Source organism: Phytopseudomonas dryadis, from assembly GCF_004327355.1.
Taxonomy (GTDB): Bacteria; Pseudomonadota; Gammaproteobacteria; order Pseudomonadales; family Pseudomonadaceae; genus Aquipseudomonas; species Aquipseudomonas dryadis.
Genome location: NZ_QJUM01000012.1, coordinates 56,568 through 112,735, shown reverse-complemented (window position 1 = coordinate 112,735; position 56,168 = coordinate 56,568). Strand labels below are relative to the sequence as shown.

The window sequence follows — 56,168 nt, the reverse complement described above, 5'->3', positions numbered from 1 at the left end:
CGTCGAGGACGATGTCGAGGCCTTGCGCGGCGCGCTCATCGAGCTGTTCGTCCAGGGCCATCCACCTGTCCAGCGCAGTCGCCGGCATGGCGACTATCTGCGGCGCCTGGGTCAGGCGCCGGCGAGCCAGATCGACGCCGAGGGCGCCCGCCGACTGCTGCAAGGAGAACGGTCATGAGCAACGCACACGCCAGCCGTGGCGCCATCTGGTTGCAGGCATTGAGTGGAGGCGACGGCCTGCAGGCCGGACTGCCCGCTTCGCTACGCTGGGTCGATGCCGTGCTGGGCGAGCATCCGGCGCGTTACCTGACCCTGGTGCCCGATGGGCAGAACCCGTTTCCCCGCGCGCGCCAGGGCGAGGCCGGATTGCTCGAAGGCTGGGGGCTGGCCCAGGCCGTGGAGGAGGCGTTGCAGGCGGATGCCGGCGCGGCGCAGAAACGGGCGCTGGTGGCCATCGTCGATGTACCCAGCCAGGCCTATGGTCGCCGCGAGGAGGCGCTGGGCATCCACCAGGCGCTGGCCGCCGCGGTGGACAGCTATGCCCGGGCCCGTCAGGCCGGGCATCCGGTCATCGCCCTGCTGGTCGGCAAGGCCATGTCCGGTGGCTTTCTCGCCCACGGCTACCAGGCCAATCGGATGATCGCCCTGCGTGATCCGGGGGTACAGGTGCATGCCATGGGCAAGGAATCCGCCGCGCGCATCACCCTGCGCAGTGTCGAGGCGCTGGAGGCACTGGCGGCGGAGAATCCGCCCATGGCCTACGACGTCGACAGCTATGCGTCTCTGGGGCTGCTGTGGAAGACCCTCGATATCGGCAGCGTGGTCGAGCCCGACGCGGCGGATGTCGCCCAGGTCGCCACGGTTCTGCGGCAGGCGCTGGAGCATATCTACCATGGCCCGCGCGATCTGTCCGGACGCCTCGGGGCGCCCTTGCGCGCGGCCTCGCAACGCGTCAGGGAGCGGCTGCGCGAACAGTGGTAAGGCCCGGGTGGGACGGCCGGGTCCGCCCCCATGACCTGTTGTGGGGGCTGACCCACGAGCATCTGCCGGGCGATGCTCCCGACTGGTGCCAGGCCGCGCTGCACGGGCAGCCGCCGGCGGTGGTACGCCGCGCGCCGCCGCGGCCCGGCTGGGTCGCCGTCGGGCTGCGTGGCGAGCAGCGCGGCGAGCGCTATGCCTGCTGGTTGCCCCTGGCCGCGGTGGGCCGCGCGCTGTGCCCCGAACAACTGCGTGCCTGCACTCCGCCAGACGCGGCCGGGCTGCCGGTCTGGCAGGCGCTGTGCCTGGCCCGTGACATCCTCGAGGGCTCCGGCCTGACCTGGGGCGTCACCGGTAGCGCCGCATTCGAACTGGCTTGCGGCCGACGCGTGACCCACGCCGGCAGTGACCTGGATCTGCTGCTGCGTACCCCGGAGCCGCTGGACCCTGCATTCGCACGCCGGTTGCTGGCGCAACTGGCCCGGGCACCCTGCCGCATCGATGTCCAGCTGCAGACCCCCAGAGGCGGCGTGGCCCTGGCCGAATGGGCCAGGGCACCGGCACGGGTCATGGTCAAGAGCGAGCAGGGCCCGTTGCTGCTGAGCGATCCCTGGAAGGAGGGCTGAGATGAGTTCGTTGCTGGTTTTTCCCGGCCAGGGGGCCCAGCGTGTCGGCATGCTGCAGGCTCTGCCGCCGGCGTTTCTGCGCCATTGCGGCGATGTGCTCGGCGAGTCGCTCAGCGAGCTGGACAGTGCCGAGTCGCTGCGCTCCACCCGCGCGGTACAGCTCTGCCTGCTGATGGTCGGGGTGCAGGCCTGGCAGTGCCTGCATCAGGCCGGGGCACAGGCGGACTATGTGGCCGGGCTGTCCATCGGCGCCTATCCGGCCGCAGTGGCGGCGGGCAGCCTGGCGTTCGAGGATGCCCTGCGTCTGGTGGCCCTGCGTGGCCAACTGATGCACGACGCCCATCCCCGGGGTTATGGCATGAGCGCCATTCTCGGCCTGGACGTCGCCGAACTGGAGCCGCTGTTGCAACAGGCCCAGGGGCGCGGCGACGAGGTCTACCTGGCCAATATCAATGCCGTGCGGCAGTTGGTGATCTCCGGCCACGAGCAGGCGCTGGCGGCGCTCGGCCAGGTGGCGCTGGCGCATGGCGCCACGGCGGTGCGCCGCCTGGCGGTCAGCACGCCTTCGCACTGCCGCCTGCTCGAAGAACCGGCACGACGCCTGGACGAGGCATTCGCCGAAGTCCCCTTGCAGGCGCCGCATCTGCGCTACCTCAGCGGCAGCACGGCCCGGCTGATACGCGATGCGCGGAGCCTGCGCGAGGATCTGGCCTTCAATATGTGCCGGCCCATCGACTGGGCCGGCACCGTGGCCGGCGCCTACGAGCGCGGCGTCCGCCTGCAGGTGGAGCTGCCGCCGGGCAGCGTGCTCAGCGGCCTGGCCCGCCCGTTGTTCCTCGAGGGCCGTGTGCTCGCCTTCGAGGGGACGCGCCTGGACAGCCTGGTCGCCCTGCTTCGCGAGGAGCACGACAGGGCATAGCCTGTCGCTCGCTGCGTCAGGCGGTGCAGGTCGGTGGCGGCTCCTGGCGGGCGATCCCGGTCAACCAGGCCTCTACCGTCGAAACCGCGTCGGGCACCGGGCGCCGATTGGCTTTGAGCACGTGGTAGGCCATGCCCCGCAGCCTGGGTTCGGCAGCGATCCGTAGCAGCCCCAGGCGCAGCTCATCCTCGACCAGCAGCAGGCTCAGTAGCGCGACGCCCTGGCCCGAGACGGCCGCCTGGATGGCATGGCTTTCCTCGGAGTAGCGGATGCCGGCCGACAGCGCCGCCGGACTGCGCCCGGTGTGGCGGGCCCAGGCGCTCCACGTCAGTTCCACGGGCGGCGGGCGATGCCAGTCGAAGTGGATCAGCGGCCATTGCCCTGCATCCTGGCCGATCCTCGCCAGCAGCGCCGGGCTGGCCACGGGGGCGAAGTGATCCTCCAGCAGCAAGGTGGCGCTGACGCCCTCGTAGTGGCCGTGTCCGTAGCGGATGGCCAGATCCGCCGTGCCGGCGTTGAGGTCGACGGGCAGGTTGGAAGCGTGGATGTGCAGGTCGATGTCGGCATGTGCCGCCTGGAAGGCGGCCAGCCTGGGCACCAGCCACTTGGTGGCGAATGCCGGTGTGGTGGACAGCGTGATCGAGGCCCGGCGTGGCCTGCGCACCTGCTCGATGGCCGCGGCGATCGTCTGCAAGCCGCTGCTTGTCGCCGTGAGCAGGGTCTGGCCGTCCGGGGTCAGTTCGACCGCCCGTACCTTGCGGACGAACAGGGGGCGTTCGAGATCCTCCTCCAGCACACGGATGCGATGGCTGATCGCCGTCGCCGTGACGGCCAGTTCCTCCGCGGCCTTCTTGAAGCTGCGTAGACGCGCTGCCGCTTCAAAGGCGCGCAGGGAGCTCAGGGGCGGTAGTCTCGAGGTCATCGATGGATGATCTCATGTCATCCGTCGATTGAGAACATGTCGTTTGTCGTCGTTTGCTGCTCCATCGAAACTCCAGATGAGTGACCAATGCCAGTCAGTCAAGCATCTGGCCCGCAAGACGGCGATTTGCCCTGGTTCTGTAGGAGCCGCGACCCCGCGGCGATTGTCGATCGCACTACGGATTTCGTGGGATGGCCGCCAGCACATCGCGCCGAGGTCGACGCTCCTACACGGGCGGCGGTTTTCCGCTCTTCCGTAGGAGCCTCCTGCGCCTACAGAAACCTTAACTGATCGGCACTGAGATGAATGACACCGTTTCATCCATGAGGAGCAATTCGACGATGACCACGCTACTGCATATCGACGCCAGCGCCCGCCCCGGCGGTTCCGATGAGGTTCGCCACGGGTCGCACACCCGCCGCCTGAGCGCCGGCTTCGTCCGGCGCTGGCTCTCCCTGCATCCCGAGACGCAGGTGATCTACCGCGACGTGGGCCAGGAACCGCCGGCGCCTGTCACCGGGCGCTGGATACAGGCGGCGTTCACCCCCGAACGGGCGCGCGCTGATTGGATGCGGGAGGAACTGCGCAGCAGCGATGCCCTGGTCGACGAACTGCTGCAGGCGGATCTCATCGTCGCGGGTGTGCCGATGTACAACTTCGCGCCACCCGCGCAGTTCAAGGCCTACATCGACAACATCGTGCGCGTGGGGCGCACCTTCGGCTTCGACCGCAGCCGGGAGGGCGATCCATACTGGCCGCTGCTGGCGGACGCGGGCAAGCGCCTGGTGATCCTGTCTTCGCGGGGGGATCACGGATACGACGCGGGCGGGCGTAATGCCGGGCACAACCATGTGGAGGCGTCGGTTCGCAGCGCCTTCGCCTACATCGGCGTGAGCGAAGTCCACGGCGTGGCCATCGAATACGACGAGTTCGCCGATGGGCGCCTGGAGGATTCGATCAGGCGGGCGGAGGCCGCCGTGCAGGCCCTGGCGTCCAGGCTCGGAGCGGGCCCCAGGCAGTGAGTTGGCACGCCGCATCACCCCAGAAAATGGCCGGGAGCCATTTTTGACGTCGCTTGCGACGGCCCCCAGGGTGGCTGCCAGGTATGGCAGGTCGGAGCGAACACTATCGCTGTTCACCCCTCGCCCTCCGGGAGAGGGGCCGGGGGAGAGGGCACGATTTCCGGGCAGACTTGGCCGTGAGTCATAAAAAGGCAGGCTTGCGCACAAGACCCGCCCAAAGACAGCAGCCTGGCTATATGGCCGGGCCCATCACGTGATCCGGGAGGAAGGTGGCGATCTGCGGGAACAGGCACATGATGAAGATCGCCAGCACCATCACCAGCACATAGGGCAGCGCTCCCCAGAGGATGTCACGGGTCGGTATCTCGGGGGCGATGCCGTTGATGACGAACAGGTTCAGCCCCACCGGCGGAGTGATCAGGCCGATCTCCATGTTGATGGTGAGAATCACCGCGAACCAGTAGGGGTCGAAGCCCGCCTGCACCACGATGGGAAACAGCAGCGGCGCCGACATGACGATCACCGCCACCGGCGGCAGGAACAGCCCGGCCACCAGCAGGAACAGGTTGATCAGCCCCATCAGCACCCAGCGGTTGACCTCCAGGGCGGCGATCGCCTCGGCCACCGACTGGGTGATGTACAGCGAGGACAGGGCGAAGGCGAACAGTTCGGCCGAGGCCAGGATCATCATGATCATGACGCTCTCGCGCATGCCGGCGCCGAAGATGTTGCCGAACGTGCGCATCCTGAACAGCCGGTAGACCACCACCACGACCAGCAGGGTCAGCATGGCGCCGGCCCCGGCGGCTTCGGACGGGGTCGCCACGCCGCCATAGAGCACATAGAGCACGGCCACGATGATCAGCATCAGCGGCAGCACCCTGGGCAGCACGACCAACTTGTCGCGCAGGGTGTAGACCACGTCGCCGGCGCCGAAGCGGAAGCCCTTGCGGCGGGCATCGATCATCGCCCAGCACATGAACAGGGCGGTCAGCATCAGCCCGGGCATCACCCCGGCGAGGAACAGGCGGCCGATGGAGGTTTCGGTGGCGATGCCGTAGACGATCATGGTCACCGACGGCGGCAGCAGGATACCCAGGGTGCCGCCAGCGGCGATCGAACCGGTCGCCACCGAGGCGGGGTAGCCGCGGTTGATCATCTCGGGAATGCCCATCTTGCCGATCGCCGCGCAGGTCGCCGGACTCGAGCCGGTCATGCCGGAGAACACCGCGCAGGCACCGATATTGGATAGCACCAGGCCACCCGGAATCTTGTACATCCAGCGATCCAGCGCGCGGTACAGATCCGCGCCCGCCGGTGTGCCGGCGACGATGGCGCCCATCAGCACGAACATGGGGATCGACACGAACGCCAGGTTGCCGATACCGGCGAACATGGTCTCGGCCACCACGCCGATGACGTCGGGGCCCATGGCCATGAACAGTCCGCCCATGGCCGCCAGCCCGAGGGCGAAGGCGATCGGCATGCCGGTGCCGAGGAACAGGAACAGCGTGCAGATCAGCAAGACGCCAGCCAGGGACGGGCTCATTTCACTTCTCCCAGCGGTTTTTGGGGTTTGAGCAGGGTGGTGGGATCGATACTCGCGTCCGCCTGGGTCATGGTGGCGGGCACGAGCCGGGCGCTCCACAGCTTGATGATTTCCACCAGGTACTGCAGGCACAGCAGGCAGAAGCCGACGAGCATCGGCGTGGCGGGAATCCACAGCGGGATGGCGGCGATGGTCGAGGTGGTCCAGCCGCCCTCCCAGGCCTCATAGACATAGATGGCGCAGGCCACGCTCATCAGGGCGCAGAAGCTCAGGCCGAGCACGGCACCGAGCAGTTGCAGGCGCCGGCGATTGGCCGAGGACAGCAGCAGCTCCACCACATCGACGCCGACATGGCCCTTCTTCATCAGCACGTAAGGGGCGCCGATGAAGATCGCCGCGGTGGCGGAGAACACCACCACTTCGGTCTGCCAGATGGTCGGGGATTTGAACAGGTAGCGCATGAGGATCATCTGGCACATGACGGTCATGGCCACGATCAGCAAGAGGGCGGCGAAGGCGCCGCCCAGGCGTGACAGGGCCTCGACGGCGTAAATGAATCGTCTGGACATGCTATCTCCTTGAACCCTGCGACCGTGCGGGCGGTGCCGCGCGGTTTCATGATCACCACGGGCCGCCCTGGCGGGGCGGCCAGCTCAGGCCGTCACTGCACGGCCAGGGCCTTGTCGAGCAGTTCCTTGCCGCCTTTGACCTTCTCGGCGAAGTGCTTGTAGGAGGATTCGCGGGCCACTTCCATCCAGGCGTCATGGTCTTCCTTGCTCAGGGTCACCACCTTCACCCCGGCCTTGGTGAAGGTTTCGCTCATGCGCTGCTCACCCTTGGGGCCTTCTTCGGCGAAGTAGGCTGCCGCTTTGCTGGCACCGGCCAGGAGTGCGTCTTGCTGCGCCTGATTCAGACGATCAAAGGATCTTTTCGAGATCAGTACCGGCTCGTACATGAACCACAGGGCGTTGGTGCCCGGCGCGGTCAGGCATTTCACCTGCTCGTACAGGCGGTAGGAAACGAAGCTGTCGTTGGAGGTGTTGGCGGCGTCCAGCACGCCGGTCTGCATGCCGGTGTAAATCTCCGAGGATGGCATCGAGGAAATGGACGCTCCGGCGGCGGCGAGCATCTGCTCGAAGGCCGGTCCCGCAGCACGAATCACCTGGCCCTTGATGGTGTCTGGCGAAGTGATGCAGGTTTCTTTCGAGGCGAAGCCACCGGCGAGCCAGGCATCGGCCAGGACGATCGCGCCATTCTTCTCGGTCAGGGCATGAATGTCCTTCATGAATTCCGATTCGTTGAGGCGCTGGGCATGCTCGTAGTTGTGTACCAGGCCGGGCATCAGGGTGGCCGAGAATTGCGGCACGCGGCCCGAGGCGTAATCGAGGGGCAGGGCAGTCATGTCGAGCTGGCCGCGGGTCAGTGCGCCCCACTGTTCGTTGGCCTTGTACAGCGACGAAGCGGGGAATATCTGGATCTTCAGGCCGACGTCGGCGGCGGCCACCTCGCGGGCGATGATCTGCACCATTTCATCCCGCGGATCGCCCGAGTTGCCGGGGAACTGGTGGGAGGCGCGCAGGGTGACGTCGGCCAGGCTGAGGGTGCTGGAGGCGAGCAGCAGCGCGGTCGCCGAGGAACGGAACAGGGCGTTCATGGAGTTTCTCCTAGTTGACACTCAGAACCGCCCGTGGCGATTCATTGTTGTTTTTATTTCGGGTCACCGGGTCTTTCTTGCTATGGCCCGCCATCCCTGGTGGCCATCCTTCGGGCTGTTCTACCCGAACTGCCTGTCAAGCTAGCCTGCGGGTGCCTGCAGATCAATTAAGCGTCTCCCTTGACCATTACGGCCAGGTTAATGGTTGCCTTGGGCGTCCAGCGGCGAGCGATGGCGGCTCTGGTACATGCGGCACTCGGCGACCAGGGCCAGCAGGTTGGGGTCGCGCTCGCGCGACTTGAGGAACACCACGCCGATCTGCTGCTGCAGGCGATAACGGGCCTGCAGCGGGATCAGGCGGACCCGGTTTTCGTACACGGCGGCGATGCGTCCGGGCAGCAGGGCATAACCGACCCCGGAGCTGACCATGCTGAGCAGGGTGAAGATGTCGTTGACCTGCATGGCCACCTTGGGGGCGAAGCCGGCCTGCTGGAACACCCGTTCGCCGTCGCGGTGGGTGGCGAAGCCCTGGGTCAGGGTGATGAAGGTGGCTTCGTGGAGGTCGGCGAGGTCGACCTCGGCCACGTTGGCGAAGGGCGAATCGGTGGGCGCTGCCAGGTAGACGTCATCGGAGAACAGCGGCAGGTGCTCGCAGTCGCTGTCGGCGGTATTGTCGTCCAGGGCCACCAGGATGGCATCGAGCTCCATGTTCTTCAGGCGGTAGAACAGGTCGACGTTCGAGCCCAGGGTCAGGTCGATGTTCAGCTCGCTGCGGCGGATCTTCAGGCCCATGATCAACTGCGGCACGGTCTTCACCGTCAGCGAATAGAGCGAGCCGAGCTTGAAGCGCTCGGCCGAGAAGCCGGCGGCCTCACGGGTCAGGCGCACGCTGTCGAGCACGTCCTGCACCAGTTTCTGCGCCCGCTCTTCCAGCACATAGGCGCTTTCCAGCGGGATCAGGTTGCGCCCCTCGTGCTTGAACAGCGGGCAGCGCAACGCGCTCTCCAGCGAGTGGATGGCGCGATGCACGCTGACGTTGCTGGTGGCCAGCTCGTTGGCCGCCCGTGAGAGGTTGCCGCTGCGCATGAAGGCCAGAAAGATCTCCAGCTTCTTCAGCGTCAGTTCTTCATCGATCTGCATGGGCCGAACCTGTGCCGTGGCGAGTCGGCCGATTGTGCCGCAGAGGGAGCCATCGCGGCCATCAGCCGCAGGCGATGCGCTCGATGATTTCCGCTTCGGTGATGTCGATGTTCAGGCGCTGGGAATCGTACTCCAGGGTCACCATGTCGCCGGGCGAGAGCACCCGCGCGGTACGCGCACCCGATTGCAGGCGGGCCTGTTCGACGGTGTCGGCGGTGGCCACCTTGCCGAGCAGCCCCTGGACACTGTCGGCGCTGCAGGTGCCGTCACTGTGGGCGGGGGGCGCGGCCTCGGTGGGGGCGGTGTCGTTCGAGCTGCAGCCGACGAGCACGGCAAGCAGGGTCATGCCGCCAATCAGGTTTTTGAAAGCCATTGCGTAGTCCTTGTGTCGAGTGCCCGGCTAGGGGCGTATTCAATAGTGTGCCGTGTATCCGACTGCCTCGGTGTGCCTGCGTTCCGGATTCGCGGTATCCGCGCGGCAGCCGTGCCAGGCTGTTCGCGCCAGGCCAGGGGGAAGCCGATGCCGGCGGCTATCCGCGGCGGGCTCGGCGCCTGTCCGGCAAGCGCCCGGCGTGGCGACGCCAGCGTGCCCAAGGGTAACCCAGCTGGCCGGGTCGTGTTGAGGACATCGTCTGCGGTTGCAGCGGCGCGTTCGGCATTTCTCTACAATACGTGCCTGCTTTCATCGACAAGGCGACGCCGTGCAACCGGTCATATCGATTCAACAGCTGAGCAAGACCTATGCGTCCGGGCACCCGGCGCTGAAAACCATCGACCTGGACATCCGCAGGGGCGAGATCTTCGCTCTGCTCGGCCCCAACGGCGCCGGCAAGACCACGCTGATCAGCATCATCTGCGGCATCGTCAATCCCGGCACGGGCACGGTGCGTGTCGACGGCCACGACATCGTCAGCGACTACCGTGCCGCGCGCTCGAAGATCGGTCTGGTGCCGCAGGAGCTGTTCAACGAAGGCTTCGAGAGCGTCTGGGCGACGGTCAGGTTCAGCCGTGGCCTGTTCGGCAAGGCTCCCGATCCGGCCTACCTCGAGCAACTGCTGCGCGACCTGTCGCTGTGGGAGAAGCGCGAGGCGCGGATCTTCGAGCTGTCCGGCGGCATGAAGCGCCGGGTGATGATCGCCAAGGCGCTGTCGCACCAGCCCGACATCCTGTTTCTCGACGAGCCGACCGCCGGGGTCGACGTCGAGTTGCGGCGCAACATGTGGGAAATGGTGCGCCGGCTGCGCGAGCGTGGCGTGACCATCATCCTGACCACCCACTACATCGAAGAGGCCGAGGAAATGGCCGACCGCATCGGCGTGATCCGCAAGGGCGAGATCATCCTGGTGGAGGACAAGCACACCCTGATGCGCAAGCTCGGCAAGAAGCAGCTGACGCTGCACCTGCAGCAGCCGCTGAGCGAATTGCCGCCGGCCCTGCGGCGCGCCGAGCTGGCGCTGCGCGACGAGGGCCATGAGCTGGTCTACAGCTTCGATGGCCAGCAGGAGCAGACCGGCATCGCCGAGTTGCTGCAGGAACTGGCCCAGCACGGCATCGGCTTCAAGGACCTGCAGTCCAGCGAGAGTTCGCTGGAAGACATCTTCGTCAGTCTGGTGAGGGAGCAGGCATGAATTTTTATGCGATCCGCGCCATCTACCTGTTCGAACTGGCGCGTACCTGGCGCACCCTGCTGCAGAGCATCGCCACCCCGGTGATCACCACCTCGCTGTACTTCGTGGTGTTCGGCTCGGCCATCGGCTCGAGCATGACCCAGGTGCATGGCGTCAGCTACGGCGCCTTCATCATCCCCGGCCTGATCATGCTGGCGCTGCTCACCGAGAGCATTTCCAACGCCTCGTTCGGCATCTACATGCCCAAGTATTCGGGCACTATCTACGAGGTGCTGTCGGCGCCGATTTCCTACCTGGAGATCCTGATCGGCTATGTGGGCGCGGCCGCCACCAAGTCGATCGTGCTGGGCCTGATCATCCTCGCCACCGCCCGCCTGTTCGTCGACTTCGAGATCCTCCACCCGCTGTGGATGCTGGCGTTCCTGGTGCTGACGGCGCTGACCTTCAGCCTGTTCGGCTTCATCATCGGCGTATGGGCCGACGGCTGGGAGAAGCTGCAGATCGTGCCGGCCCTGATCGTCACGCCGCTGACCTTCCTCGGCGGCAGTTTCTATTCCATCAGCATGTTGCCGCCGGTGTGGCAGACGCTGACCCTGTTCAACCCGGTGGTCTACCTGATCAGCGCGTTTCGCTGGAGCTTCTACGGCGTATCCGACGTCAACGTGCTGGTCAGCCTGGGCATGATCCTGGGTTTCCTGCTGACGTGCATCCTCACCGTGGGCTGGATGTTCAAGACCGGCTATCGCCTCAAGAGCTGAAGGTCTCGACGCCGCAAGGGGTTGGGCAGGGCGCGTCTTTCATGCCATTATCCGGGGCAGAAAAATACCGAGAATGGTCATGCTGGACGAGCTACTCCAACGCGTTCGCGGCTACAGTCCGCGCCTCATGGAGGCCGACCGCGGCTTCCCCGAGGCCGCGGTGCTGGTTCCCCTCACCCGCAGCGACGAGCCCGAAGTGGTGCTCACCCTGCGCGCCAGTGGCTTGTCCACCCATGGCGGCGAGGTGGCGTTTCCCGGTGGCCGCCGCGATCCGGAAGACCGCGACCTGATCGCCACCGCACTGCGTGAAGCGCAGGAAGAGATCGCCCTGCCGCCGGGGCTGGTCGAGGTCGTCGGGCCGCTCAGCACCCTGGTCTCGCGCCACGGCATCCAGGTCACCCCCTATGTCGGCGTGGTGCCGGATTTCGTCGACTACCAGGCCAATGATGGCGAGATCGCCGCGGTGTTCGCCGTGCCCCTGGCATTCTTCCGCGATGACCCACGCCAGGTGACGCACCGTATCGATTACCTGGGGCAGAGCTGGTACGTGCCCAGCTACCGTTACGGCGAGTACAAGATCTGGGGGCTGACGGCGATCATGCTGGTCGAGCTGGTCAACCTGGTGTACGACGCCGGCATCGACATGCACCGCCCGCCCGAGCATTTCATCACCCTGAGCTGAGCCTGCCGAGGAGATACCGATGAATTACCGCCTGGGAGCGTCCCGCGTGGAGCTGGACCCACAAAGCTGGGTAGCGCCCAACGCCACCCTGATCGGCAAGGTACGCCTCGAGGCGGGTGCCAGCGTCTGGTTCGGCGCGGTGCTGCGTGGCGACAACGAGCTGATCCATATCGGCGAGAACAGCAACGTTCAGGATGGCGCGGTGATGCACACCGACATGGGCTCGCCACTGACCCTGGGCAAGGGCGTGACGGTGGGCCACAACGCCATGCTGCATGGCTGCAGCGTGGACGATTACAGCCTGATCGGCATCAATGCCGTGGTGCTCAACGGCGCCAGGATCGGCAAGCATTGCATCATCGGCGCCAACGCGCTGATCGCCGAGGGCAAGGAAATTCCCGACGGCTCCCTGGTCGTCGGCTCTCCGGGCAGGGTGGTGCGCGAGCTCAGCGAACAGCAGAAGAAGATGCTCGAGGCCAGCGCCGCCCATTACGTGCACAACGCCCAGCGCTATGCCCGCGACCTGGCGCAGCAGGACGACTGATGCAGACCGCCGAGCGCCCGGTCGCTTCGCCCTGCGTGCAGGTTTGCGCGCTGGACGAGGACGACATCTGCATTGGCTGCCAGCGCACTGTCGAGGAGATCACCCGCTGGAGCCGCATGGACAACGGCGAACGCCGCCAGGTCCTGCACCTGTGCCACGAGCGGGCCAGGGACAAGGGCATTCTGCTTTAGCTTCAAGCTGCAAGTAAAAGCAAAAACGTGGGCACCGCTCGCTTCGTCGATACCGTCTTGATCCTTGGCTTGCAAGAGCTCGTTCGGCGCAGTAGGAGCGTCGCCCCCGGCGCGATGCGATGGTGGCCATGTTGCAAGATCGAGGTATGGCCACGATTCGCCGCGGGGTCGCGGCTCCTACACGAATGTGGCAATTCTGCGCGCATATTGCGGGCGAATTAGCCGGAGGCGTAATCCGCCGAACGTCTCGACAGGCTACGCAATCATGCGAGGTAAACGACTTCGAGTAACGTAGCCCGGGTCGAGCGCAGCGACACCCGGGAAATCGCGCCCTGGGTATCGCTGCGCTCGACCCAGGCTACGGGGCTGCGCATCGCTAGCTTGTAGCTTAAAGCCCGATTTTGTTCGCGGTCGGCGCCGGCCGCGATTAAAATCGCCGCCTGACTTCTTCCTGCCACTCTAAGGATCCTGTTATGCCCCGTATCGGAACCCCCCTGTCGCCCAGCGCGACCCGCGTGTTGCTGTGTGGCTCGGGCGAGCTCGGCAAGGAAGTGGCGATCGAGCTGCAACGCCTCGGTGTCGAGGTCATCGCCGTGGATCGTTACGCCAACGCGCCGGCCATGCAGGTGGCCCACCGCAGCCATGTGATCAGCATGCTCGATGGCGCCGCCTTGCGCGCGGTGATCGAGTTGGAGAAGCCGCACTACATCGTGCCGGAAATCGAAGCGATCGCCACCGCCACCCTGGTCGAGCTGGAGAGCGAAGGCTATACCGTGATCCCCAGCGCGCGGGCGGCACAACTGACCATGAACCGTGAAGGCATCCGCCGTCTGGCCGCCGAAGAGCTGGGCCTGCCGACCTCGCCCTACCGCTTCGCCGACTCCTTCGAGGAGTTCCAGGGGGCGGTGGCGGCCATCGGCTTCCCGTGTGTGGTCAAGCCGATCATGAGTTCCTCGGGCAAGGGCCAGTCGGTGCTCAAGGGCGCCGATGACGTGCAGAAGGCCTGGGATTACGCCCAGGCTGGCGGCCGCGCCGGCAAGGGCCGGGTGATCGTCGAGGGCTTCATCGATTTCGACTACGAGATCACCCTGCTGACCGTGCGCCACGTTGGCGGTACCACCTTCTGTGCGCCGGTTGGTCACCGCCAGGAGAAGGGCGACTATCAGGAATCCTGGCAGCCCCAGGCGATGAGCCCGGTGGCCCGCGCCGAAGCCGAGCGCATCGCCCTGGCGGTGACCGGCTCCCTGGGCGGTCGCGGCCTGTTCGGCGTCGAGCTGTTCGTCAAGGGCGACCAGGTGTGGTTCTGCGAGATTTCGCCGCGCCCCCATGACACCGGGCTGGTCACGCTGATTTCCCAGGACCTGTCCGAGTTCGCCCTGCATGCACGGGCCATCCTCGGCCTGCCGATTCCGGCGATCCGGCAGTTCGGCCCATCGGCCTCGGCGGTGATCCTGGTCGAAGGCGAATCCCGGCAGGTCGGTTTCGGCAACCTCGCTGCGGCGCTGGCCGAGCCCGATACCGGCCTGCGCCTGTTCGGCAAACCCGAAGTCAGTGGCCAGCGCCGCATGGGCGTGGCCCTGGCCCGCGACGCATCGCTGCAAGCGGCGCGCGCCAAGGCGCTACGGGCCGCCCAGGCGGTCAAGGTCGAACTCTAGGAGGCTCGGTCGGCCGCCGATCCGCTTGTAGCGGCTACCTGTCGTCGCGGTCGACCGGGCATTCCCAGGCGCGCACCTTGGCCACGCGATTCTCCGCGGCATGCAGGATTTCCAGGCGGTAGCGGCCGACCTGCAGGCACACGGCGTTATCCGGAATGCTTTCCAGAATCTCGGTGACCAGGCCGTTGATGGTCTTCGGCCCCGCGCACGGCAGGTTCCAGCCGAGCGCCTTGTTCACCTCGCGCAGGTAGGCGCTGCCTTCGATGATCTGGGTGCCGTCCGGCTGGGCATGAATCTCGCTCGGGTGGGCGGTCTCCACGGCGCTCAGGTCGCCGACGATTTCCTCGAGGATATCTTCCAGGGTGACGATGCCCATCACTTCGCCGTATTCGTCGACGACGATGCCGGTGCGGCGTTTGTGTTGCTGGAAATTGATCAACTGCACGGCCAGTGAGGTGCCCTGGGGGACGAAGTAGGGCTCGTCGCAGGCGGCCAGAAGGGTCGCCTCGTTCAGCTCGGCGCGGCTCAGCAGGGCGGCGATGCGGCGCATGTGCACGATGCCTTCGACCTGGTTGATGTCGTGGCGGAACACCGGCAGGCGTGTGTGCGAGGCATTGCCGACCTGTTCGGCGAGGCCGCTGCTCTCGCTTTGCAGGTCGATGCCGCCCACCTCGTGGCGCGGGATCATGATGTCGTCCACCGTGATCCTGTCCAGGTCGAGGATGCCCAGCAGCATGGCGCGTCGCTCGGGCGGCAACTGCGGATCGCCGGCCAGCAGGGTGCTGCGCAATTCTTCCGCGTTGAGGCTGTCGTCGCGCTCGGCCGCCAGCCGGCTGCCGCCGCTGAGCGTGCGCAGCATGCGCGCGCAGGCGAGCAGCGGGGTGCTCAGCGGCGCCAGCAGGGTATTGGCCAGGGACAGCGCCTGGCTGGCCGGGTAGGCGAACAGCGGCGCCGGCAGGGCGGCCAGCATGCGCCCGAGCGGGTGGGCCAGCATCAGGGTGGCCAGGGTCAGGATGAAGGGCGGGATGGCCAGGGTGGCGTCGCCGCCATGGCGCAGCGCCAGCAGCGTGGCCACCACCGAGGCGCCCACGGTGCTGCAGATGTTGCCGATCCGCAGGGTCGCCGACAGGCGCTGCGGCTGATCGAGCAGGGCGTTGAGGCGGGCTGCCGCCTGGTGGCCCTGGCGGGCGCGGTGACGCAGGCGATAGCGATTGAGGCTGAACAGCACGGTGCGGGCGCAGGTAAAGAATACCGAGGCAGCCAGTAGCAGGAGCAGCAGGCCGAGCAAGGGGCCGGGGTGGGGCGTTTCCACGGTCGATCCGATTCAGACGTGCAGGATGAATTCGCGAACCAGTTTGCTGCCGAAGAAGGCCAGCATCAGCAGGCAGAATCCGGCGAGGGTCCAGCGGATGGCCTTGTGCCCGCGCCAGCCGAGCTGGTGCCGTCCCCACAGCAGCACGGCGAACACCACCCAGGCGAAGCAGGACAGGATGGTCTTGTGCACCAGGTGCTGGGTGAACAGGTTGTCGATGAAGATCAGCCCGGACAGCAGCGACAGCGACAGCAGCAGCCAGCCGCTCCAGAGGAAGCCGAACAGCAGGCTCTCCATGGTCTGCAGGGGCGGGAAGTTCTTGATCAGCCCCGAGGGGTGCTTGTGCTTGAGCTGGTGATCCTGCATCAGCAGCAGCAGCGACTGGAACATGGCGATGGTCAGCATGCCGTAGGCCATGATCGACAGCAGGATGTGCGAGAGAATCCCCGGCGCTTCTTCCAGCGGCTGGGTGGTGCCGCTGGGCATGAACTGCGCCGCCAGCACCGTCAGGCCACCGAGCGGGAAGAGGAACAGCAGCAGGTTCTCCACCGGCATGCGGCGGCAGGCCAGCAGCGTCAGGACGATCACGGTGAAGGCGATCAGGCTGGCGGCATTGAAGAAGTCCAGGGTCAGGCCGAGGCTGTTGTGCATCTGCATGAACAGGCTGCCGCCGTGGAACAGCAGGGCGATCACGCCGAGCAGCGCCAGGAGGCGCTTGCTGGGTGTGCTGCGGCGGGTCAGGTGCAGGCCTTGATAACTGGCGGCACCGAAGTAGAGGCAGGCAGCGGCGAGGCTGGGCAACAGAGGGTGCATAGATCCTGAATGGGCAAGGCCGAAAGGCGCTGAGTGTGGCATACAACGGCTGTCGCACAAAAGAGCGCAGATGCTACCGGGTCGCATTAGGGTCTGTTGACGTTTCAGCGCAAGCCGCGTTGCCGCGAGAAATCTCGCCAGGCCGGGCGGCGATCCGCTAGGCGGAGGACGCCGGGAATGGCGTTCCCTTGCCAAGTCCTCCAACAACGCATGGCGAGATTTCCCGCGCACCCCGTAGGGCCAGGCCCGTTTTGCCGCGATGCGGCGTTTCTCGCCGGCTCATTTAGCTCGCTAAACTTCGCGGCTCGTGCCTTGCCTCGCGGCAAAACGGGCACCGGCGCGGTCGTGCTGAAACGTCAACAGACCCTAGACCGCGGGAGCTCCGATAAACAACCGTCGATAACCCGCCAGTCTTGGTTATAATCCCGCGTTTGCTGCCAGCCCATCCCGGCCCGACAGGCCCGAAAGGAACGCGCATGTTCGAAAATCTAACTGATCGCCTCTCGCAGACCCTGCGCAATGTCACTGGCAAGGCCAGGCTGACCGAAGACAATATCAAGGACACCCTGCGCGAAGTGCGCATGGCGTTGCTCGAGGCCGATGTCGCCCTGCCGGTGGTCAAGGACTTCGTGGCCCGGGTCAAGGATCGCGCGGTCGGCACCGAAGTATCGAAGAGCCTGACGCCCGGCCAGGCCTTCGTGAAGATCGTGCGCCTGGAGCTGGAAAGCCTCATGGGCGCGGCCAACGAAGACCTCGACCTGAGCGTCACGCCGCCGGCGGTGGTGCTGATGGCCGGTCTGCAGGGGGCGGGCAAGACCACCACCGTGGGCAAGCTGGCGCGCTTCCTCAAGGAGCGCAGGAAGAAGAGCGTGCTGGTGGTCTCGGCGGACGTCTACCGGCCGGCGGCGATCAAGCAGCTGGAAACCCTGGCGGCCGATATCGGCGTGACCTTCTTCCCCTCCGACATCAGCCAGAAGCCGGTGGCGATCGCCGAGGCGGCGATCCGCGAAGCCAGGCTCAAGTTCATCGACGTGGTGCTGGTGGATACCGCCGGTCGCCTGGCCGTCGATGCCGAGATGATGGCCGAGATCCAGGCCCTGCACGCGGCCGTCAAGCCGGTGGAAACCCTGTTCGTGGTCGATGCCATGACCGGCCAGGATGCCGCCAACACCGCCAAGGCGTTCAACGATGCCCTGCCGCTCACCGGCGTGGTGCTGACCAAGGTCGACGGCGATGCCCGTGGCGGTGCCGCGCTGTCGGTGCGCGCCATTACCGGCAAGCCGATCAAGTTCATCGGTATGGGCGAGAAGAGCGAAGCGCTCGAACCCTTCCATCCCGAGCGGATCGCCTCGCGCATCCTCGGCATGGGCGACGTGCTCAGTCTGATCGAACAGGCCGAACAGACCCTCGACCGCGAGAAGGCCGAGAAGCTCACCAAGAAGCTGAAGAAGGGCAAGGGCTTCGATCTCGAAGACTTCCGTGACCAGCTCGTGCAGATGAAGAGCATGGGCGGCCTCGGCGGCCTGATGGACAAACTGCCGCAGATGGGTGGCGTCAACCTGTCGCAGATGGGCGGCGCCCAGGGTGTGGCGGAGAAGCAGTTCAAGCAGATGGAGGCGATCATCAACTCCATGACCCCCGCCGAGCGCCGCGATCCCGAGATCATCAGCGGTTCGCGCAAGCGCCGTATCGCCATGGGTTCCGGCACCCAGGTGCAGGACATCGGCCGACTGATCAAGCAGCACAAGCAGATGCAGAAGATGATGAAGAAATTCACCGCCAAGGGCGGCATGGCCAAGATGATGCGCGGCATGGGCGGCATGCTTCCGGGCGGCGGCGGTGGCATGCCGAAATTCTAGAAAATCAGCTGCAAGCCCCAAGCTTCAAGCCGCAAGAATGTTAGGTCTCTGGGATTCTGCTTTTACTTGTAGCTTGTGGCTTGAAGCTTGCCGCTTTTGCCCTTAGAATATGCGGCCTTTCGGGCCTAGGCCCATTTTTGATGTGTGCCTCAAGTTAGCACCGACTACAGGAACGATGTTCACATGGTAACTATTCGTCTCGCTCGTGGCGGCTCCAAAAAGCGCCCCTTCTACCACCTGACCGTGACCAACAGCCGCAATGCGCGCGACGGTCGCTTCGTAGAGCGTATCGGCTTCTTCAACCCGATCGCCTCGGGTGCTGAAGTCAAGCTCTCCGTGAACCAGGAGCGTGCCGCTTACTGGCTCGGCCAGGGCGCACAGCCGTCTGAGCGTGTTGCTCAGCTGCTCAAAGAAGCTGCCAAGGCTGCCGCCTAAGCACTTTATGAGTACGACGCCAGCTCCAGCCGAGGATTTACTGGTTCTCGGCAAGATTGTCTCGGTGCATGGCGTTAAGGGGGAAGTGAAGGTGTTTTCCTTTACCGATCCTCTGGATAACGTGCTCGATTACCCTCGTTGGACGCTGCGGCGCGATAACGAGGTGAAACAGGTTGAACTGGCCGGTGGGCGCTTGCAGGGCAAGGTGCTGGTAGCCAGGTTGAAGGGGCTCGACGATCGCGAAGTGGCGCGTACCTACGCCGGTTTCGAGATCTGCGTGCCTCGCAGCCAGCTGCCGGAACTCGGCGAAGGCGAGTTCTACTGGTATCAGCTGGAAGGTCTCAAGGTCATCGATCAGACGGGGCAGTTGCTCGGCAGGATCGACCATCTGTTCGAGACCGGTGCCAACGATGTGATGGTGGTCAAGCCTTGCGTCGACAGCCTCGATGATCGTGAACGCCTGCTGCCTTATACGGAGCAGTGCGTGTTGTCGATCGATCTGGACGCTGGCGAAGTGCGGGTCGATTGGGATGCGGACTTCTAGACGCCATGCCGAGCCTGCGCGTCGAGGTCATCACGCTGTTCCCGGAAATGTTCGCCGCCATCAGTGAGTACGGCATCACCAGCCGTGCGGTCAGGCAGCAGCTGTTGCAGCTGACCTGCTGGAATCCGCGCAGTTACACCACGGATCGGCACCATACCGTGGACGACCGCCCCTTCGGTGGCGGCCCGGGCATGGTGATGAAGATCAAGCCGCTCGAGGATGCCTTGCTCGATGCAAAGCAGGCCTGTGGCGGTGAGGCGAAGGTGATCTACCTGTCGCCGCAAGGTCGTCCGCTGACCCAGTCGGCGGTTCGCGAGTTGGCGAAGGAGGAGCGTCTGATCCTCATCGCTGGCCGCTATGAAGGCATCGACGAGCGTTTCATCGAAACGCATGTGGATGAGGAATGGTCGATCGGTGATTACGTCCTGTCTGGCGGTGAGCTGCCGGCCATGGTGCTGATCGATGCGGTAACGCGCCTTTTGCCTGGTGCATTGGGTCATGCAGATTCGGCCGAGGAAGACTCCTTCACGGATGGCTTGCTCGACTGCCCGCACTACACCCGCCCGGAGGTGTATGCGGATAAACGTGTTCCCGAGGTGCTGCTTGGCGGCAACCACGAACACATCCGGCGCTGGCGTTTGCAGCAGTCCCTGGGGCGCACCTGGGAACGCCGTGTCGATCTTCTGGATAGCCGCTCGCTTTCTGGAGAAGAGAAGAAGCTGCTGGAGGAATACATCCGCCAGCGGGACGATAATTAATGTATCGATGACCGGCCCGACGGCCCGTCTTAGGAGCGCAGCATGACCAACAAGATCATTCAGCAGATCGAAGCTGAGCAGATGAGCAAAGAGATCCCGACCTTCGCGCCGGGCGACACCATCGTCGTTCAGGTCAAGGTGAAGGAAGGCGACCGCCAGCGTCTGCAGGCCTTCGAAGGCGTCGTCATCGCCAAGCGTAACCGTGGTCTGAACAGTGCCTTCACCGTGCGCAAGATCTCCAACGGTGTCGGCGTGGAGCGTACTTTCCAGACCTACAGCCCGCTGGTCGACAGCCTGTCGGTCAAGCGTCGCGGCGACGTGCGCAAGGCCAAGCTGTACTACCTGCGCGACCTGTCCGGCAAGGCGGCACGCATCAAGGAGAAGCTGGCCTAAGCCACGCTTCCCTCTCGAAAAAAGCAGCCTTGGGCTGCTTTTTTCGTTTCTGGCGTTTGTTGAAACGGCAAAGAAGGTGGGAGCAGACGGCCGTAGGATGGGTGCAACCCATCGGCAATTGATGGGTTTTACCCATCCTACAGGCTGCCTCGCTTCTAGCTTGAAGCTTGTGGCTTGCAGCTCAACGTCCGCTATCGCCTTGTCGAGGCCATTCATACGGGTGCGGTTTTCGTATCCATTGCGCACACCAAAATCGTGAACAGGTTCTGAGTGATGACCCCCAGAGAGCAGGAAATTCAGCGGCGTACCGAGCTTTCGGAGACCCGCGTGGCCAAGGCGGTGTTTCCGCCGACCACCAACCATCACAACACCCTGTTTGGCGGAACGGCCATGGCCTGGATGGACGAGGTATCGTTCATCACGGCCACGCGTTTCTGTCGCTTGCCGCTGGTAACCGTGTCGTCCGATCGCATTGATTTCAATCATCCGATTCCGGCTGGTTCCATCGTCGAGTTGGTCGGGCGCGTGAGTGCGGTCGGCAACACGAGCATGAAGGTGCAGGTCGACGTATTCGTCGAGGAGATGTACGGCACCCGCCGCGAACGTGCCATCCATGGGGCCTTCAGCTTCGTGGCGATGGGTGAGGACGGCAAGCCGGTGCCGGTGCTGCCTGGTTTCTGATTCGTGTGCGTGGCGCTGGCGCCGCCAAGCCTTTGTTTGCTGTTTCAGGGGTAACCGATGTCCGCAGTCGAGCATCCGCTGATCGAGCGTTTCATCGAGACGCTGTGGCTGGAGAAAGGCCTTTCCGCGCACACCCGGGCGGCCTATCGCAGTGACTTGGCCCTGTTCAATGGCTGGCTGCGGGCGCGTGGCCTGGAGCTGCCGGCGATCGGACGCGAGGTGCTGCTCGATCATCTCGCCTGGCGCATGAACGAAGGCTACAAGGCACGCTCCACGGCGCGCTTCATTTCCGGGATGCGGGGCTTTTACCGGTTTCTGCTGCGCGAGGGCCTGATCGAGGTCGATCCGACCCTGCAGGTGGAGATGCCGCAGCTCGGCCGGCCGCTGCCCAAGTCGCTCTCCGAGGCCGATGTGGAGGCGTTGCTGGCGGCGCCCGACCTGGATGATCCGATCGGCCTGCGCGACCGCGCCATGCTCGAAGTGCTGTATGCCTGTGGCTTGCGGGTCAGCGAGCTGATCGGCCTGACCCTGGAGCAGGTCAATCTGCGCCAGGGCGTGCTGCGGGTGTTCGGCAAGGGCAGCAAGGAGCGCCTGGTGCCCATGGGCGAGGAGGCGATCGCCTGGGTCGAGCGTTACTGCAGGGAGTCGCGGCCGTTCCTGCTCGACGGCAAGCCCGGCGACGTGCTGTTCCCCAGTCAGCGTGGCGAGCAGATGACCCGGCAGACCTTCTGGCACCGCATCAAGCACCAGGCGCGGGTGGCGGGTATCGCCAAATCGCTGTCGCCGCACACCTTGCGCCATGCCTTCGCTACCCACCTGCTCAACCATGGTGCCGACCTGCGCGTGGTGCAGATGCTGCTGGGGCACAGTGACCTGTCGACCACGCAGATCTATACCCATGTGGCGCGCGCGCGCCTGCAGGCGCTGCATGCCGAGCATCATCCCAGGGGGTGAGGCGGCTTGAAGCCTGAAGCGGGAAGCCGAAAAAAGCGCTGGAGGCTGAAGGCTGAAGGCTGAAGGCTGGACGAAAAAGCCAGGTAGCCCGGGTCGAGCGGTGCGACGCCCGGGGAGGTTTCACCTGGGTATCGCTGCGCTCGACCCAGGCTACGGGGTTGAAGCCGATAAAGGCGCTAAAGGCTGAAGGCTGGACGAAAAAGCTTGACTGGGGCAGGGCCCGAGCAAAACCCTGTCCAGCCTCCAGCCTCCAGCCTCCAGCCTCCAGCCTCCAGCCTCCAGCCTCCAGCCTCCAGCCTCCAGCCTCCAGCCTCTATTATGTTAATCTTCGCCATCCCCCGTTAGTCCGTCGCCAGGAGTACCCCATGCGCGTGACCCGTATTTTCGCGGCTGTGGCCCTCGGCCTGGCCAGCAGCATCAGCCTGGCTGCCGATCCCGATCAGCTGATTCGCCAGAGCCTGACGGCGATCCAGCCCGACCTGCCGATCGAAGCCATTGCCGAGAGCCCGATGCCCGGTGTCTATCAGGTGCAGCTCAAGGGTGGTCGCCAGCTGTACGCCAGCGCCGATGGCCAGTTCGTCATGCAGGGCTACCTGTTCCAGTTCAAGGACGGTCAGGCGCTGAACCTCACCGAGATTGAGGAAGGCCGCGCCGTGGCCAAGCAGATCGATGCGATTGCGGCCAAGGACATGGTGGTGTTCGCGCCCCAGGCGCCGAAGGCCCATATCACGGTATTTACCGATACCGACTGTGGCTATTGCCAGAAACTGCACAGCGAAGTGCCCGAGCTCAATCGCCTGGGCGTCGAAGTGCGCTATGTGGCCTTCCCGCGCCAGGGCCTGGGCAGCAAGGGGGCGAAGGAGCTGGCCAGCGTCTGGTGTGCCAAGGATCGCCAGGCGGCGATGAACAAGGCCAAGTCCCGTCAGGCCGTCGACGAGGCGACTTGCGATAATCCGGTCGCCGCGCAGTACCAGCTGGGCCAGATGATCGGCGTCAACGGCACGCCGGCCATCATCCTGGAGAACGGCAAGATGATTCCGGGCTATCAGCCGGCGCCGCAACTGGCTCGCCTGGCGCTGGAAGCCAAGTGACCGGCGACTGATTGACTATTAAACAGCCGCTTCGTAAGGTGCGGCTCTTTTTCCGCGGCCGGAGCCTGCTCCGGCCGTTTTATGCGGTGCAGATGGGGAGTTCAGTGTGAGACCGGTCAAAGTAGGCATCTGTGGGCTGGGTACCGTCGGCGGCGGCACCTTCAATGTGCTCAAGCGCAACGCCGAGGAAATCGCGCGTCGTGCCGGGCGTGGGATCGAAGTGGCGCACATCGCCACGCGCACCCCGAAGCCGCAGTACCAGACCACCGGTATCGCGATTACCGAGGATGTCTTCGCGGTCGCGAGCAACCCCGAGATCGATATCGTCATCGAGCTCATGGGCGGCTACAGCGTGGCCCGTGAGCTGGTGCTCAAGGCCATCGACAACGGCAAGCACGTGGTCACCGCGAACAAGGCGCTGATCGCCGTGCACGGCAACGAGATCTTCGCCCGCGCGCGGGAAAAGGGCGTGATCGTCGCCTTCGAGGCGGCGGTGGCGGGTGGCATTCCGGTGATCAAGGCGATCCGCGAAGGCCTGGCGGCCAACCGTATCAACTGGCTGGCCGGGATCATCAACGGCACCGGCAACTTCATCCTCAGCGAGATGCGCGAGAAGGGCCGCCCCTTCGAGGACGTGCTGGCCGAGGCCCAGGCCCTGGGCTATGCCGAGGCCGATCCGACCTTCGATGTCGAGGGTATCGATGCCGCGCACAAGCTGACCATCCTCGCCTCCATCGCCTTCGGGATTCCGTTGCAGTTCGACAAGGCCTACACCGAAGGCATCACCAAACTGACCACCGCTGACGTCAACTATGCCGAAGCCCTGGGCTACCGCATCAAGCACCTGGGGGTGGCGCGTCGTACCGAGGCCGGTATCGAGCTGCGCGTGCACCCGACGCTGATCCCCGCCGACCGCCTGATCGCCAACGTCAACGGCGTGATGAACGCGGTGATGGTCAATGGCGATGCCGCCGGCAGCACCCTGTTCTACGGCGCCGGCGCCGGCATGGAGCCGACCGCCTCGTCGGTGGTGGCGGATCTGGTCGATGTGGTGCGCGCCCTGACCACCGACCCGACCAACCGCGTGCCGCACCTGGCCTTCCAGCCCGATTCGCTGTCCGACCATCCGATCCTGCCGATCGGCGCCTGCGAGAGCGCCTACTACCTGCGCATCCAGGCCAAGGACCGTCCCGGCGTGCTCGCCCAGGTGGCGAGCATCCTGTCGGAGCGCGGTATCAACATCGAATCGATCATGCAGAAAGAGGTCGAAGAGCAGGATGGTCTGGTGCCGATGATCCTGGTCACCCACCGGGTGGCCGAGCAGCGCATGAACGAGGCGATCGCCGCGCTCGAGGCGCTCAATGACGTGGTCGGCAGTGTCGTGCGTATCCGGGTGGAGCAACTCGCTTGAGGCTGTAGGCTGAAGGCTGGACGAAACGGCTTTTGCGTCCAGCCTACCACCTTCAGCGCTTTTATCGGCTTTATAAAAGGTTTTAGATATGCGCTATATCAGCACTCGCGGCCAGGCACCGGCCCTGAATTTCGAAGATGTCCTGCTCGCGGGCCTGGCCACCGACGGTGGCCTGTACGTGCCGGAAAACCTGCCGCGCTTCACCCTGGAGGAGATCGCCTCCTGGGCCGGCCTGCCGTACCACGAGCTGGCGTTCCGGGTGATGCGGCCCTTCGTCGCCGGCAGCATCGCCGATGCCGATTTCAAACGCATCCTGGAGGAAACCTACGGGGTCTTCGAGCACGCCGCCGTGGCGCCGCTGCGCCAGTTGAACGGCAACGAGTGGGTGCTCGAGCTGTTCCATGGCCCGACCCTGGCGTTCAAGGATTTCGCCCTGCAACTGCTCGGTCGTCTGCTCGACCACGTGCTCAGCAAGCGCGGCGAGCGGGTGGTGATCATGGGCGCTACCAGTGGCGATACCGGCTCGGCGGCCATCGAGGGCTGCAAGGCCTGCGAGCACGTCGATATCTTCATCATGCATCCGCACCAGCGGGTGTCCGAGGTGCAGCGCCGGCAGATGACCACGCTGCTGGGCGACAACATCCACAACATCGCCATCGAAGGCAACTTCGACGACTGCCAGGAGATGGTCAAGGCCAGCTTCGCCGATCAGTCGTTCCTCAAGGGCACGCGCCTGGTGGCGGTGAACTCGATCAACTGGGCGCGGATCATGGCCCAGATCGTCTACTACTTCCATGCCGCGCTGCAGCTGGGCGGGCCGGCGCGCTCGCTGGCCTTCTCGGTGCCGACCGGCAACTTCGGCGATATCTTCGCCGGCTACCTGGCGCGCAACATGGGCCTGCCGATCAGCCAGTTGATCGTCGCCACCAATCGCAACGACATCCTGCACCGCTTCATGAGCGGCAATCAGTACGTGAAGGGCGATCTGTATCCGACCCTGTCGCCGTCCATGGACATCATGGTGTCGTCGAACTTCGAGCGCCTGCTGTTCGACCTGCATGGGCGCAATGGCGCGGCGATCGCGGCGCTGATGGCCGATTTCAGGAGCGGTGGCGGTTTCAGCGTCGAGGATGATCGCTGGACGGAGGCCCGCAAGCTGTTCGATTCCCTGGCGGTCAGCGACGAACAGACCTGCGAGACCATCGCCGAGGTGTACAAGGCCACTGGCGAGCTGCTCGACCCGCATACCGCCATCGGCGTGCGTGCCGCGCGCGAATGCCGGCGCAGCCTGGCGCTGCCGATGGTGGTGCTGGGCACCGCGCACCCGGTCAAGTTCCCGGAAGCGGTGGAGCGGGCCGCTGTCGATCAGTCGCCGGCACTGCCGCCGCACCTGGCCGACCTGTTCGAGCGTGAAGAGCGCTGTACGGTGCTGGCCAACGACCTGCAGGCGGTGCAGGCCTTCGTTGCCGGGCACGGCAACCGCGGCAAGCCGCTGTAAGCGACAGCGTTACGGCTCGAAAGGCCGGTCACCCCAGGGGGCCGGCCTTTCGTGTTTGCGGCCTGTTCGCTGTTGTCGAAGCTGCGCGTGCGGCCATCGTTTCGCCTCGAGGGTTCCTCTGTGGCGGGCACGCTTTCGTAGCCTGTGGTTGAGCGAAGCGATACCCGGGATGGCGCCTGAGTCTGGGGCGGGTCTCGGGTATCGCTCCCGGGTTTCGCTTCGCTCTACGCCGGGCTACGGGTTGCCGGGGCTATTCGCTTGCTTTTCGTCGCGCGGCGACTGCGCCGCTCAGCGTCGGTTGAGCGCTGCAATCGGCGCCTGCTGGCACAGGCGCTTGTCCAGCTGGCCGACATAGGGGTTGGCCCAGCCCATGACGCAACCCATCAGCTGGTTGCGCTGGCGCTCCCATTGTTGTGCCGGGTAGGTCTTGTTCCAGGCGGTGAACAGCTGACGGTTCTGTCTCGACAGCTTGAGCTTGTAGCGGTCGCTCATGTACAGGTAGGTGCGGGCGATCATGCCGCGTACCTCCTTGCGCGGCATGACCTTGCGCGCCTTGAAGTCGACCACTGTCGGGCAGGCGCCGTACTGGGTGGGCGCCTGCGGCAGCCAGCCGAAGTCGTAGTTGCTGCGGTCGCCATTGATCTCGCCGATGCTCGGCACCAGGTTGTGCAGATCGGCCTCGGCACGCTGGAAGACGCTGTCGTTCTGGCTGCAGTTCTTGCGCCCGCCGTTTTGCCAGCACTGGCGCTGATGGCCGATCTGCCAGGCCGGCACGATGTGTTCCCATTCGATGCGTGCGGCGCGGTTGGCGTTCTTGCGCGGCACATAGCCGCAGCTTTTCAGGTCCACGCGATTGCCCTTGAAGGAGCAGCCGCAATAGAACTCCACCGACTGCCGTTCGTAGAGCGTCCAGCCGATTTTCTTCGCTTCGTTGAAGGTGCGTGGTGGGGTGGCGTACAGGGCGGTGGAGAGGGTGAGGCAGAGCAGCGTGAGGAGGCAGCGCGACAGCATACGGCTTTTTCCCAAAAGCGCCGCATCATACGCATTCGTCCCGGCTTGCCAAGGCTGGCCCATTGATGGCGCCGTTTCGCGCTGCAATCCCGAGCGCACAACTGCGATGGAGTTGGCGAATTTGCCGGTTCATGGGCGCGGCGCAATCGGTTTAAATAGCGAACCCGTCCCCTGGGACGTGGCGCCATCGCGCGCTTGCGGCCGCCTTTCCGGTAGACTCGAAATAATTACATGTGATGTGTTGATGCATTACATGTGATGATCTATCCTGCGTTTCATGGAAAACAAATCATCAGCTCATTACCAGCGTCTTTTTCGCCAGCGCCTGCGTGATCAGGGGCTGGTCAAGAAGGAAGTCTGGATACTGCCGGAGCACGCCCAGCGGCTTTCGGCGGTCGAACGGAAACTGCGCCAGCCCCGCTCGGAGCTGGTTTCAATGGAGGAGGGGGTGAGCATGCCTCAGGTTTGGACTGCACAAACGTTGTTCGATGCGCTGTCAGGGGTGGAGCCGTTTGCCGATGGCCGCGCGGCCATCGAACTGATCCAGGGTGCCGACGCCAGTCTGCACGTGACCATGACCGAATACGGCGACCTGCCTTTGTTCATCGCCGTGTTCGGCGATCAGATCATCGTCGAGGCGCTGCTCTGGCCGGTCAGCGATGTGCGTGACACCACGGCCTTCAACGAAGAAGTGCTGCGCAGCCACAAGCTGTTCCCGCTGTCGAGCGTGGGCCTGGAAACCCTGCCCGACGGCCAGACCTGCTACACCATGTTCGGCGCGCTGAGCGCCTCGTCGACCCTGCCCAACGTGGTGCTGGAGATCGAGGTGCTGGCGGACAACGTGATCAGGGCCAGTGAAGCTTACGAAGATTTCCTCAAGGCCAGTGTGTGAAGGAGAAACACCAATGAACGTCTGGAGCAAATTGCTGACGGCGCTGCGCGGCGGTGCCAATGAAGTGGGTGAAGCCCTGGTCGACGGGCAGGCCCTGCGTATCCTCGATCAGGAAATCCGCGACGCCGACCAGGAGCTGCGCAAGTCCAAGGAAGCGCTGGCCGAGATCATGGCCAAGCAGAAACTGGCCGCCGAGCGCGCCGGCAAGACGGCCGCCAAGGTCGCCGAGTACGAGTCGTACGCGCTCAAGGCGCTGGAAGCCGGCAACGAAGAGCTGGCGGGCGAAGTGGCCGGCAAGATCGCCAACCTGGAAACCGACCTGGCCAGCGAGCGCGAGCAGGCCGATGGCTATGCCGCCAGCGTGGCGCAACTGCGCAAGGCGGTGAGCCAGGCCGAAGCCAATATCAAGCGTCTCAAGCAGCAGGTGGATACGGTCAAGGCCACCGAGAGCGTGCAGAAGGCGCAGATGGCCGTGGCCCAGCGCTACGGCGGTTCCCAGGCCAAGCTGCACACGGCGGTCGAGTCGCTGGAGCGTATCAAGCAGCAGCAGGCCGAGCGGGCGGCGAAGATGGAAGCCGCGGCCGAACTGGCCGAAGCCTCCAGCATCGATGACTCGCTGGATGCCAAGCTGCGTGCCGCCGGCATCGTGGCGGACAAGGCCAACGCCGATAACGTGCTGGCACGCTTGAAGGACAAGGCCAGGTCCTGACGTTCGAGGATGGCGGGGCGCAGGCTCCGCCTTGTTGCTCAGGGATAGGAAATCATGGACATCTTCCTGCAGATCTCGCTGGCATTTCCCACGCTCGTGTTCAGCTTCCTGCTGTGCCTGGCCGTGGTGTACTGGATCATCGTCGCCTTCGGTCTGCTCGAGATCGATGTGCTCGACGTCGACGCCGACTCCGCGCTGGAAGGCTCCACCGCGGTGCTGCTTTCCAAGCTCAAGCTCAGCGGGGTGCCGCTGACCCTGGTGCTGACCCTGCTGTTCTTCTTCGCCTGGTGCTTCTGCTACTTCGCCGAATTGCTGGTGCTCAGCCAGCTGCCGCTGGGCTGGCTGCGTTACCCGCTGGGCGCTGTGCTGGCCGTGGTGGCGCTGTTGCTCGCCTTGCCGGTGTGCGGTGTCATCTGCGCGCCGCTGCGTCCGCTGTTCCTCAAGCTGGAAGTCACCAGCAGCAAGAGCGTGCTCGGCCAGACCGCCGTGGTGCGCAGCGGCCGGGTGACGCCGAATCACGGCGAGGCGCTGCTGGCCGATGGCGGAGCGGGGCTGATCCTGCGGGTCCGGGCCGACGAGGCCCAGGGTTTCAAGCGTGGCGACCGTGTCGTTTTACTGGAGTATCTGGAGGCCGAGCATGCCTACCGGGTCATAACTGAGGATGAGTTCCGGGGCGTCTAGGAACCTGGTCTGCGTGCAGTGCTCCAGCTCGCGCGACCTTGCTTCAGGCGGCAAACCGGTTCCACCCGTATCAAAGGAGATTGAGCGCAATGTATAACCTTCCACCGTCGCTGATGCCCGTGCTGGTCGGGGTCGGCCTGGTCATCCTGCTGATCGTCGGCCTGCTGGCCCTGTTCAAGGCCTTCTACATCAAGGTTCCCCAGGGTACGGCGCTGATCGTCAACGACATGTCGTCGACGCCCAAGGTGCATTTCACCGGCGCGCTGGTGTACCCGGTCATCCACCTCAAGGAGTTCATGAAGATCTCCCTGATCACCCTGGAAGTCGACCGCCGGGCCAAGGATGGACTGATCTGCCGCGACAACATGCGTGCCGACATCACCGTGGCCTTCTACCTGCGCGTCAACGAGACCCAGGAAGACGTGCTCAAGGTGGCCAAGGCCATTGGCGTGGAGCGTGCCTCCGACCGCGCCGCGGTCAACGAGCTGTTCAACGCCAAGTTCTCCGAGGCGCTGAAGACCGTCGGCAAGCAGTTCGACTTCGTCGAGCTGTTCGAGAACCGCCAGGACTTCCGCGACCGCATCGTCGAGGTGATCGGCAACGACCTCAACGGCTACGTGCTCGAAGACGTGGCCATCGACTACCTGGAGCAGACCTCCAAGACTTCCCTCGACCCGAGCAACATCCTCGACGCCGAAGGTATCCGCAAGATCACCCAGCTGACCGCCGCGCAGAACGTCATCACCAACGAGCTGGAGCGCAACGAAGAGCTGGCGATCAAGAAGAAGAACGTCGAAACCCGCGAGGCCACGCTCTCGCTCGAGCGTCAGCAGGCCGATGCCGAGGCGCGGCAGAAGCGCGAGATCGAGACCATCCGCGCCCGCGAGGAGGCGGAAACCCTGAAGGTGCGCGAGGAAGAACGGCTCAAGGCCGAGCAGGCGCGCATCCAGACCCAGCAGGAGCTGGATATCCGCGCCGAGAACCATCAACGCGAAGTGGAAGTGGCGCAGCAGAACCGCCAGCGGGCCGTGGTCATCGAGGTGGAGAAAGTCACCCGCGCCAAGGATCTGGAAGTGGTCGCCCGCGAGCGCGAGGTCGAGCTGCAGCGCATCGAGAAGGAAAAGGCGCTGGAGGAAGAGCGCAAGAACATCGCCGCCGTGGTGCGTGAGCGTGTCGCGGTGGAGAAGACCGTGGCCCAGGAAGAAGAGCGCATCAAGGAAGTGCGCGAGGTGTCCGAAGCCGAGCGCCTGAAGCAGGTCGTGGTGCTCAATGCCCAGGCCGAGGCCGAGCAGGAGCTGGTGCGCCAGGTCAAGCAGGCCGAGGCCGACGAGACCCGTTCCAAGCACAAGGCGGTGGAAATCAACAACCTCGCCCAGGCCGAGCTGGAAGCCGCGGCCAAGAGCGCCGAGGCGAAGAAGAAACTCGCCGAAGGCATCGAGGCCGAGCGCGCGGCGCCTGGCCTGGCCGATGCGCGGGTGCGTGAAGTCACCGCCGCGGCCAAGGAGAAGGAAGGCCTGGCCGAGGCGCGCGTGCACGCCGAGCTGCTGATCGCCGAAGCCAAGGGCGAGCAGGAGAAGGGCCTGGCCCAGGCGCGTGTCACCGAGGCGCAGGCGGCGGCCAAGGAGAAGGACGGTCTGGCCGATGCCCGTGTACTGGAAGAGAAGCTCGGCGCCCAGGCGCGGGGCGAGGAGCAGCTCGGTACGGCCAAGGCCAAGGCGACCCAGGATCTGGGCCTGGCCGAGGCGCAGGTGCTGCTCGAGCGCCTGAATGCCGAGGCCGAAGGCCTGGGCAAGAAGTTCGGCGCGCTCGACGCACTCAGCGACAACGCCCGCCAGCACGAAGAGTTCCGCATGCAGCTGGAGAAGAGCTTCGAGGAGGCCATGGCCGCCATCGCCGCGAACAAGGACATCGCCAAGGATCAGGCCGAAGTCCTGGCCACTGCCCTGGGCAAGGCCAAGATCGAGATCGTCGGCGGCGAAGGCGACTTCTTCAACTCGTTCGCCAAGTCGCTGTCGGTGGGCAAGGCCATCGAGGGCGTGGTCGGCAAGAGCCCGGTGGTACAGGACGTGCTGGCGCGGCTGCTGCAGGGCCGCGTGGCGCAGGACAAGCCCACGCAGCCGGACGCCGGGCAAGTGTGACTCGCCGCTGTGGGGGGCTGCCGCGACTGTCGCCGCTTAAGCGCCTCCCACGGTGGGCCCGAGCCTCTGGCGCGGGATGGCCCTACCCATCTACAAGGAACGTTTCATGTCTAGAGACCATCTGGAAATGGCCTTTCGCTCGATCCAGTGCTTTGCCGACGACGGCCGCCTGGACGTGCACGAGCTGGCTTCGCTGCTGGAGATCGCCGAGCGCGACGGCGTGATCGACGACAACGAGATCCGTGTGCTGACGCGGATCATCGCCCGCATCAAGCCGGAAGAACTCGACCCACCGATGCGCGACAAGCTCGCCGAGATCGGCCGCAAGATCGGTGCCTGAGCACCGCTAGAAATCGTTTTTCGCGCCTCGCGGTAGGCGCGCTCATGAGCGCAGATTCGGGAAGACCACGATGTCGGATGCACAGCCCGCAACGCCACAGGATTTGCTGGACAAAGCCGTTGCCGAAGGCGGCGCCTACGAGGTGCTGCACAAGCGCCTGCAGGAGCAGGGCCAGCGCCTGCGCCGCAATACCGAAATCCTCAACGAACAGCGGCTGCAGGAGTTCGGCAGCAGCCAGATGGAGGTCACCGGTCGGGTACGCATCCGCACCGAGAACAACTGCATCGCCCGCGACATCGTGCAGGTCGGCGACTGGCTGCTGTTCGGTTACAACGTGTTTCTCGGGCTGAAGAAGGAAACCACGGTCGCCGATGTGTTCTCCCTCTACCGCCTGGTGGAGGAGAACGAGGGCTATGAGGCCGAGTCGATCCCGCTCGACGGCACCTTCCTGGCGCAGAGCGGTTTCGTCAACGATTTCAACGAGCTCTACACCTATTACAAGAACACCCGGCTGCTGCAACTGGCGATTCGCGACGGCAAGTTGCTGGCCAGTTTCCAGATCGGCGAGCGCATCACCGATATCCGCGTGTTCCGCTGGTCGCTGTCGATCGACGGCAAGGAGGTGCGCTATATCGATAACCGCGGCGAGCGCGATATCGCCCTGCCGGCGCCATTCGACTTCGAGTGGCAGAAAACCACCCGCGAGATGACCGTCAACGGGCGCTTCCCGCACCTGAATATTCTCGACACGGTATTCGTCGAGACGGTCGGCGGCGACCTGACGATCAAGATCGAGAACAATACCGAGAAGGGTCAGGGCATCTACCGCGAAGAGGTGATGGACAAGACCCAGTCACTGGACGATGCCGAGGTCGAGTTCGCCGCCCTGGGCAGCCTGATCCTGCTGAAGATCCTGCCCTACCGCGAAGAGCAGTGGCGCTACCTGGTGTTCAACCGCCTGACCCGCAAGGTCGAGCGCATCGACGCCATTGGCCTGGCCTGCGTGCAACTGCCCGAAGACCACGGCATCATCTTCCCCGGCGGTTATTACCTGCAGAACGGCGAGCACAAGACCTTCGAGCAATCGATGGCCGGCATGCGCTTCAAGCGTTCGGTGCGCTCGCCCAACGGCGAGGACGTGCAGTACATCTTCTACCATCCGGGCGAAGGCCGGGCGGTGCTTCTGACCTACAACATGGTCACCCGCCAGTTGCAGAACCCGATCTTCGGCCATGGCTATGCGCGCCTGGAAGACGGGCGCATGGTGATCTTCTCCGCCGAAGGCGATGAGCCGACGCGCATCCACCCCATGCAGATCTGGCAGACGCCGTTCTGCAGCGAGGAATACGCCGCCCGCCAGCCGGCGCGCAGCGGTTTCTTCGGGCGGATCGGCAACGCCGAGCTGGTGCGCGGCGTCTCCGACCTGTTCAACCTCAGCCGCGAGATCGACAGCCGCGAAGTGTCGGTGCCGCGTTACACCCTGCTGTGCCAGAACACCCGCCGGCTGTTCGACGTCTATCACTGGCTCAGCGACCCGCAATGCGCGGACATGGCGCCGCTGCTGCGCGAGATCGCCGCGACCGGCGAACTGGTGCTCGACGAGTTCGAGAAGGTCGAGAGTATCCGCCAGCAGTCGGCCACGGCCATGGCCAGCGCCGAGAGCCGGCAGAAAGCCTTGCTCGAGAGCCTGCGCTCGGACAACTGGGAGCGGGTCGAGCAGTTCGTCGAGGCGCTCAACGCCATCACCGCCCAGCGCGGCCAGTTGCTGACCATTCGCGACTACCGCTATATCGACGTGGCGCGCATCGACGCCATGGAAGCGGCGCTGCTCGAGGCCCGCGAGCAGACCGCGGCGGCGACCTCGCGCTACCTCGCCGGCGATGCCGCGCTGCAGCCCTATCACGACAACCTGCAGGCGCTCGATGCCCAGGCGCAGAAAGCCGAGACCGTGGCGCAGCTGGCCGAGCCGCTGGCCGGCCTGGGCGAGATGGCCGACAACCTGGACATGCTCTCGGGGCTGATGGCCTCGCTGCAGATCGACGATGCCACCGAGCGCACCCGCATCGTCGACGCCATTTCCGAAGTCTATGCCCGGCTCAACCAGGCCAAGGCGCGAGCCGAGCAGCGGCGCAAGGGCCTCGGCTCGGCGGAAACCGTGGCGCAGTTCGGCGCCCAGTTCAAACTGTTCGGCCAGAGCATCACCAATGCCCTGGCGCTGGCCCAGGACCCCGAACGCTGCGACGAGCAACTGTCGCGGCTGCTGGTGCAGCTCGAAGAGCTGGAAAGCCAGTTCGGCGATCACGAGCAGTTCCTCGGCGACATCCTGGCCAAGCGCGAGGAACTGCTGGAAACCTTCGAGGCGCACAAGCAGACCCTGCTCGACGAGCGTCAGCGCAAGGCCCAGGCGCTGCTCGACGCCGCCCGCCGTATTCTCGACAGCCTCGCCCGGCGCACCGCGCGTTTCGACCAGGCCGAGGAACTCAACGCCTTCTTCGCCGCCGACCCGCTGATCCTCAAGTTGCGCGAACTGGCCGAGCGCCTGCGCGAGCTCAAGGACAGCGTCAAGGCCGACGACGTCGAGGCGCGCCTGAAGGGCGCCCGCGATCAGGCGGTGCGGGCGCTGCGTGACAAGAGCGAACTGTTCGAGGAGGGCGGCGATGTCATCAAGCTGGGGCCGCGCCACCGTTTCGCCGTCAACACCCAGGAACTGGATCTGACCCTGTTGCCACGGGGCGAGCAGCTGTACCTGCACCTGACCGGCACCGATTTCCTCGAACCCTTGCGCGACGACGAGCTGGAATCGCTGCGCGACTACTGGCAGGTGGCGCTGGAGTCCGAGTCGGCGGCGCTGTACCGCGGCGAATACCTGGCCGGGCTGGTGCTCGATGCCGCCGTGCGCAATGCCGAAGGCCTCAGCCTGGATCTGCTCAAGGCGCACATGAGCCAGCCCGAGGAACTGATCAAGCGCATCCGCGAGTTCGCCGCGCCGCGCTACAAGGAAGGCTACCAGAAGGGCATCCACGACCAGGACGCCATGGCCATCCTGCTCAAGCTGCTGGCGCTGCGCGAAGGCGCCGGCCTGCTGACCTATACCCCCCTGGCCCGCGGTTTCGCCCTGTTCTTCTGGAACCGCTGGCGCGAGGACATGGACGCCGCCCACTGGGCCGAGCGGGCGCATACTTGCGCCAACATCCGCAAGCTGTTCGGCCGCGACGAGGGCATCGTGCAACTGCGCGGCGAAGTGCTGGCGGCTCTGCAGAGCTTCCTGGCGCGCCATCCGATGCGTTTCGAGCCGGCCCTGTTGCGCGAGACGGCGGAGTACCTGGTCGAGGAACTGGCCGCCGAGCGCGTCGAGTTCGTGGTCAGCAAGTATGCCCGCGACCTGCTCGACGGCTTGCGCCAGCACCTGCAGGCGGCGCACATGTGGGACGGCTACCAGCAGGCCCAGGAGCGCCTGCGCGGGCGCCCCGACCAGCGCTGGGCCCTGGCCGAGAACTGGCTGCGCGCCTATGGCGCCGAGCACAACGCCACCTGGCTGGCCTATGTGCCCGAGGCCGTGGCCCTGAGCCTGATCGACGCGGACCTGCCGGTGCGCGTCACCGAGGCGGATCTGCAGGTGCGGGTCGACGGGCTGATCGGCGATCACCCGCGCATCGAGGAGGGCACCCTGGCCTTCGCCCTGGACGATTTCTTCCAGCGCCTGCGCCATCACCGCGAGACCTTCCTGCCGGCCCTGCAGCGCTACCAGGCGCTGCGCCAGGAGGTGGTCAACCGTGAGCGCGAGGCGCTGCGCCTGAACGAGTTCAAGCCGCGGCCGCTGTCCTCCTTCGTGCGCAACAAGCTGATCAACGACGTCTACCTGAGCTTCATCGGCGACAACCTGGCCAAGCAGATGGGCACCGCCGGCGAAAGCAAGCGCACCGACCTGATGGGCCTGCTGATGCTGATCTCGCCGCCGGGCTACGGCAAGACCACGCTGATGGAGTACGTGGCGCATCGCCTCGGCCTGATCTTCATGAAGATCAACGGCCCGGCCCTCGGCCACGAGGTGCGCTCCATCGATCCGGCCCAGGCGCCGGACGCCACCTCGCGGCAGGAACTGGAAAAGCTCAACCTGGCCCTGGAAATGGGCAACAACGTGATGCTGTACGTCGACGACATCCAGCACACCCACCCGGAGTTCCTGCAGAAATTCATCTCGCTGTGTGACGGCACCCGGCGCATCGAGGGGGTGTGGAAGGGCCGCACCAAGACCTACGACATGCGCGGCAAGAAGTTCTGCGTGGTGATGTCGGGCAACCCCTATACCGAGTCCGGCGACGTGTTCAAGATCCCCGACATGCTGGCCAACCGCGCCGACATCTACAACCTCGGCGATACCCTTGGCGGCATGGAGGAAGCCTTCGCCCTCAGCTACATCGAGAACGGCCTGACCTCCAACCCGGTGCTGGCGCCACTGGCCACCCGCGACATGGCCGACGTCTACCGCTTCGTCGCCAAGGCCGAAGGCAAGCCGTTCTCCAGCAACGAACTGAGCCACGGCTACAGCGGCGCCGAGATCAACGAGATCGTCGCCACCCTGCAGCGTCTGATGCAGGTGCGCGACGTGGTGCTCAAGGTCAACCAGCAGTACATCGCCAGCGCCGCCCAGGCCGACCAGTACCGCACCGAGCCGGCGTTCAAGCTGCAGGGCAGCTACCGCAACATGAACAAGATGGCCGAGAAGATCTCCGCGGTGATGAACGACGCCGAGCTGCTGCAACTGATCGCCGACCACTACCAGGGCGAGTCGCAGTTGCTCACCACCGGCGCCGAGGAGAACCTGCTCAAGCTCGCCGAGCTGCGCGGCAACCAGACCCCCGAACAGCTCGAACGCTGGACGCAGATCAAGCGCGACTTCATGCGCAACAAGGCCATGGGCGGCAGCGATGCGGACATCGGTGGACGGGTGGTGGCGCAGCTCAACGACCTGGTCGAGGGCGTGCGCGGCCTGAACCGGGCGGACGGGAGCAAACCAGCGGCGGCCGAGCTGCCCTGGCAGGAACTGCTGGCCGGCCTGGAGCGCTTGCGCGAGATCCAGCCGAAGGTCGAGGTGGCGCTGCAGGCACCGCCTCAGCCCGGCCTGCAGCAGTTGCTCGAACGCCTGGCCGAGGGGCTGCAGGGTGGTGTGCTGCCGTTGCTCAACGCCATGGACAAGAAGATCGACATCGACCTCGGCACCCATAAGCGCATGGGTGAGATGGCCGGCCAGTTGCGTGACATCGGCCGCATGCTCGGGCAGGCGCCGAACGACGACGAGACGCCGTGAAGCTGTGGCTGCTGCCGCGTCTGAAGCTGCTGTTCGGCATCGCCGCGGCGATGGTGCTGGTGCAGTTGTGCAACAGCCTGAGCGGTTATGTCCTCAACCAGTGGGGCCTGATTCCACGGCAGGTCGGCGCGCTGCCGGGGGTGCTGCTGGCGCCCTGGCTGCATGGCGGCTGGCTGCACCTGTTCGGCAATCTCAGCGGCTTCATGGTGCTGGGCAGCCTGGCCGTGCTCGAGTCGCGACGCGATTTCATCCGCGCCAGCCTGTTCATCATCGTCGCCAGTGGCCTGCTGGTCTGGTTGTTCGGCCGCGAAGGCATCCATGTCGGTTCCAGCGGCTGGCTGTTCGGGCTGTGGGGGCTGCTGCTGGGGCGCGCCTGGTTCCGTCGCAGTTTCGCGGATCTGCTGCTGGCGGCCCTGGCTCTGTTGCTCTACAGCGGCTTCTTCTTCGGCCTGCTGCCGCAGCAGGGCGTGTCGTTCGAATATCACCTGGCCGGCGCACTGTGCGGCGGCCTTTACGCTTCATGGCAGCGTGGCGGGCAGAAGCGCCGCGCACGTCGTACTCGATAAGGGGACAAAATGGACTTCAATCGCCTTGACCAGCAACTGCGCGATAGCCTCGCCGATCTCAGGCTGAGCAATGAGGAGCGTGACGAGTTACGCGAACTTGGCAACGACCTCTCGGCGGATCAGGTGCGATACCTGCGTAATCGCGCGTTCGCGCTGACCCGCGAACTGATCGGCAACCCAGAGAACGCGCTACCGGCGCTGAAGTGGCTGGAGCAGGTGATCAAGACCCTGGAAGTGCGCTGTTCGCCGATTCGTGGGCATGCCACGGCGCATTTCAGCCCCGGGGAAAGTTGCCGTCAGCGCATTCGCGACCTGTGTCGGCAGGCCCGCGAGTCGGTGGATGTGTGCGTCTACACCATTTCTGATGACCAGCTCAGCGACGAACTGATTGCCGTGCACCGTCGTGGCGTGGCCGTGCGAATCATCAGTGACAGTGAAAAGCGCTTCGACGTGGGCAGCGATATCCAGCGCCTGATCGATCAGGGCGTGCCGCTGCGCATCGATGACAGCCCCTTCCACATGCACCACAAGTTCGCCCTGTTCGACCGCCGTCTGCTGCTCAATGGCAGTTTCAACTGGACGCGCAGCGCGAGCACCAGCAACGAGGAAAACCTGCTGGTGACCGACGATGCGTATCTGGTAGCCGAATATGGCCGTGAATTCGACAAGCTGTGGGCGCGCTACAAGCCGAACTGATGGTGATCAGGCTAAACGCTCTAGCGTATGGCCTCTAGAAATCCCACTTGCTGGTGAGCATCAGGTTGCGCGGCTCGCCGTAGTAGGTGGTGTCGAAGTTGCCCAGGCCGGTCAGGTATTTCTTGTTCAGCACGTTGTTGGCGTTGAGCATGAAGCTCAGGTGTTCGTTGTGCTGGTAGCGGGTCATCAGGTCGACCAGGGTGTATGAGTTTTGCTTGATGAGGGTGTTGTCTTCGATGGTGGCGTTATAAATGTTGCCGTAGAAGACACTCTGCCATTTCACTCCGCCGCCGATGGTCACCCGGTTCAATTCGCCTGGCAGACGGTAGGTGGTGAACAGGCGCACCAGGTGTTCGGGTTGGTTGGTGGCCAATGGAAAACCGAAGATCCGCTGCTCGTCGGCATCGCGACTACGGGCGTAGGTGTAGCCCGCCGAAATATTCCAGCCTTCCTGCAGTTCGCCGCTCAGCTCCAGCTCCACGCCCTTGGTGGTGGCGCCCTCTATGGCACGGTAGATACCCTCGCCGGTAACGGGGTTGGTCCCTATGTTTTCCGCAACGTTATCCTCTTCGATACGGAACAAGGCCAGGGTGGCATTCAGCCTGTTGTCCAGGTACGCGGCTTTCAGACCGACCTCGTAGCTGTCGCCTTCAACCGGCGGCAAGGTCGAACCGCTGATGTCCTTGTTGATCTGTGGCTGGTAGATCGAGGTATAGCTGGCGTAGACCGAGTAGCTGTCGTCAAGGTCATACACTATGCCGGCGTAGGGTGTGACGACGCCGTGTTCCTTGTAGCCGGTGCGGACGTCCTGCTGGCTGGAGGTGGCGAAATAGTCTTCGTCATTGTCGTACTTGAAGGTGCTGACCCGGGTGCCAAGGATCAGACTCAGATCGTCGGTCGGGCGCAGGCGGGTGGCCAGGTAGACGCCATTCTGGCTCTGGGTGGTCTCATAGTCGCCGTTCACCGGGAAGTTCTGCTCCGGCAGGTTGCCGTCCCAGTCGAAAATACTGCCCGGCACCATGCTGAAGGCGCTGCCGTCGAAGGTGTCGCCGGTCAGTTTCGAATGGGAAGCCATGAAACCTGCGACCAGTTCATGCTCGCGACCGAACAGATTGAAGGGCCCGGAAAGGTTGAGGTCGGCAGTGTTCTGTACGCGATGACCTTCCCAGCGCCCCCAATACAGGAACATGCCTTCGCCAGTCACGGGGTCAGGATTACCACCCCCGGCCGAAGCCAGGCGGGTATCGTGATCGGTTTCCAGGTGATTGACACTGACCTTGAGGTTCCAGTCATTGGCCAGGGCCTGTTCCAAGGTGGCGAAGTACGTCGTGGCCTCAAAGTCGCGGCGACTCCAATCGGCCCCTGGGTTGTGCGATCGCGAAAAATTGGTGCGCGAACCATCGGCGAAGTACACCGGGTTGCCGGTCCAGGACACGCCACGTGGTGTCTTGGTATATCTGTCGATGCCTACGGTCAGCAAGGTATCCGGGATCAGATCGGCCTCAAGGACGCCGTAGAGCGCGTCGTTCTTCTGCTGGTAATGATCCAGGTAGGATTTGCGATCCTGATAGGCACCCACGAGGCGGCCTCGCACGGTACCTGTGTCGTTCAACGGTCCGGAGATATCACCTTCAGTTCGGTAGTTGTCCCAGGAGCCAGCGATGCCGGTGATCGACGCCTTGAAATCGGAGGTCGGTTTTTTGCGTATCAGGTTGACGGTCGCCGACGGGTCCCCCGAGCCGGTCATCAGACCGGTAGCCCCCTTGATCACTTCCATCCGGTCATAGGCGACCGTATCGCCGAGCGGGGAACCTTCGTAGATGTTGTCGACGATGGTGTTGACGCCATCGTATTGGTAATTGGTGATGTCGGAGCCGCGGGTGAAATACAGCATTCGGTCGCTGTCAAAGGCCTGCACCGAGATGCCTGGCGTGTTACGCAGTGCATCGCCGATGTTGATGACACCCTGATCGTCCATTTGCTGGCGGGTGACCACGGTAACCGATTGTGGCGTTTCTCTGATGGTCAATGGGAGTTTGGTCGCCGTGGTGGTCGCTCCTGTTGTGTAAGAACCGGTGCCTTCTGTGGTTGCCAGCCCCTTGAGCCCGTCGCCGGTCACACGGGTCGCGCCCAGCTCCATTGCCCCTTGTGGTGCCGGGCGGGCAATCAACACATAGCCGTCTGCGCCGGCTACCGCCTGCAGACCGCTGTCTTGCAGTAACCGTGCAAAGCCTGTGGAAACGTCATAGTCGCCCTGCAGCCCTGGGCTGCTCAGGCCACGAACCTGATTGGCGTCGAAGGATATGGCGATGCCGGACTGCCGCGCATAAAGACTGAGCGCTTCACCCAATGCTCCAGCCGGAATGTTGTAGGCCTGGCTTTGTTGCTGGGCCAGCAGGGGCTGGCTGCTGATGGCAGCGATACCGCCAAGGGCCAGGTGAATGGCCAGCGCCAGCGGCGCATAAGTCTTCGAGGATTTGTGTTGGGGCATTATGGCAAAGCGCATGACGCTCTCCGTTTTCGGTTGGCTTGTATCTCTCAGGACGGGCCAGGAATGAAAACTGGAAGCGATTGGGAAGTATTTTTATTAGCGATGCTGGATCCGGCGCAGTCGTGCTGAAACGTCAACAGATCCTCAGGGCTCGATTCATGAGTTCGCTTCGCTCAGCGCTGGCTTGCCAGCGATTCGCTACGCGGGCACGGCGTACCGGTTGCGGTGCTGCAAATAGCTTTTCGCGGGCTTGGCTGCGTTCTTGGGTGATGTATCAGCGTGAGCTTTCGGCTCGTTCGATTACGGTGATCCACGGGCTGTAGTGGCTGACCGTCAGGCCCATGCTCTGCGCCAGTAAGCGCAGGGCACGAGGGCCGTCGTCCAGAGGCAGAACTGCAGAGACTCGAAGGTCGCGCAAGGCTTGGTTATCGAAGCGCAGGTAGCCGCGGTGGTGGCGGGCCAGTTCTTCCAGCACCTCGGGCAGGGGACGATCCTGGGCGACCAGTTGCCGCTGCTGCCAGGCCTGCTCCAGACCACGGGTATCCAGGGCGCCTGGCGTGCTTACGCCATGTTGGTCGATGCGAACCTGCTGCCCGGCGGCTACCTGGGTTTCCTGCGAACTGCCGGCGGCGCTGACCGCCGTTTTCGACTCGAGCATCAGCAGACGAGTGCCATCGCCATCCTGCTGGACGATAAAGCGGGTACCCAGTGCGCGAATGCGACCATGGGCGGTTTCGACGATGAAAGGCCGCTGTCGGTCGGCTGCCACGTCGACGAGGATTTCGCCCTGGAGCAGTTGCAGCCTGCGCTCACGTGCGTCAAAGCGCAGATCCACCGCACTGCGACCATTGAGGCTGATCTGGCTGCCGTCGTCCAGGCGTTGGCTGTGCCACTGCCCGGTGCACGTGCGGATATCTGCGAGCAGATAGCTGGGCGGCGTGTGTTGCCACAGGAGCCAGCCGGGCAAAAGCAGGGCCGTACAAAGTGCCAGAGCGGTGCCGAGGCGCGTGCCAGGTTTGCGGTGGGCGGCGCGCAACGCTGCACGTGCCGGGCCAGGAGCTATCTGCTGGAAGTGGCCGAGCATGCCCTGCAAGCTTTGCAGCGCGCGGGCATGTTCTGGCGCCGCCTCTCGCCAATTGTCGAGTTCGGCCTGGCGGCACTCGCCGGCATCCAGCTTGACCAACCACTCGGCGGCCTGCTCGAGAATGGCGGGTGACATGCCGTGCTGGTTCATGGCGCACGATCCGCGAATACGCTGTGGCAATGCAGCATGGCCTTGACCAGCCAGGTCTGTACGGTCTTTGTCGATACCTGGAAATGCTCGGCGATCTGCTGATGGCTGTAATCGTCCAGGTGCCGCAGCAGCAGTGCGCCGCGTGGCCCGGCCGGCAGGCCGTCGAGCGCACGGGCGATCTGCTCCAGGGCTTCGATGGCGCAGGCCACCTGTTCAGCTGAGGGAAAACCATCAAGGTCGCTGCTCATCAGCAGCAGTTCATCCAGATACGCCTGTTCGATACGCTGACGACGTGCGCGGTCGATCAGCAGGCGCCGGGCCACCGTGGCGAGAAAGGCACGCGGTTCGCGCAGGCCGAGGCTTTCGCTGGAAGCAAGAATGCGTGTGAAGGTGTCGTGGGCGACATCCGCGGCGTTGTGCGAACAGCCCAGGCGCCGGCGCAGCCAGCCGAACAGCCAACCGTGATGGTCGCTGTAGAGCAGGCTCAGCGCGGTTTGCTGGTGGGAATCGGGACGGCTTTCGGCAGGCATGGCGATTCGAATTAATTGCGAATGGTTCGCAATTTATTCGATGCCATGGATTAGAGCAATGCTGCTGGATGTACAACGGCTGGATCAGTGCCCCGGGTGGCGCTGCGCTCGACCCGGGTTACTGTTTGCCTCAGTGCTTGCGCGGCACTGCCTTGAGCAGTTCTTCCGGTGGCATTTCGCACTGGATCTTGCGGCCGATCAGTTCCTCGATCGGTGGCAGGGCGAAAGCGTCGTCCTCGCCGGCGAAACTGATCGAGGTGCCGCTGCTGCCGGCGCGGCCGGTACGACCGATGCGGTGCACGTAGTCGTCCGGGTCTTCCGGCAGGGTGAAGTTGATCACGTGGCTGATGGCGTCGACGTGGATGCCGCGGCCGGCCACGTCAGTGGCGACCAGCACGCGAATGCTGCCTTCGCGGAAACCTTCCAGCACCTTGATGCGCTTGTGCTGCGGCACATCGCCGGACATCTGCGCGGCACTGATGCCGTCGCGAGTCAGGCGCTCCTCGATGCGGCGTACTTCGTCCTTGCGGTTGGCGAAAACCATCACCCGGATCCAGTCGTTCTGCGCGATCAGGTTGTAGAGCAGTTTGTACTTGTCTGCCGAGGCGACGGCGTAGACGTGCTGTTCGACGGTATCGCTGGCGACGTTTTCCGGCTCGATCTCGACGATGGCCGGGTTGGTGGTCCACTGCTTGGCCAGGTTCATCACGTCTTCGGTGAAGGTGGCGGAGAACAGCAGGGTCTGGCGTTCGCCCTTCATCGGGGTCTGGCGGATGATCTGCCGGACCTGGGGGATGAAGCCCATGTCGAGCATGCGGTCGGCCTCGTCGAGCACCATCACCTCGACCATGTCCAGGTGCACCTCGCCGCGCTGGTTGAAGTCCAGCAGGCGCCCGGGGGTGGCTACCAGGATGTCGCAGAAGCGCGACTCGAGCAGCTTGAGCTGCTTGTCGAAGTCCATGCCGCCGACGAAGCTCATGACGTTCAGGCCGGTGTACTTGGTCAGCTCGGCGGCGTCCTTGGCGATCTGCACCACCAGCTCGCGGGTCGGCGCGATGATCAGCGCCCGCGGTTCGCCCATGTAGCGTTCCTTGGGCGGCGGCGTCTGCTGCAACTGGGTGATGATGGAGATGAGGAACGCCGCGGTCTTGCCGGTGCCGGTCTGGGCCCGGCCGATGGCGTCCTGCCCCTTGAGGGTGTAACCCAGAACGCCGGCCTGGATCGGCGTGCAATAGGGAAAGCCGAGGTCATGGATGGCGTGCATCAGTTCGGCGGACAGCGGGAAGTCGTGGAAACGGGTCTTGCCCGCCACCGGCTCGACCTGGAAATCCTCGAGCTTCCAGGTATCGACCGCTTTGGCGGCGCGCTCGCGGCGTGGCTTTTCAGTCCTGTTTTCCGTTCGGGCCGGAGCGGGCGCGACGGCGGCCTTGGGTTTCGGCTGACGGGCCTGACGCTGGTCAGGGGCGTCGCTGGCAGGTGGCGAGGCGGGCGCAACGGTCGGGGTGACTGGGCTATGTAGCTCGCCCTCGGCTTTGCCGAATATTTTTTTGAGTGCTTTTAGCACGGTCATCTCGTCGGTTGGTTAAGGAGTGAACGGCAGCCAGTGTAAAGCAAGAAGCGGGCGCGGCGAAGTACCGCACTGGCCGAGTGTTTTTCCGGCCTGGCATCCCGGCCGGCCGCCCTGTGGCCGACCGGGATCGACCCGCAAAGCCGGTACAAGGAACAGGCGCGGACCAACCGGGACGCTTGGCGGCCGGGCTTGCTAGGCGCTTGCGGCCGATGGCGAAGACAGTGGCGGGCGGAGGGGAGCAGCGTCATCGTTCAACTGCAGAGCTGATTGCGTCCCTGCTGCTTGGCCTTGTACAACGCCAGGTCGGCGCGGGCGATCAGGGTTTGCAGGTTGTCCTTGGCCGTCATCTGGGCCAGGCCGAGGGAGATGGTCACCCCGGGCAGGATACCCACCGGGGAATAGAACGAAGTGATCTGTTCCAGGCTCTGGCGCAGGCGCTCGCCGATGTCGGCGGCCTGCTGCAGGGGCAGGTCCGGCAGAAGGATGACGAATTCCTCGCCGCCGAAGCGAACCAGGCTGTCCTTGGTGCGCAACTGGTTGCGCAGGGTATGGGCGACCAGGCTCAGGGCGTAATCACCGCCCAGGTGCCCGTGCTGGTCGTTGTAGGCCTTGAAATGGTCGACGTCGAGCATCAGCAGGCTCATTGGCTGGCTGCTGAACAGGCAGCGGGTGCGTTCGCGCTCGAAGACGTGCTCCAGCCAGCGGCGATTGAACGAGCCGGTCAGTTTGTCGACATTGGCATTCTGTTCACTGTCGATGATCTGCCGGTTGCCCTGGCGGACGCGGTCACAGAGCAGTTCCAGCAGGTTCTGCATCAGCTGCGGAGATTGCTGGAACAGCGTGACCAGCGATTCGCGATGCAGGCGCAGCACGCTGCTCGGCTCGGTGGCCACCACGTAGGCCGACGGGTGCTCATTGTCGATAAAACTGATTTCGCCCGCGCAATCGCCGGGGTGCAGGGTCGTGACCGGCTGATTGTCCAATGAGCCGAGATAGACCTTGAAGGAGCCCTTGGTCAGCAGGTAGAGGTGTTGATTGCGGTTGAAAGGCGAAAGCAGCACTTCGCCAGCGTCGAGATCACAGGGACGGAACTCTTCGATCAGCCGGGCGATGCTGCCGATGGCGACCTTGTCGAACAGCCGCTGATGCCGTATCTGTTGCAGATCGGCTTGCCATTGTGCCGCTTTCATCGTGACCAGGGCCCCGGACGGCAAAAGACGATGGGCATCACTAACGCTCCCTGTGACGTATGGCCATATTCGGCTGACAATAGGCCCTGAACCTGGCGCTGGCAATCCTCCGCTCGGGCCTGATCGACCATCGGCATGTGACAGCGCTCACGAATCCATGTGACCGCCGCCGCCGGGAACGGTTCAGGCAATGTCATGGCGCGGCGATCAGCCGTTGCAAGCGTCTCGGACGGGCGTGCCGTCCGTCGTTCCCGGCTACAGACGGGCTGCCAGCCAGTTGCCGATATCGCCTATTTCCTCGGGTAACACTTCGTGGCCCATGGGGTATTCCTGCCAGGTCGCGGCGACATCGCGCTGGCGCAGCCAGTCATGGGCCGCACGCCCCATCTCGGGCCGCACCACGGTGTCCTGATTGCCGTGCAGGCAATACACCGGCAGGTCGCGTTGCCGGTCGCTCAGCTGTACCTGTTCGGAAAAGGTCGGCGCATAGGTCGACAGGGCCAGTACCCCGCCCAGGGGGCCCTGCCAGCGCAGGAACGCCGTATGCAGCACCACCGCGCCGCCCTGGGAAAAACCGGCGAGGAAGAGGCGGGCCGGATCGATGCCGTCGTCGCGTTGCACCTCGATCAGATCGATCACCTGTTGCGCCGACTGTTCCAGTTGCTCGCGGTTGATCGCCCGGGCCGGGCTCATGGCCAGGATGTCGTACCAGCTCGACATTTCCCAGCCGCCGTTGATGGTGACGGCCCGGGTGGGGGCCTGGGGCAGCACGAAGCGGGTCGTGCGCAGCGATTGCTGCAATATTTCGGCTACCGGCAGGAAGTCGTAGCGGTCCGCGCCCAGGCCGTGCAACCAGATGACGCAGGCGTCGGCGGCGAGTGGGGGCTGCAGAAGCAGGGTGTCATTCATGGGTTGCTCCATTGTGGGGCTATTGCTCTTCTTTGGTGCGCTTCAGTCTGGGGCAATGAGCCAATCAGTGAAAAAGATGTCGCAAGATTACAAGTTTTCTGCTTGACCTGCCCGTAGTCTGCGCAAAGCAGGGTGCTGGTATGGGCTTTGCTATAACGAGGAGGACTGATGTCGTTGGCCGCCTGCGGTAACACCGCCGGCGGTTACGGAGCAGACGGGGAAGCCGATTTGATGGGGTTTCCAAAAGGTTCGCCAGGCGCTGCATGCCCGGTGATTTGCAAATTAGCTATCCGTCTCAGGCCCGTTCGACCAATGGGCTGGCGAGGGTTGCCGAGCGATCCGGGAAAGGGTCGCCCAACCCGCGCCGAGGTCTGATCCCCGGTCGGAACCGTTGCTGCCAACGGCTCCTGCATGCCCCAAAAGGGTACGGTGGTAGGGCTGAGACTCCAACACAACAAGAGCACTGGAGATTTTTGAATGAAGATGGTTAAAACCACCCTGGCTGTGTTGACCACCGCCGCCGTGCTGGGCGCAAGTGGCTTCGCCCATGCCGGTGTTACTCTCGATGCAGTCACGAAGAAAGGTTTCGTTCAGTGCGGCGTCAGCGATGGCCTGCCGGGCTTTTCGGTACCGGATGCACAAGGCAACTACCAGGGCATCGACGTCGACATCTGCCGCGGTGTGGCCGCTGCGGTATTCGGCGACGCGACCAAGGTCAAGTACAGCCCGCTGACCGCCAAGGAGCGTTTCACCGCCATTCAGTCCGGTGAAGTCGACATGCTCTCGCGCAACACCACCTGGACCAGCTCCCGCGACGGCGGCATGGGCCTGGTCTTCACCGGCGTGACCTACTACGACGGTATCGGCTTCCTGGTCAACAAGAAGCTGGGCGTTGCCAGCGCCAAGGAACTGGATGGCGCGACCATCTGTATCCAGGCGGGCACCACCACCGAGCTGAACGTCTCCGACTACTTCCGCTCCAACGGCCTGAAATACACCCCCATCACCTTCGACACCTCCGACGAAAGCGCCAAGTCCCTGGAAGCCGGCCGTTGCGACGTGCTGACCTCCGACCAGTCGCAGCTGTATGCGCAGCGTATCAAGCTGGGCGCGCCGGACGACTGGGTGGTGCTGCCGGAAGTGATCTCCAAGGAGCCGCTCGGCCCGCTGGTTCGTCGTGGCGACGAAGACTGGATGGCCATCGTCAAGTGGACGCTGTTCGCCATGCTCAACGCCGAAGAGCTGGGTGTCGACTCGAAGAACGTCGAAGCCCTGGCCAAGGAAACCAAGAACCCCGACGTAGCCCGTATGCTGGGTGCCGACGGTGAATATGGCAAGGATCTGAAACTGCCGAAGGACTGGGTCGTTCAGATCGTCAAGCAGGTCGGTAACTACGGCGAAATCTTCGACCGTAACATCGGCGCCGGCAGCGAGCTGAAGATCGAGCGTGGCCTCAACGCTCTGTGGAACAAAGGCGGTCTGCACTACGCTCCACCAGTGCGCTGATTGACCTGTCGCCCGGCAGTCCCCTGCCGGGCGATTTTCGTTCCGTTATACCTGGGGCATTCCCATGCAAAAACAAATCGGCGCACCGCAAGGGTTTTCCCTGAGCGATCCACGTGTGCGTGCCTGGCTATTCCAGATCATCACCGTCGCAGGGGTGATCGCGCTGGGCTGGTTCCTGTTCCACAATACGCAGACCAACCTGCAACACCGGGGCATCACCTCCGGCTTCGATTTCCTCGAGCGCAGTGCCGGCTTCGGCATCGCCCAGCACCTGATCAGCTATACCGAAGCGGACAGCTATGCCCGCGTCTTCGTCATCGGCCTGCTCAATACCCTGCTGGTTTCGTTCATCGGTATCGTGCTGGCCACCTTTCTCGGCTTCCTCATCGGTATCGCGCGGCTTTCGCCGAACTGGATGATCAGCAAGCTGGCCACCGTCTACATCGAGGTCTTCCGCAACATTCCGCCGTTGCTGCAGATCCTCTTCTGGTACTTCGCCGTGCTGTTGCCGCTGCCCGGACCGCGCACCAGCATCAACGTGGGCGACAGCTTCTTCCTCAGCAACCGTGGCCTGAACATGCCGGCGGCCGAGCCGACCGGGGCGTTCTGGCCATTCGTGGCCGGCCTGCTGATCACCCTCGTCGCCATCGTGCTGATGACGCGCTGGGCCAACAAGCGTTTCGAAGCCACCGGCGTGCCGTTCCACAAGTTCTGGGCCGGCCTGGGCCTGGCGATCGTCATCCCGACGCTGTTCGCCCTGGTCTTCGGCAGCCCGCTGCACTGGTCGGTACCCGAGCTCAAGGGCTTCAACTTCGTCGGCGGCTGGGTGATGATCCCGGAACTGCTGGCCCTGACCATCGCGCTGACCGTCTACACCGCGGCCTTCATCGCCGAAAACGTGCGTTCCGGGATCAACTCGGTCAGCCACGGGCAGACCGAAGCCGCCCGCTCCCTGGGCCTGCGCCCGGGCCCGACGCTGCGCAAGGTGATCATTCCCCAGGCCATGCGGGTGATCATTCCGCCGCTGACCAGTCAGTACCTGAACCTGGCGAAGAACTCTTCCCTGGCGGCCGGTATCGGCTACCCGGACATGGTGTCGCTGTTCGCCGGCACGGTACTCAACCAGACCGGCCAGGCCATCGAGGTGATCGCCATCACCATGAGCGTGTACCTGGCGATCAGTATCAGCATTTCCCTGCTGATGAACTGGTACAACAAGCGCATCGCGCTGATCGAGCGGTGAGGACCTAGCGCAATGAGCACGACCCATACTTTCAAACCGGATCAGCCGCCACCCAGCGCCAGCGTTGGGGCGCTCGCCTGGATGCGCAGCAACCTGTTCTCCAGCTGGATCAATACGCTGCTGACCTTCTTCGCCATCTACCTGATCTGGCTGATGGTGCCACCCCTGATCAAGTGGGCGTTCATCGACGCCAACTGGGTGGGCACCACCCGCGCCGACTGCACCAAGGAGGGCGCCTGCTGGGTGTTCATCCAGGCGCGCTTCAGCCAGTTCATGTATGGCTTCTACCCCAGCGAGCTGCGCTGGCGCGTGGATCTGACCGCCTGGCTGGCGATCATCGGCGCGGCGCCCCTGTTCATTTCCCGCTTCCCGCGCAAGGTCATCTACGGTATCGCCTTCCTGGTGATCTACCCGGTGGTGGCCTGGAGCCTGCTGCACGGCGGCGTGTTCGGTCTGGAAACCGTACCCACCAGCCGCTGGGGCGGTCTGATGCTGACCCTGGTGATCGCCGCCGTCGGCATCGCCGGTGCGCTGCCATTGGGCATCCTGCTGGCACTGGGGCGGCGCTCCAACCTGCCGGCGGTGCGCGTGGTCTGCGTCACTTTCATCGAGTTCTGGCGTGGCGTACCGCTGATCACCGTGCTGTTCATGTCGTCGGTGATGCTGCCGTTGTTCCTGCCCGAAGGCATGAGCTTCGACAAGCTGATGCGTGCGCTGATCGGGGTGATCCTGTTCCAGTCGGCCTACATCGCCGAAGTGGTGCGCGGTGGCCTGCAGGCCATCCCCAAGGGGCAGTACGAAGCGGCTGGCGCCATGGGCCTGGGCTACTGGCGGATGATGGGCCTGGTGATCCTGCCGCAGGCGCTCAAGCTGGTGATTCCGGGCATCGTCAACACCTTCATCGCCCTGTTCAAGGACACCAGCCTGGTGATCATCATCGGCCTGTTCGACCTGCTCAACAGCGTCAAGCAGGCCGCGGCCGACCCGGCCTGGCTGGGCATGGCGACCGAGGGCTACGTGTTCGCCGCCCTGATTTTCTGGATTTTCTGTTTTGGTATGTCGCGCTACTCCCTGCATCTGGAGAGGAAGCTCGACACCGGCCACAAGCGTTAGGAGCTGTTCAGTAATTTGCTGCGCGTCGGCCAGGCGGCGTTGAAAACACTCTCGGGATGCTCATGTACAGCCGTACATTCCTCTCCCTCGACTGTTTTTGCGGGGGCACCTAGCCCTTGCCTGGCTCTAGCTCGCTAAATCCTGAATCAGCCCCTTGAGAGGAGTTAATTATGAGTGAAGCAAACCAGCAACCCAACGCCGCGCCGATCATTCAGTTGCAGGGCGTGAACAAGTGGTACGGCCAGTTCCACGTACTCAAGGACATCAACCTGGATGTGCGCCAGGGCGAGCGTATCGTGCTTTGCGGGCCGTCCGGGTCGGGCAAGTCCACCACCATCCGCTGCATCAACCGCCTGGAGGAACACCAGCAGGGCAGCATCGTGGTCGATGGCACCGAACTGACCCGCGACCTCAAGGACATCGAGACCGTGCGCCGCGAAGTGGGCATGGTGTTCCAGCACTTCAACCTGTTCCCGCACCTGACCGTGCTGCAGAACTGCATCCTGGCGCCGATGTGGGTACGCAAGATGCCCAAGCGCAAGGCCGAGGAAATCGCCATGCACTTTCTCGAGCGCGTGCGTATCCCGGAGCAGGCCCACAAGTACCCGGGGCAGCTCTCCGGCGGCCAGCAGCAGCGTGTGGCGATCGCCCGGGCGCTGTGCATGAAGCCGAAGATCATGCTGTTCGACGAGCCGACCTCGGCACTCGATCCGGAAATGGTCAAGGAGGTGCTCGACACCATGATCGGCCTGGCCCAGGACGGCATGACCATGCTCTGCGTGACCCACGAGATGGGCTTCGCCCGCACCGTGGCGGATCGGGTGATCTTCATGGACAAGGGCGAGATCGTCGAGCAGGCCGAACCCAATGCCTTCTTCGACAATCCGCAGAACGAGCGTACCAAGCTGTTCCTCGGGCAGATCCTGCACTGAGAACGCCAGACGTTCAGCGCAAGGGAGCCTCAGGGCTAATACCAGTCAGTTAGGCATTGGCCCGCAAAACGGCGGTTTGCCCTGGCCCTGTGGGAGCCGCGACCCCGCGGCGATTGCGGATCGCACCACTGGTTTTGTGGAATGGCCGCCATTGCATCGCGTCGAGGTCGACGCTCCTACACGGGCGGCGGTTTGCCGCCCTTCTTCTGTAGGCGCACAAAGCCTTATCTGATCGGCATTAGCCTCAGGGCTCCCTTGCGCGTTTCAGGGCGCTGCGAAAATGGTCGATATGACCGTCGCCGAGCCCGCGCTTTATGGCGATACTGTGGTTCCTTCCCTGGAGCCATCGCCATGTCCCACGCCAATGTCGAACTGATCGGCCGCTTCTATCAGGCCTTCCAGCAACTGGATGCCGAGCGGATGGTGGCGTGTTATGCCCCGGACGTGCGCTTCAGCGATCCGGCGTTCGGCACCCTGCATGGCGCCGATGCCGGCGATATGTGGCGCATGCTGACCAGCCGCGCCAGGGACTTTTCCCTGACCTTCGGCGATATCGAGGCGGACGAGCACAGCGCCAGTGCGACCTGGGTGGCCACCTACCTGTTCAGCCAGACGGGGCGGACGGTGGTCAATCGCATCCGCGCCTCCTTCGTGATCCGCGACGGGCTCATCGTCGAGCACCATGACCACTTCGACCTGTGGCGCTGGGCCGCACAGGCACTAGGCTTGCAGGGCTGGCTGATCGGCTGGACGCCGCTGATGAAGAGGGCCGTGCGCAAGCAGGCGAGCAACGGCTTGCGCCAGTTTCAGGCCGCCCGGACGTCGGCTGCGCGGCACGGCGTTGAGGCGCGCGGGTGAACGGAGTGGTAGGCTTTCCAGTCTGAATCTTCATCGACGAGAGGCGGATTGCGCGCAATTGGTCTATTCGTTGAATGAAAGCCCGTCCGCCAGAGAGTTTCGATCATGAGTGTTATGTTGCTATCAGCGAGCAAGGCCAAGGCGTGGAGCGTGCATGCGGTGACGGCCAGCGGGGTGATCCTCGGTATGCTGGCCTTGCTCGCGGTACTCGAGGGACGCCCGGAGAGCTGCCTGCTGTGGCTGGGCCTGGCGTTGCTGGTGGATGGCCTGGATGGCACCCTGGCGCGCAAGTTCGACGTCAAGGTGGTATTGCCGCACTTCGACGGCTCGACCCTGGATTTGGTGATCGACTACCTGACCTACGTGTTCATTCCGGCGATCTTCGTCTATCGCTTCATCCCGCTGCCCGAGTACACCTTGCTCCTGGCCGTGGGGGTGATCCTGCTGTCGTCGCTGTTCTGCTTCTGCAACGTCAACATGAAGAGCAAGGACAACTACTTCGTCGGCTTCCCCGCCGCCTGGAACGTGGTGGTGGTGTACCTGTACCTGCTCGATTTCGAACCCTGGGTGACCTTCATCACCATTCTGCTGCTGGCGGCCCTGACGCTGACGCGCATGAAGTTCCTGCACCCGTTCCGGGTCAGGCAGTTCATGCCGCTGAACATCGCCGTGACCATGCTCTGGATGTTCTCCTGCGCGCTGCTGATCCTGCAGTTCCCCAGCCAGCCGCTCTGGCTGCTGGTGCTGTGGGGGCTGTCTTCGGCGTATTTCGTCGGTATGTGCCTGTGGCGATCCGCCCGCGAATGGTTCGCCTGACGTTCGCAGCGGCATGAGCGTAACGCAGGACAAGTGCTGGTTCGTCTACCTGGTGCGCGCCGGTAACGGCGCGCTCTACTGCGGCATCAGCGATGATCCGCAGCGCCGCTTCGCCCAGCATCGGAGCGGCAAGGGCGCGCGTTTCTTCTTTTCCAGCCCGGCGGTGGCGCTGGTCTACAGCGAGATCTGTGCCGGCAAGGGCGCCGCGCTGCGCCGCGAGCGGGCGATCAAGCGCCTGAGCAAGGCGGCCAAGGAAACCCTGGTGGCGACCGGCGGCCTGATGCATGTGCGTGATGAACAACCATCAGCCTGACTGTCTGTGCCCGGTGGGGCGGCCGGAGTAAGCTGCACAGCCATTCCGTCCACTGGAAGCCTGCCATGCATGAGCTGATCCTGCACCATTACCCCACGTCACCCTTCGCCGAGAAGGCCCGCCTGCTGCTGGGCTTCAAGCAACTGGCCTGGCGCTCGGTGCAGATCCCGCCGATCATGCCCAAGCCGGATCTCACCGCCCTGACCGGCGGCTACCGCAAGACCCCGGTGCTGCAGATCGGCGCCGATATCTATTGCGACACGGCGTTGATCGCGCGCCGGCTGGAGGTGCACAGGGCACAGCCGCCACTGCTGCCTGGCGCGCAGGCCTTCGCCATCGCCGCCTTCGCCCAGTGGGCCGATTCGGTGGTGTTCCAGCATGCGGTGAGTCTGGTGTTCCAGCCCGAATCCATCGCCGTGCGCTTCGCCAAGTTGCCCGCCGAGTTCGTCCAGGCCTTCGTCGCCGACCGTGCCAAGCTGTTCGCCGGTGGCCAGGCCAGCCGCTTGCCGGTCGAACAGGCCAGGCATCAGTGGCCGGTGTTCATGGCGCGCCTGCAGGCGCAACTGGCGGCCGGCGCTGGCGATTTCCTGTTCGGTGAGGCGAGCCTGGCCGATATCGCCATGGCCCATCCGCTGTGGTTCCTGCGCGCCACTCCGGTGACCGCACCCCTGGTCGATGCCTACCCGGCAGTCGCCGCCTGGCTCGACCGCGTGCTGGCCCTGGGGCATGGCGAAGCGCTGCCGATGAGCAGCGAGGAGGCCATCGAGGTGGCGCACCAGGCCGGCCCGGCACCCCTGCCGGAGGAAGCCTTCGCCGAGCCCAACGCTTTCGCCAGTGGCCAGGCCGTGGCGATTTCCGCCATCGACTACGGCGTGGATGCCGTGGAAGGGGAGCTGCTGTTCGCTGGCGTGGAAGAGCTGATCCTGCGCCGCGAGGATGCCCGCGCCGGCGTGGTGCACGTGCATTTCCCACGGCTGGGCTTCCGTATCGAAGCGCGCTGAGACGGCAGCGGATCTAGCGCCGCATCACCGATCGAATGGCGCACCGACAGGGCAAGCGCGCGGATAGGCTGATCAAAGGCGGGAGCGGCCTTCGGCCTTCGATCAAAAACGCTTGAGGCTGGAACGCTGGACGAAAGAGCCTATGCGGTCTGCTTGTCGTTCAGCCTCCAGCCTCTAGCGCTCCTATCGGTCGTCCGCTTCAGCCTTATGGTTGCCCGGTTCGTTCAATAGGCGGCGAGAATGCCCTGGGGGTTGTAGCCGTGGATCACCGTGTCGTTGACCTTGAGCAGCGGCACGCCGCGGCCGCCCAGCGCTTCGTAGGCGCGGCGGGCATCGGCGGATTTCTCGATGTCGTGTTCGGTATAGGCGATGCCGCGGTCGCCGAGGAACTCCCGGGTCTTGGCGCAGTAGCCGCACCAGGAGGTGGCGTAGAGGATGACCTCGCCCTGGCCGGCGACCCGGGCATTGTCCCTGAGGCCGAGCAGGGGTTCGATGCGATCCCAGTGCTGCCAGGTCGCCAATACCGCCAGAACCAGCAAAATCCTTTTCATGCTCATTGTGCAACCCTCGTTCTTGGAGCCCGCTGCCGACGCAGTGCAGCAGGCTCAGGTCAGGTTAGTCCTTGCGGCGTTTCAACTGGTCGGTCAACTGAGTCGGCAGGTTGCGGATGATCAGGGTGTCCTTGGCTTCGTCGTACTCGATCCTGGAGCCCAGCAGGTGCGCCTCGAAGCTGATCGACAGGCCTTCGGCGCGCCCGGTGAAGCGGCGGAACTGGCTCAGGGTGCGTTTGTCCGCGGGGATTTCCGGCGACAGGCCGTAGTCCTTGTTGCGGATATGGTCGTAGAACGCCTTGGGGCGCTCTTCGTCGATCAGCCCGGAGAGTTCTTCCAGGGTCATCGGCTCACCCATCCTGGCCTGGCTGGTGGCGTAGTCGACCAGGGTGTCGGTCTTGGCCCTGGCCTGTTCTTCCGGCAGGTCCTCGCTCTCGACGAAGTCGCTGAAGGCCTTGAGCAGGGTGCGTGTCTCGCCCGGCGAGTCGACCCCTTCCTGGCAGCCGATGAAGTCGCGGAAGTATTCCGAGACCTTCTTGCCGTTCTTGCCCTTGATGAACGAGATGTACTGCTTGGAGGTGGCGTTGTTGCGCCATTCGGAAAGGTTGATCCGGGCCGCCAGGTGCAGTTGACCCAGATCCAGGTGCTTGGCCGGCGTCACGTCGAGCGCGTCGTTCACCGCCACGCCTTCGCTGTGGTGCAGCAGGGCGATGGCCAGGTAGTCGGTCATGCCTTGCTGGTAATGGGCGAAGAGCACGTGGCCGCCGGTGGAGAGGTTGGATTCCTCCATGAGTTTCTGCAGGTGCTCCACCGCCTGACGACTGAAGGCGGTGAAGTCCCGGCTCTCTTCCAGGTAGGCCTTCAGCCAGCCGCTGAACGGGTAGGCGCCCGACTCTTCGTGGAACAGGCCCCAGGCCTTGCCCTGCTTGGCGTTGTAGCTGTCGTTGAGGTCGGCGAGCAGGTTCTCGATGGCCTGCGAAGTGCCCAGTTCGCTGTCGCGGGCGTGCAGAACGGCAGGGCTGCCATCGGGTTTCTTGTCGATCAGGTGGACGATGCAGTGACGGATCGGCATGTGCGGTCTCTTCAGGCGTTAACGCAAGGGGCCGCGCCAGCGGGGCCCGATTGATGCGCAGTTTACCCGACTGTCGCCCCCGTGGTCGCCCGCCGCTGTTGCAGCGCCTGCAGACGCTCGATGACGTAGCGCAGGTGCACGTGCAGTTCGTACAGCTCGTTGGAGTAGGACAGCGGCACGTCCACCTTGGCCAGTTCGTCCTCCAGTTGCTCCAGGCGTTCGATCTCGTCGTCCAGGTGCGCGGGCAGGCTGCCCCTGTGCAACTGCCGGTCGATGTCGCGCAGGTGTTTGTACCAGCGATAGATGCGCGCGCGGATGCGCCAGCGGTACAGCGGGCCGATGGCCTTGAACAGCGGGAACAGCAGGACCAGGAGCGGGATGGCGAGGATGATGTAGCGGTCGGCCAGCGAGGCGATGCGGAACGGCAGGAAGCGCTGCAGGATCGGCAGGCCGTTCTTGTAGTATACTCGGCTTCGTCGAG

The 56,168-nt window shown here is 64.4% G+C and carries 54 protein-coding genes and 1 pseudogene (2 of these 55 cut by a window edge); 37 read left to right on the top strand and 18 right to left on the bottom strand.

Annotated elements, in window-relative coordinates:
• The 4 genes in view from DNK34_RS12230 to mdcH are tightly spaced (at most 1 nt apart) and all read left to right on the top strand, a layout consistent with a single transcriptional unit that may run on beyond the window.
• On the top strand, positions 1–178 hold the end of the coding sequence (locus DNK34_RS12230) for a biotin-independent malonate decarboxylase subunit beta (protein WP_131175168.1). 671 nt of this gene lie to the left of the window's left edge; only the last 178 of its 849 coding nucleotides appear in the window; the start codon falls outside the window, past its left edge; its stop codon occupies positions 176–178.
• Positions 175–981, top strand: a complete 807-nt coding sequence (gene mdcE / locus DNK34_RS12225) for a biotin-independent malonate decarboxylase subunit gamma (protein WP_131175167.1) — start codon at positions 175–177, stop codon at positions 979–981. The genes DNK34_RS12230 and mdcE overlap by 4 nt, the downstream gene beginning before the upstream one ends.
• The gene (locus tag DNK34_RS12220) at positions 975–1,604 is read left to right on the top strand and encodes a malonate decarboxylase holo-ACP synthase (protein WP_131175166.1); all 630 of its coding nucleotides are present in this window, start codon (positions 975–977) and stop codon (positions 1,602–1,604) included. Before mdcE ends, DNK34_RS12220 begins: the two co-directional genes overlap by 7 nt.
• Before the next feature lies 1 nt (position 1,605).
• Positions 1,606–2,523: a malonate decarboxylase subunit epsilon gene (mdcH, locus tag DNK34_RS12215; RefSeq protein WP_131175165.1), complete on the top strand. Its 918-nt coding sequence runs from the start codon at positions 1,606–1,608 to the stop codon at positions 2,521–2,523.
• A 16-nt stretch (positions 2,524–2,539) separates the two neighbouring features.
• Here the strand turns inward: mdcH and DNK34_RS12210 are convergent, their stop codons facing one another.
• Entirely contained in the window at positions 2,540–3,445 is a 906-nt protein-coding gene (locus DNK34_RS12210; RefSeq protein ID WP_131175164.1) for a LysR substrate-binding domain-containing protein, read from the bottom strand.
• Between the two features lie 341 nt (positions 3,446–3,786).
• On the opposite strand from DNK34_RS12210, the gene DNK34_RS12205 reads away from it, so the two are divergent.
• Positions 3,787–4,467, top strand: coding sequence for an FMN-dependent NADH-azoreductase (locus tag DNK34_RS12205; protein WP_131175163.1), 681 nt, complete (start codon positions 3,787–3,789; stop codon positions 4,465–4,467).
• Between the two features lie 232 nt (positions 4,468–4,699).
• On the opposite strand, the gene DNK34_RS12200 is transcribed toward DNK34_RS12205, so the two are convergent.
• The 5 genes from DNK34_RS12200 to DNK34_RS12180 form a co-directional block, all read right to left on the bottom strand.
• On the bottom strand, positions 4,700–6,016 hold the full coding sequence (locus DNK34_RS12200; RefSeq protein WP_131175162.1) for a TRAP transporter large permease: 1,317 nt from the start codon (positions 6,014–6,016) through the stop codon (positions 4,700–4,702).
• Positions 6,013–6,585, bottom strand: coding sequence for a TRAP transporter small permease subunit (locus tag DNK34_RS12195; protein WP_131175161.1), 573 nt, complete (start codon positions 6,583–6,585; stop codon positions 6,013–6,015). Before DNK34_RS12195 ends, DNK34_RS12200 begins: the two co-directional genes overlap by 4 nt.
• A 92-nt stretch (positions 6,586–6,677) precedes the next feature.
• Positions 6,678–7,670 carry a TRAP transporter substrate-binding protein gene (locus DNK34_RS12190; RefSeq protein WP_131175160.1) on the bottom strand — a complete coding sequence of 331 codons (993 nt, stop codon included), beginning with the start codon at positions 7,668–7,670 and terminating at the stop codon, positions 6,678–6,680.
• 198 nt (positions 7,671–7,868) lie between these two features.
• On the bottom strand, positions 7,869–8,810 hold the full coding sequence (locus DNK34_RS12185; RefSeq protein WP_131175159.1) for a LysR family transcriptional regulator: 942 nt from the start codon (positions 8,808–8,810) through the stop codon (positions 7,869–7,871).
• Between the two features lie 61 nt (positions 8,811–8,871).
• A complete protein-coding gene (locus DNK34_RS12180; protein ID WP_131175158.1) occupies positions 8,872–9,183 on the bottom strand; it encodes an I78 family peptidase inhibitor in 312 nt (103 codons plus the stop codon).
• Between the two features lie 328 nt (positions 9,184–9,511).
• On the opposite strand from DNK34_RS12180, the gene DNK34_RS12175 reads away from it, so the two are divergent.
• The 6 genes from DNK34_RS12175 (at position 9,512) to purT (ending at position 14,268) form a co-directional block, all read left to right on the top strand.
• Positions 9,512–10,438: an ABC transporter ATP-binding protein gene (locus DNK34_RS12175; RefSeq protein WP_131175157.1), complete on the top strand. Its 927-nt coding sequence runs from the start codon at positions 9,512–9,514 to the stop codon at positions 10,436–10,438.
• The gene (locus tag DNK34_RS12170) at positions 10,435–11,196 is read left to right on the top strand and encodes an ABC transporter permease (protein ID WP_131175156.1); all 762 of its coding nucleotides are present in this window, start codon (positions 10,435–10,437) and stop codon (positions 11,194–11,196) included. Before DNK34_RS12175 ends, DNK34_RS12170 begins: the two co-directional genes overlap by 4 nt.
• A gap of 79 nt (positions 11,197–11,275) precedes the next feature.
• A complete protein-coding gene (locus tag DNK34_RS12165; RefSeq protein WP_131175155.1) occupies positions 11,276–11,878 on the top strand; it encodes a CoA pyrophosphatase in 603 nt (200 codons plus the stop codon).
• 19 nt (positions 11,879–11,897) lie between these two features.
• Positions 11,898–12,422: a gamma carbonic anhydrase family protein gene (locus DNK34_RS12160; protein WP_131175154.1), complete on the top strand. Its 525-nt coding sequence runs from the start codon at positions 11,898–11,900 to the stop codon at positions 12,420–12,422.
• Entirely contained in the window at positions 12,422–12,613 is a 192-nt protein-coding gene (locus DNK34_RS12155; protein ID WP_131175153.1) for a DUF1289 domain-containing protein, read from the top strand. Before DNK34_RS12160 ends, DNK34_RS12155 begins: the two co-directional genes overlap by 1 nt.
• 473 nt (positions 12,614–13,086) lie before the next feature.
• Positions 13,087–14,268: a formate-dependent phosphoribosylglycinamide formyltransferase gene (purT, locus tag DNK34_RS12150; protein ID WP_131175152.1), complete on the top strand. Its 1,182-nt coding sequence runs from the start codon at positions 13,087–13,089 to the stop codon at positions 14,266–14,268.
• Between the two features lie 34 nt (positions 14,269–14,302).
• Here purT and DNK34_RS12145 read toward each other — a convergent pair whose 3' ends face one another.
• Together DNK34_RS12145 and DNK34_RS12140 are read right to left on the bottom strand one after the other, a co-directional pair.
• Positions 14,303–15,580: an HlyC/CorC family transporter gene (locus DNK34_RS12145; RefSeq protein WP_131175151.1), complete on the bottom strand. Its 1,278-nt coding sequence runs from the start codon at positions 15,578–15,580 to the stop codon at positions 14,303–14,305.
• A gap of 12 nt (positions 15,581–15,592) precedes the next feature.
• Positions 15,593–16,393, bottom strand: coding sequence for a cytochrome C assembly family protein (locus tag DNK34_RS12140; protein ID WP_131175150.1), 801 nt, complete (start codon positions 16,391–16,393; stop codon positions 15,593–15,595).
• A gap of 476 nt (positions 16,394–16,869) precedes the next feature.
• On the opposite strand from DNK34_RS12140, the gene ffh reads away from it, so the two are divergent.
• The 10 genes from ffh (at position 16,870) to thrC (ending at position 26,017) form a co-directional block, all read left to right on the top strand.
• A complete protein-coding gene (ffh, locus tag DNK34_RS12130; protein ID WP_131175148.1) occupies positions 16,870–18,252 on the top strand; it encodes a signal recognition particle protein in 1,383 nt (460 codons plus the stop codon).
• Positions 18,253–18,435: 183 nt separating this feature from the next.
• Positions 18,436–18,687: a 30S ribosomal protein S16 gene (rpsP, locus tag DNK34_RS12125; protein WP_131175147.1), complete on the top strand. Its 252-nt coding sequence runs from the start codon at positions 18,436–18,438 to the stop codon at positions 18,685–18,687.
• Between the two features lie 7 nt (positions 18,688–18,694).
• The gene (gene rimM / locus DNK34_RS12120; protein WP_131175146.1) at positions 18,695–19,231 is read left to right on the top strand and encodes a ribosome maturation factor RimM; all 537 of its coding nucleotides are present in this window, start codon (positions 18,695–18,697) and stop codon (positions 19,229–19,231) included.
• 5 nt (positions 19,232–19,236) lie between these two features.
• Positions 19,237–19,989, top strand: a complete 753-nt coding sequence (trmD, locus tag DNK34_RS12115; protein WP_131175145.1) for a tRNA (guanosine(37)-N1)-methyltransferase TrmD — start codon at positions 19,237–19,239, stop codon at positions 19,987–19,989.
• A gap of 42 nt (positions 19,990–20,031) precedes the next feature.
• Positions 20,032–20,382 carry a 50S ribosomal protein L19 gene (rplS, locus tag DNK34_RS12110; RefSeq protein ID WP_131175144.1) on the top strand — a complete coding sequence of 117 codons (351 nt, stop codon included), beginning with the start codon at positions 20,032–20,034 and terminating at the stop codon, positions 20,380–20,382.
• 273 nt (positions 20,383–20,655) lie between these two features.
• On the top strand, positions 20,656–21,063 hold the full coding sequence (locus tag DNK34_RS12105; protein ID WP_131175143.1) for an acyl-CoA thioesterase: 408 nt from the start codon (positions 20,656–20,658) through the stop codon (positions 21,061–21,063).
• Between the two features lie 57 nt (positions 21,064–21,120).
• Complete coding sequence (xerD, locus tag DNK34_RS12100) at positions 21,121–22,017, top strand: site-specific tyrosine recombinase XerD (RefSeq protein ID WP_131175142.1); 897 nt, start codon at positions 21,121–21,123, stop codon at positions 22,015–22,017.
• A gap of 365 nt (positions 22,018–22,382) precedes the next feature.
• Complete coding sequence (locus DNK34_RS12090) at positions 22,383–23,108, top strand: DsbC family protein (RefSeq protein WP_131175141.1); 726 nt, start codon at positions 22,383–22,385, stop codon at positions 23,106–23,108.
• Between the two features lie 106 nt (positions 23,109–23,214).
• The gene (locus tag DNK34_RS12085) at positions 23,215–24,519 is read left to right on the top strand and encodes a homoserine dehydrogenase (protein WP_131175140.1); all 1,305 of its coding nucleotides are present in this window, start codon (positions 23,215–23,217) and stop codon (positions 24,517–24,519) included.
• A gap of 88 nt (positions 24,520–24,607) precedes the next feature.
• Positions 24,608–26,017, top strand: coding sequence for a threonine synthase (thrC, locus tag DNK34_RS12080; RefSeq protein WP_131175139.1), 1,410 nt, complete (start codon positions 24,608–24,610; stop codon positions 26,015–26,017).
• 288 nt (positions 26,018–26,305) lie between these two features.
• On the opposite strand, the gene DNK34_RS12075 is transcribed toward thrC, so the two are convergent.
• The gene (locus DNK34_RS12075) at positions 26,306–27,028 is read right to left on the bottom strand and encodes an endonuclease (RefSeq protein WP_131175138.1); all 723 of its coding nucleotides are present in this window, start codon (positions 27,026–27,028) and stop codon (positions 26,306–26,308) included.
• A 277-nt stretch (positions 27,029–27,305) separates the two neighbouring features.
• On the opposite strand from DNK34_RS12075, the gene bacA reads away from it, so the two are divergent.
• The 8 genes from bacA (at position 27,306) to DNK34_RS12035 (ending at position 38,358) form a co-directional block, all read left to right on the top strand.
• Positions 27,306–27,920 (top strand): biofilm formation regulator BacA, encoded by a 615-nt coding sequence (bacA, locus tag DNK34_RS12070; RefSeq protein ID WP_131175137.1) that lies wholly within the window; start codon positions 27,306–27,308, stop codon positions 27,918–27,920.
• Positions 27,921–27,933: 13 nt separating this feature from the next.
• A complete protein-coding gene (locus tag DNK34_RS12065) occupies positions 27,934–28,629 on the top strand; it encodes a PspA/IM30 family protein (protein WP_131175136.1) in 696 nt (231 codons plus the stop codon).
• A 54-nt stretch (positions 28,630–28,683) separates the two neighbouring features.
• Positions 28,684–29,310: an OB-fold-containig protein gene (locus tag DNK34_RS12060; RefSeq protein WP_131175135.1), complete on the top strand. Its 627-nt coding sequence runs from the start codon at positions 28,684–28,686 to the stop codon at positions 29,308–29,310.
• An 89-nt stretch (positions 29,311–29,399) separates the two neighbouring features.
• Entirely contained in the window at positions 29,400–31,448 is a 2,049-nt protein-coding gene (locus DNK34_RS12055) for a flotillin family protein (protein WP_131175134.1), read from the top strand.
• A 106-nt stretch (positions 31,449–31,554) separates the two neighbouring features.
• Positions 31,555–31,788 carry a hypothetical protein gene (locus DNK34_RS12050; protein ID WP_131175133.1) on the top strand — a complete coding sequence of 78 codons (234 nt, stop codon included), beginning with the start codon at positions 31,555–31,557 and terminating at the stop codon, positions 31,786–31,788.
• Positions 31,789–31,858: 70 nt separating this feature from the next.
• Positions 31,859–37,096, top strand: a complete 5,238-nt coding sequence (locus DNK34_RS12045) for a DNA repair ATPase (RefSeq protein WP_131175132.1) — start codon at positions 31,859–31,861, stop codon at positions 37,094–37,096.
• Positions 37,093–37,662, top strand: coding sequence for a rhomboid family intramembrane serine protease (locus DNK34_RS12040; protein WP_242675320.1), 570 nt, complete (start codon positions 37,093–37,095; stop codon positions 37,660–37,662). The genes DNK34_RS12045 and DNK34_RS12040 overlap by 4 nt, the downstream gene beginning before the upstream one ends.
• 9 nt (positions 37,663–37,671) lie before the next feature.
• Positions 37,672–38,358 carry a phospholipase D-like domain-containing protein gene (locus DNK34_RS12035; protein ID WP_131175131.1) on the top strand — a complete coding sequence of 229 codons (687 nt, stop codon included), beginning with the start codon at positions 37,672–37,674 and terminating at the stop codon, positions 38,356–38,358.
• Between the two features lie 34 nt (positions 38,359–38,392).
• Here the strand turns inward: DNK34_RS12035 and DNK34_RS12030 are convergent, their stop codons facing one another.
• From DNK34_RS12030 to DNK34_RS12005, 6 genes are all read right to left on the bottom strand, one after another.
• Entirely contained in the window at positions 38,393–40,864 is a 2,472-nt protein-coding gene (locus DNK34_RS12030) for a TonB-dependent siderophore receptor (RefSeq protein WP_242675319.1), read from the bottom strand.
• A gap of 259 nt (positions 40,865–41,123) precedes the next feature.
• A complete protein-coding gene (locus DNK34_RS12025; protein WP_242675157.1) occupies positions 41,124–42,083 on the bottom strand; it encodes a FecR family protein in 960 nt (319 codons plus the stop codon).
• On the bottom strand, positions 42,080–42,613 hold the full coding sequence (locus DNK34_RS12020; protein WP_131175130.1) for a sigma-70 family RNA polymerase sigma factor: 534 nt from the start codon (positions 42,611–42,613) through the stop codon (positions 42,080–42,082). Before DNK34_RS12020 ends, DNK34_RS12025 begins: the two co-directional genes overlap by 4 nt.
• Before the next feature lie 130 nt (positions 42,614–42,743).
• Positions 42,744–44,177, bottom strand: a complete 1,434-nt coding sequence (gene rhlB / locus DNK34_RS12015; RefSeq protein WP_131175129.1) for an ATP-dependent RNA helicase RhlB — start codon at positions 44,175–44,177, stop codon at positions 42,744–42,746.
• Positions 44,178–44,434: 257 nt separating this feature from the next.
• Entirely contained in the window at positions 44,435–45,373 is a 939-nt protein-coding gene (locus DNK34_RS12010) for a GGDEF domain-containing protein (RefSeq protein WP_131175128.1), read from the bottom strand.
• A 255-nt stretch (positions 45,374–45,628) separates the two neighbouring features.
• Complete coding sequence (locus DNK34_RS12005) at positions 45,629–46,282, bottom strand: alpha/beta hydrolase (protein WP_131175127.1); 654 nt, start codon at positions 46,280–46,282, stop codon at positions 45,629–45,631.
• 477 nt (positions 46,283–46,759) lie between these two features.
• On the opposite strand from DNK34_RS12005, the gene DNK34_RS12000 reads away from it, so the two are divergent.
• The 8 genes from DNK34_RS12000 (at position 46,760) to DNK34_RS11965 (ending at position 54,064) form a co-directional block, all read left to right on the top strand.
• Positions 46,760–47,788: an amino acid ABC transporter substrate-binding protein gene (locus DNK34_RS12000; protein WP_131175126.1), complete on the top strand. Its 1,029-nt coding sequence runs from the start codon at positions 46,760–46,762 to the stop codon at positions 47,786–47,788.
• A gap of 64 nt (positions 47,789–47,852) precedes the next feature.
• A complete protein-coding gene (locus DNK34_RS11995; RefSeq protein WP_131175125.1) occupies positions 47,853–49,031 on the top strand; it encodes an amino acid ABC transporter permease in 1,179 nt (392 codons plus the stop codon).
• A 12-nt stretch (positions 49,032–49,043) separates the two neighbouring features.
• Positions 49,044–50,144, top strand: a complete 1,101-nt coding sequence (locus tag DNK34_RS11990; RefSeq protein WP_131175124.1) for an amino acid ABC transporter permease — start codon at positions 49,044–49,046, stop codon at positions 50,142–50,144.
• 170 nt (positions 50,145–50,314) lie between these two features.
• The gene (locus tag DNK34_RS11985) at positions 50,315–51,076 is read left to right on the top strand and encodes an amino acid ABC transporter ATP-binding protein (RefSeq protein ID WP_131175123.1); all 762 of its coding nucleotides are present in this window, start codon (positions 50,315–50,317) and stop codon (positions 51,074–51,076) included.
• 351 nt (positions 51,077–51,427) lie between these two features.
• On the top strand, positions 51,428–51,934 hold the full coding sequence (locus tag DNK34_RS11980; protein ID WP_131175122.1) for a nuclear transport factor 2 family protein: 507 nt from the start codon (positions 51,428–51,430) through the stop codon (positions 51,932–51,934).
• Positions 51,935–52,039: 105 nt separating this feature from the next.
• Positions 52,040–52,750 (top strand): phosphatidylcholine synthase, encoded by a 711-nt coding sequence (gene pcsA, locus DNK34_RS11975; RefSeq protein WP_131175121.1) that lies wholly within the window; start codon positions 52,040–52,042, stop codon positions 52,748–52,750.
• A 13-nt stretch (positions 52,751–52,763) separates the two neighbouring features.
• Complete coding sequence (locus DNK34_RS11970) at positions 52,764–53,063, top strand: GIY-YIG nuclease family protein (RefSeq protein WP_131175120.1); 300 nt, start codon at positions 52,764–52,766, stop codon at positions 53,061–53,063.
• A gap of 65 nt (positions 53,064–53,128) precedes the next feature.
• Positions 53,129–54,064, top strand: a complete 936-nt coding sequence (locus DNK34_RS11965; protein WP_131175119.1) for a glutathione S-transferase family protein — start codon at positions 53,129–53,131, stop codon at positions 54,062–54,064.
• Between the two features lie 224 nt (positions 54,065–54,288).
• On the opposite strand, the gene DNK34_RS11960 is transcribed toward DNK34_RS11965, so the two are convergent.
• From DNK34_RS11960 to DNK34_RS11950, 3 genes and pseudogenes are all read right to left on the bottom strand, one after another.
• Entirely contained in the window at positions 54,289–54,615 is a 327-nt protein-coding gene (locus DNK34_RS11960; RefSeq protein WP_131175118.1) for a glutaredoxin family protein, read from the bottom strand.
• A 64-nt stretch (positions 54,616–54,679) separates the two neighbouring features.
• The gene (gene yejK, locus DNK34_RS11955; RefSeq protein WP_131175117.1) at positions 54,680–55,687 is read right to left on the bottom strand and encodes a nucleoid-associated protein YejK; all 1,008 of its coding nucleotides are present in this window, start codon (positions 55,685–55,687) and stop codon (positions 54,680–54,682) included.
• A gap of 62 nt (positions 55,688–55,749) precedes the next feature.
• Positions 55,750–56,168: pseudogene (locus tag DNK34_RS11950) on the bottom strand (TAXI family TRAP transporter solute-binding subunit) (it continues 918 nt past the right edge of the window).

Bases quoted from the DNA above. Each gene is read 5' to 3' on its own strand.
- mdcE (WP_131175167.1), top strand. From the start codon at position 175: ATGAGCAACGCACACGCCAGCCGTGGCGCCATCTGGTTGCAGGCATTG.
- mdcH (WP_131175165.1), top strand. From the start codon at position 1,606: ATGAGTTCGTTGCTGGTTTTTCCCGGCCAGGGGGCCCAGCGTGTCGGC.
- DNK34_RS12210 (WP_131175164.1), bottom strand. From the start codon at position 3,445: ATGACCTCGAGACTACCGCCCCTGAGCTCCCTGCGCGCCTTTGAAGCG.
- DNK34_RS12205 (WP_131175163.1), top strand. From the start codon at position 3,787: ATGACCACGCTACTGCATATCGACGCCAGCGCCCGCCCCGGCGGTTCC.
- DNK34_RS12200 (WP_131175162.1), bottom strand. From the start codon at position 6,016: ATGAGCCCGTCCCTGGCTGGCGTCTTGCTGATCTGCACGCTGTTCCTG.
- DNK34_RS12195 (WP_131175161.1), bottom strand. From the start codon at position 6,585: ATGTCCAGACGATTCATTTACGCCGTCGAGGCCCTGTCACGCCTGGGC.
- DNK34_RS12190 (WP_131175160.1), bottom strand. From the start codon at position 7,670: ATGAACGCCCTGTTCCGTTCCTCGGCGACCGCGCTGCTGCTCGCCTCC.
- DNK34_RS12185 (WP_131175159.1), bottom strand. From the start codon at position 8,810: ATGCAGATCGATGAAGAACTGACGCTGAAGAAGCTGGAGATCTTTCTG.
- DNK34_RS12180 (WP_131175158.1), bottom strand. From the start codon at position 9,183: ATGGCTTTCAAAAACCTGATTGGCGGCATGACCCTGCTTGCCGTGCTC.
- DNK34_RS12170 (WP_131175156.1), top strand. From the start codon at position 10,435: ATGAATTTTTATGCGATCCGCGCCATCTACCTGTTCGAACTGGCGCGT.
- DNK34_RS12165 (WP_131175155.1), top strand. From the start codon at position 11,276: ATGCTGGACGAGCTACTCCAACGCGTTCGCGGCTACAGTCCGCGCCTC.
- DNK34_RS12160 (WP_131175154.1), top strand. From the start codon at position 11,898: ATGAATTACCGCCTGGGAGCGTCCCGCGTGGAGCTGGACCCACAAAGC.
- DNK34_RS12155 (WP_131175153.1), top strand. From the start codon at position 12,422: ATGCAGACCGCCGAGCGCCCGGTCGCTTCGCCCTGCGTGCAGGTTTGC.
- purT (WP_131175152.1), top strand. From the start codon at position 13,087: ATGCCCCGTATCGGAACCCCCCTGTCGCCCAGCGCGACCCGCGTGTTG.
- DNK34_RS12140 (WP_131175150.1), bottom strand. From the start codon at position 16,393: ATGCACCCTCTGTTGCCCAGCCTCGCCGCTGCCTGCCTCTACTTCGGT.
- ffh (WP_131175148.1), top strand. From the start codon at position 16,870: ATGTTCGAAAATCTAACTGATCGCCTCTCGCAGACCCTGCGCAATGTC.
- rpsP (WP_131175147.1), top strand. From the start codon at position 18,436: ATGGTAACTATTCGTCTCGCTCGTGGCGGCTCCAAAAAGCGCCCCTTC.
- rimM (WP_131175146.1), top strand. From the start codon at position 18,695: ATGAGTACGACGCCAGCTCCAGCCGAGGATTTACTGGTTCTCGGCAAG.
- trmD (WP_131175145.1), top strand. From the start codon at position 19,237: ATGCCGAGCCTGCGCGTCGAGGTCATCACGCTGTTCCCGGAAATGTTC.
- rplS (WP_131175144.1), top strand. From the start codon at position 20,032: ATGACCAACAAGATCATTCAGCAGATCGAAGCTGAGCAGATGAGCAAA.
- DNK34_RS12105 (WP_131175143.1), top strand. From the start codon at position 20,656: ATGACCCCCAGAGAGCAGGAAATTCAGCGGCGTACCGAGCTTTCGGAG.
- xerD (WP_131175142.1), top strand. From the start codon at position 21,121: ATGTCCGCAGTCGAGCATCCGCTGATCGAGCGTTTCATCGAGACGCTG.
- DNK34_RS12090 (WP_131175141.1), top strand. From the start codon at position 22,383: ATGCGCGTGACCCGTATTTTCGCGGCTGTGGCCCTCGGCCTGGCCAGC.
- thrC (WP_131175139.1), top strand. From the start codon at position 24,608: ATGCGCTATATCAGCACTCGCGGCCAGGCACCGGCCCTGAATTTCGAA.
- DNK34_RS12075 (WP_131175138.1), bottom strand. From the start codon at position 27,028: ATGCTGTCGCGCTGCCTCCTCACGCTGCTCTGCCTCACCCTCTCCACC.
- bacA (WP_131175137.1), top strand. From the start codon at position 27,306: ATGGAAAACAAATCATCAGCTCATTACCAGCGTCTTTTTCGCCAGCGC.
- DNK34_RS12065 (WP_131175136.1), top strand. From the start codon at position 27,934: ATGAACGTCTGGAGCAAATTGCTGACGGCGCTGCGCGGCGGTGCCAAT.
- DNK34_RS12060 (WP_131175135.1), top strand. From the start codon at position 28,684: ATGGACATCTTCCTGCAGATCTCGCTGGCATTTCCCACGCTCGTGTTC.
- DNK34_RS12055 (WP_131175134.1), top strand. From the start codon at position 29,400: ATGTATAACCTTCCACCGTCGCTGATGCCCGTGCTGGTCGGGGTCGGC.
- DNK34_RS12050 (WP_131175133.1), top strand. From the start codon at position 31,555: ATGTCTAGAGACCATCTGGAAATGGCCTTTCGCTCGATCCAGTGCTTT.
- DNK34_RS12045 (WP_131175132.1), top strand. From the start codon at position 31,859: ATGTCGGATGCACAGCCCGCAACGCCACAGGATTTGCTGGACAAAGCC.
- DNK34_RS12035 (WP_131175131.1), top strand. From the start codon at position 37,672: ATGGACTTCAATCGCCTTGACCAGCAACTGCGCGATAGCCTCGCCGAT.
- DNK34_RS12030 (WP_242675319.1), bottom strand. From the start codon at position 40,864: ATGCGCTTTGCCATAATGCCCCAACACAAATCCTCGAAGACTTATGCG.
- DNK34_RS12025 (WP_242675157.1), bottom strand. From the start codon at position 42,083: ATGAACCAGCACGGCATGTCACCCGCCATTCTCGAGCAGGCCGCCGAG.
- DNK34_RS12020 (WP_131175130.1), bottom strand. From the start codon at position 42,613: ATGCCTGCCGAAAGCCGTCCCGATTCCCACCAGCAAACCGCGCTGAGC.
- DNK34_RS12010 (WP_131175128.1), bottom strand. From the start codon at position 45,373: ATGAAAGCGGCACAATGGCAAGCCGATCTGCAACAGATACGGCATCAG.
- DNK34_RS12005 (WP_131175127.1), bottom strand. From the start codon at position 46,282: ATGAATGACACCCTGCTTCTGCAGCCCCCACTCGCCGCCGACGCCTGC.
- DNK34_RS12000 (WP_131175126.1), top strand. From the start codon at position 46,760: ATGAAGATGGTTAAAACCACCCTGGCTGTGTTGACCACCGCCGCCGTG.
- DNK34_RS11995 (WP_131175125.1), top strand. From the start codon at position 47,853: ATGCAAAAACAAATCGGCGCACCGCAAGGGTTTTCCCTGAGCGATCCA.
- DNK34_RS11990 (WP_131175124.1), top strand. From the start codon at position 49,044: ATGAGCACGACCCATACTTTCAAACCGGATCAGCCGCCACCCAGCGCC.
- DNK34_RS11985 (WP_131175123.1), top strand. From the start codon at position 50,315: ATGAGTGAAGCAAACCAGCAACCCAACGCCGCGCCGATCATTCAGTTG.
- DNK34_RS11980 (WP_131175122.1), top strand. From the start codon at position 51,428: ATGTCCCACGCCAATGTCGAACTGATCGGCCGCTTCTATCAGGCCTTC.
- pcsA (WP_131175121.1), top strand. From the start codon at position 52,040: ATGAGTGTTATGTTGCTATCAGCGAGCAAGGCCAAGGCGTGGAGCGTG.
- DNK34_RS11970 (WP_131175120.1), top strand. From the start codon at position 52,764: ATGAGCGTAACGCAGGACAAGTGCTGGTTCGTCTACCTGGTGCGCGCC.
- DNK34_RS11965 (WP_131175119.1), top strand. From the start codon at position 53,129: ATGCATGAGCTGATCCTGCACCATTACCCCACGTCACCCTTCGCCGAG.
- DNK34_RS11960 (WP_131175118.1), bottom strand. From the start codon at position 54,615: ATGAAAAGGATTTTGCTGGTTCTGGCGGTATTGGCGACCTGGCAGCAC.
- yejK (WP_131175117.1), bottom strand. From the start codon at position 55,687: ATGCCGATCCGTCACTGCATCGTCCACCTGATCGACAAGAAACCCGAT.